Source organism: Sporolactobacillus terrae DSM 11697 (genome assembly GCF_000648615.1).
Taxonomy (GTDB): Bacteria; Bacillota; Bacilli; order Bacillales; family Sporolactobacillaceae; genus Sporolactobacillus; species Sporolactobacillus terrae.
On sequence record NZ_JFZC01000011.1, the window covers coordinates 1 to 44065 of the forward strand.

44 protein-coding genes are annotated in these 44065 nt (G+C 43.9%); 31 read left to right on the top strand and 13 right to left on the bottom strand.

The window, feature by feature from the left end; genetic code table 11:
• Positions 1-448 precede the first annotated feature (448 nt).
• The 15 genes from dpaA (at position 449) to AA84_RS0101535 (ending at position 19277) form a co-directional block, all read left to right on the top strand.
• Positions 449-1345 carry a dipicolinic acid synthetase subunit A gene (gene dpaA, locus AA84_RS0101465; RefSeq protein WP_028975722.1) on the top strand — a complete coding sequence of 299 codons (897 nt, stop codon included), beginning with the start codon at positions 449-451 and terminating at the stop codon, positions 1343-1345.
• Positions 1342-1941, top strand: coding sequence for a dipicolinate synthase subunit B (dpaB, locus tag AA84_RS0101470; RefSeq protein WP_028975723.1), 600 nt, complete (start codon positions 1342-1344; stop codon positions 1939-1941). The genes dpaA and dpaB overlap by 4 nt, the downstream gene beginning before the upstream one ends.
• 144 nt (positions 1942-2085) lie before the next feature.
• The gene (locus AA84_RS0101475) at positions 2086-3144 is read left to right on the top strand and encodes an aspartate-semialdehyde dehydrogenase (protein WP_028975724.1); all 1059 of its coding nucleotides are present in this window, start codon (positions 2086-2088) and stop codon (positions 3142-3144) included.
• Between the two features lie 57 nt (positions 3145-3201).
• Complete coding sequence (dapG, locus tag AA84_RS0101480; protein WP_028975725.1) at positions 3202-4449, top strand: aspartate kinase; 1248 nt, start codon at positions 3202-3204, stop codon at positions 4447-4449.
• Between the two features lie 5 nt (positions 4450-4454).
• The gene (gene dapA, locus AA84_RS0101485) at positions 4455-5357 is read left to right on the top strand and encodes a 4-hydroxy-tetrahydrodipicolinate synthase (protein ID WP_028975726.1); all 903 of its coding nucleotides are present in this window, start codon (positions 4455-4457) and stop codon (positions 5355-5357) included.
• 73 nt (positions 5358-5430) lie between these two features.
• The gene (locus tag AA84_RS0101490; RefSeq protein WP_051577734.1) at positions 5431-6072 is read left to right on the top strand and encodes a pyroglutamyl-peptidase I; all 642 of its coding nucleotides are present in this window, start codon (positions 5431-5433) and stop codon (positions 6070-6072) included.
• Positions 6073-6246: 174 nt separating this feature from the next.
• A complete protein-coding gene (locus AA84_RS0101495) occupies positions 6247-7875 on the top strand; it encodes a ribonuclease J (protein WP_051577739.1) in 1629 nt (542 codons plus the stop codon).
• Between the two features lie 239 nt (positions 7876-8114).
• Entirely contained in the window at positions 8115-10442 is a 2328-nt protein-coding gene (locus AA84_RS0101500; RefSeq protein WP_028975729.1) for a DNA translocase FtsK, read from the top strand.
• Between the two features lie 19 nt (positions 10443-10461).
• A complete protein-coding gene (gene ymfI / locus AA84_RS0101505; RefSeq protein ID WP_028975730.1) occupies positions 10462-11190 on the top strand; it encodes an elongation factor P 5-aminopentanone reductase in 729 nt (242 codons plus the stop codon).
• Between the two features lie 730 nt (positions 11191-11920).
• Positions 11921-12814: a helix-turn-helix domain-containing protein gene (locus AA84_RS0101510; RefSeq protein WP_223362482.1), complete on the top strand. Its 894-nt coding sequence runs from the start codon at positions 11921-11923 to the stop codon at positions 12812-12814.
• Positions 12815-12909: 95 nt separating this feature from the next.
• A complete protein-coding gene (pgsA, locus tag AA84_RS0101515) occupies positions 12910-13488 on the top strand; it encodes a CDP-diacylglycerol--glycerol-3-phosphate 3-phosphatidyltransferase (RefSeq protein WP_028975732.1) in 579 nt (192 codons plus the stop codon).
• A gap of 79 nt (positions 13489-13567) precedes the next feature.
• The gene (locus AA84_RS0101520; protein WP_028975733.1) at positions 13568-14815 is read left to right on the top strand and encodes a competence/damage-inducible protein A; all 1248 of its coding nucleotides are present in this window, start codon (positions 13568-13570) and stop codon (positions 14813-14815) included.
• 95 nt (positions 14816-14910) lie between these two features.
• Positions 14911-15957: a recombinase RecA gene (gene recA, locus AA84_RS0101525; protein WP_028975734.1), complete on the top strand. Its 1047-nt coding sequence runs from the start codon at positions 14911-14913 to the stop codon at positions 15955-15957.
• Between the two features lie 647 nt (positions 15958-16604).
• Positions 16605-18173 carry a ribonuclease Y gene (gene rny, locus AA84_RS0101530; RefSeq protein ID WP_028975735.1) on the top strand — a complete coding sequence of 523 codons (1569 nt, stop codon included), beginning with the start codon at positions 16605-16607 and terminating at the stop codon, positions 18171-18173.
• Between the two features lie 306 nt (positions 18174-18479).
• Positions 18480-19277 carry a TIGR00282 family metallophosphoesterase gene (locus AA84_RS0101535; RefSeq protein WP_028975736.1) on the top strand — a complete coding sequence of 266 codons (798 nt, stop codon included), beginning with the start codon at positions 18480-18482 and terminating at the stop codon, positions 19275-19277.
• 120 nt (positions 19278-19397) lie between these two features.
• Here AA84_RS0101535 and AA84_RS0101540 read toward each other — a convergent pair whose 3' ends face one another.
• Positions 19398-19658, bottom strand: a complete 261-nt coding sequence (locus tag AA84_RS0101540; protein WP_010023072.1) for a stage V sporulation protein S — start codon at positions 19656-19658, stop codon at positions 19398-19400.
• A 290-nt stretch (positions 19659-19948) separates the two neighbouring features.
• Here AA84_RS0101540 and AA84_RS0101550 point away from each other — a divergent pair, with 290 nt between their 5' ends.
• Entirely contained in the window at positions 19949-20410 is a 462-nt protein-coding gene (locus AA84_RS0101550) for a CBS domain-containing protein (protein ID WP_028975737.1), read from the top strand.
• 57 nt (positions 20411-20467) lie between these two features.
• Here AA84_RS0101550 and AA84_RS0101555 read toward each other — a convergent pair whose 3' ends face one another.
• Positions 20468-21730, bottom strand: a complete 1263-nt coding sequence (locus AA84_RS0101555; RefSeq protein ID WP_028975738.1) for an MFS transporter — start codon at positions 21728-21730, stop codon at positions 20468-20470.
• Between the two features lie 205 nt (positions 21731-21935).
• Positions 21936-23180 (bottom strand): MFS transporter, encoded by a 1245-nt coding sequence (locus AA84_RS0101560; protein WP_037562663.1) that lies wholly within the window; start codon positions 23178-23180, stop codon positions 21936-21938.
• A gap of 224 nt (positions 23181-23404) precedes the next feature.
• On the opposite strand from AA84_RS0101560, the gene miaB reads away from it, so the two are divergent.
• The 3 genes from miaB (at position 23405) to cotE (ending at position 25952) form a co-directional block, all read left to right on the top strand.
• Positions 23405-24889, top strand: coding sequence for a tRNA (N6-isopentenyl adenosine(37)-C2)-methylthiotransferase MiaB (gene miaB, locus AA84_RS0101565; protein WP_028975740.1), 1485 nt, complete (start codon positions 23405-23407; stop codon positions 24887-24889).
• Positions 24889-25260, top strand: coding sequence for a YlbF/YmcA family competence regulator (locus tag AA84_RS0101570; RefSeq protein WP_028975741.1), 372 nt, complete (start codon positions 24889-24891; stop codon positions 25258-25260). The genes miaB and AA84_RS0101570 overlap by 1 nt, the downstream gene beginning before the upstream one ends.
• Positions 25261-25400: 140 nt before the next feature.
• Positions 25401-25952 (top strand): outer spore coat protein CotE, encoded by a 552-nt coding sequence (gene cotE, locus AA84_RS0101575; RefSeq protein WP_028975742.1) that lies wholly within the window; start codon positions 25401-25403, stop codon positions 25950-25952.
• Positions 25953-26205: 253 nt separating this feature from the next.
• On the opposite strand, the gene AA84_RS0101580 is transcribed toward cotE, so the two are convergent.
• From AA84_RS0101580 to AA84_RS0101595, 4 genes are all read right to left on the bottom strand, one after another.
• Complete coding sequence (locus AA84_RS0101580) at positions 26206-27426, bottom strand: MFS transporter (RefSeq protein WP_028975743.1); 1221 nt, start codon at positions 27424-27426, stop codon at positions 26206-26208.
• Between the two features lie 129 nt (positions 27427-27555).
• The gene (locus AA84_RS0101585) at positions 27556-28737 is read right to left on the bottom strand and encodes a DUF4129 domain-containing protein (RefSeq protein ID WP_028975744.1); all 1182 of its coding nucleotides are present in this window, start codon (positions 28735-28737) and stop codon (positions 27556-27558) included.
• Complete coding sequence (locus AA84_RS0101590; RefSeq protein ID WP_028975745.1) at positions 28724-29926, bottom strand: DUF58 domain-containing protein; 1203 nt, start codon at positions 29924-29926, stop codon at positions 28724-28726. Before AA84_RS0101590 ends, AA84_RS0101585 begins: the two co-directional genes overlap by 14 nt.
• Positions 29923-30867, bottom strand: a complete 945-nt coding sequence (locus AA84_RS0101595) for an AAA family ATPase (protein WP_028975746.1) — start codon at positions 30865-30867, stop codon at positions 29923-29925. The genes AA84_RS0101590 and AA84_RS0101595 overlap by 4 nt, the downstream gene beginning before the upstream one ends.
• Before the next feature lie 161 nt (positions 30868-31028).
• On the opposite strand from AA84_RS0101595, the gene mutS reads away from it, so the two are divergent.
• Entirely contained in the window at positions 31029-33650 is a 2622-nt protein-coding gene (gene mutS / locus AA84_RS0101600) for a DNA mismatch repair protein MutS (RefSeq protein ID WP_028975747.1), read from the top strand.
• A 23-nt stretch (positions 33651-33673) separates the two neighbouring features.
• A complete protein-coding gene (gene mutL / locus AA84_RS0101605) occupies positions 33674-35533 on the top strand; it encodes a DNA mismatch repair endonuclease MutL (RefSeq protein ID WP_028975748.1) in 1860 nt (619 codons plus the stop codon).
• Between the two features lie 52 nt (positions 35534-35585).
• Here the strand turns inward: mutL and AA84_RS0101610 are convergent, their stop codons facing one another.
• Entirely contained in the window at positions 35586-36692 is a 1107-nt protein-coding gene (locus tag AA84_RS0101610; RefSeq protein ID WP_028975749.1) for a tyrosine-type recombinase/integrase, read from the bottom strand.
• Positions 36693-36705: 13 nt separating this feature from the next.
• Complete coding sequence (locus AA84_RS0101615; protein ID WP_028975750.1) at positions 36706-37233, bottom strand: ImmA/IrrE family metallo-endopeptidase; 528 nt, start codon at positions 37231-37233, stop codon at positions 36706-36708.
• A 149-nt stretch (positions 37234-37382) separates the two neighbouring features.
• On the opposite strand from AA84_RS0101615, the gene AA84_RS0101620 reads away from it, so the two are divergent.
• Positions 37383-38255 (top strand): sce7726 family protein, encoded by an 873-nt coding sequence (locus tag AA84_RS0101620; protein WP_028975751.1) that lies wholly within the window; start codon positions 37383-37385, stop codon positions 38253-38255.
• On the opposite strand, the gene AA84_RS0101625 is transcribed toward AA84_RS0101620, so the two are convergent.
• The 3 genes from AA84_RS0101625 to AA84_RS18505 all read right to left on the bottom strand — a co-directional run bounded on the left by AA84_RS0101625 (position 38231) and on the right by AA84_RS18505 (position 40325).
• Positions 38231-39286, bottom strand: a complete 1056-nt coding sequence (locus tag AA84_RS0101625; protein WP_028975752.1) for a beta family protein — start codon at positions 39284-39286, stop codon at positions 38231-38233. The two genes, AA84_RS0101620 and AA84_RS0101625, sit on opposite strands and share 25 nt — an antisense overlap.
• 147 nt (positions 39287-39433) lie before the next feature.
• Entirely contained in the window at positions 39434-39871 is a 438-nt protein-coding gene (locus AA84_RS0101635; RefSeq protein ID WP_028975753.1) for a DUF4429 domain-containing protein, read from the bottom strand.
• 82 nt (positions 39872-39953) lie between these two features.
• Positions 39954-40325, bottom strand: coding sequence for a helix-turn-helix domain-containing protein (locus AA84_RS18505; protein WP_037562665.1), 372 nt, complete (start codon positions 40323-40325; stop codon positions 39954-39956).
• A gap of 147 nt (positions 40326-40472) precedes the next feature.
• Here AA84_RS18505 and AA84_RS16820 point away from each other — a divergent pair, with 147 nt between their 5' ends.
• Positions 40473-40856 carry a helix-turn-helix transcriptional regulator gene (locus AA84_RS16820; RefSeq protein ID WP_037562667.1) on the top strand — a complete coding sequence of 128 codons (384 nt, stop codon included), beginning with the start codon at positions 40473-40475 and terminating at the stop codon, positions 40854-40856.
• A gap of 6 nt (positions 40857-40862) precedes the next feature.
• Positions 40863-41087 carry a hypothetical protein gene (locus AA84_RS0101655; RefSeq protein WP_152540337.1) on the top strand — a complete coding sequence of 75 codons (225 nt, stop codon included), beginning with the start codon at positions 40863-40865 and terminating at the stop codon, positions 41085-41087.
• 29 nt (positions 41088-41116) lie between these two features.
• Here AA84_RS0101655 and AA84_RS16825 read toward each other — a convergent pair whose 3' ends face one another.
• Positions 41117-41503, bottom strand: coding sequence for a hypothetical protein (locus AA84_RS16825; RefSeq protein WP_051577737.1), 387 nt, complete (start codon positions 41501-41503; stop codon positions 41117-41119).
• Between the two features lie 84 nt (positions 41504-41587).
• Here AA84_RS16825 and AA84_RS0101665 point away from each other — a divergent pair, with 84 nt between their 5' ends.
• From AA84_RS0101665 to AA84_RS0101695, 7 genes are all read left to right on the top strand, one after another.
• Complete coding sequence (locus tag AA84_RS0101665) at positions 41588-41812, top strand: hypothetical protein (RefSeq protein ID WP_028975756.1); 225 nt, start codon at positions 41588-41590, stop codon at positions 41810-41812.
• Positions 41813-41834: 22 nt separating this feature from the next.
• Positions 41835-42347: a helix-turn-helix domain-containing protein gene (locus AA84_RS0101670; protein WP_028975757.1), complete on the top strand. Its 513-nt coding sequence runs from the start codon at positions 41835-41837 to the stop codon at positions 42345-42347.
• Positions 42344-42508: a hypothetical protein gene (locus AA84_RS18885; protein ID WP_160168681.1), complete on the top strand. Its 165-nt coding sequence runs from the start codon at positions 42344-42346 to the stop codon at positions 42506-42508. Before AA84_RS0101670 ends, AA84_RS18885 begins: the two co-directional genes overlap by 4 nt.
• A complete protein-coding gene (locus AA84_RS18890) occupies positions 42505-42669 on the top strand; it encodes a hypothetical protein (RefSeq protein ID WP_160168682.1) in 165 nt (54 codons plus the stop codon). The genes AA84_RS18885 and AA84_RS18890 overlap by 4 nt, the downstream gene beginning before the upstream one ends.
• Positions 42670-42824: 155 nt before the next feature.
• Complete coding sequence (locus tag AA84_RS0101685) at positions 42825-43097, top strand: group-specific protein (RefSeq protein ID WP_328286221.1); 273 nt, start codon at positions 42825-42827, stop codon at positions 43095-43097.
• A gap of 12 nt (positions 43098-43109) precedes the next feature.
• Positions 43110-43271 (top strand): hypothetical protein, encoded by a 162-nt coding sequence (locus AA84_RS18895; protein ID WP_160168683.1) that lies wholly within the window; start codon positions 43110-43112, stop codon positions 43269-43271.
• Positions 43264-44065, top strand: an 802-nt coding sequence (locus tag AA84_RS0101695; protein WP_037562668.1) for a phage replisome organizer N-terminal domain-containing protein, incomplete at its 3' end; no start/stop codon positions are given. The genes AA84_RS18895 and AA84_RS0101695, both read left to right, overlap by 8 nt.

A 44065-nucleotide genomic window follows, 5' to 3' on the forward strand; every position in this document is an offset into this window, starting at 1 on the left:
GCTGGAGTGTCGTTTGTGCACAAGGTGATGAACAAAGCCCGAATGGAAGGCGGAAGTAAGGACCGGGCGCTTTTTGCCCGGTTTTTCTTACAGGTAAAGAAAGTACATGATTTTGCCCTGTTTTCAAGCCAATAGACCAGTGTCTTGGCCAAGAGTCAAAGCGGAGGTACTCTGGCGCCAGCGGGAACAGCGTGCCAGCGAGACCCCGCAGACTCGCGGTGCGCCCGCGGCAAGCGAGTAACCGAAGCGGCGATTCAGCACCGAAAAGACAGGAGACCATCATACATGGTTGGAAATTAAGGACCGGGCGTATTTTGCCCGGTTTTTCTTACCTACACGAAATGAAATCACACTACTGGGTATTCGTCATACCATAAAGTGTTGAAGGAAAATACGGCTATGCGCAAATTGAATTTTTATAGAAAATAGCCAAGCGGAGGGAACGTTGATGCTGACGAACAGACATATTGTGATCATGGGAGGGGACGCCCGGCAGATTGAAGTCATTAACAAATTAATCGCGCTTGATGCTCATCTGTCGCTTGTCGGTTTTGATCAGCTGGATCGAAATTTTAACGGTGCTTCGAAAGTCACAATGGATGAAATTAACCCTGGAACTGTTGATAGCATTATCCTACCTGTGAGCGGAACCAGTCAAGAGGGAATTGTTGAGACGACCTTCTCAAATGAAAAGGTTAAGTTGACAAAGGAATGGGTGGCAAAGACTCCGGAACATTGCGTTATTTATTCGGGAATCACAACCCGTTATTTGAATCAACTTGTCGCGGAAACCGGTCGCGGGTTAGTTAAGCTATTTGCACGAGACGATGTGGCCATCTACAATTCGATTCCTACGGTAGAAGGCACGCTGATGATGGTCATTCAAAATACTGATATCACGATACATGATGCAAATGTTATCGTCCTTGGTCTTGGACGTACCGGCATGAGCGTTGCACGCGCATTTCATGCGCTCGGTGCACATGTGAAAGTCGGTTCAAGAAATCCGGCGCAAATTGCGCGTGCGATTGAAATGGGAGTCAAAGGCTTCTACCTAAAAGACTTAGAAAAAGAAGTAGAAGACAATGAAATATGTATCAATACAATTCCTGCTTTAGTGCTGACAAGTCAAGTATTGTCGCGCATGCCTGCTAGCAGTTTTATCATGGACATTGCATCGCTCCCGGGGGGAACGGATTTCCGCTTCGCAAAAAAACGAGGAATCAAAGCAATTATAACGCCGGGGCTTCCGGGAATGGTTGCCCCCAAGACAGCGGGGCGAGTTATTGCAAATGTGCTGGCGGATCTGTTGCTCGATAATTTTTCAAAGGAGGATAAATCATGAGTCTTAAAGGCAAACATATTGGCTTTGGCATTACGGCCTCTCATTGTACCTATAGTCAAGTTGTCCCTCAGATTGAAAAACTGGTTGAAGCAGGTTGTGATGTCTCAGTATTTGTCACCTATACGGTTAAAACAACCAGTACGCGATTTGGCAAGGCAAGCGATTGGATCAGCAGGTTTGAAGATATAAGCGGAAAAAAAGTGGTTGATTCGATTGTTGAAGCGGAACCGTACGGGCCGAAAACACCACTGGATTGCATGGTTATCGCACCACTGACCGGGAACTCGATGAGCAAATTCGCCAACGCACAAACGGATTCGCCGGTCCTGATGGCCGCAAAAGCAACCTTGCGCAATGGAAGCCCTGTCGTGCTCGGCATCTCGACTAATGATGGTTTAGGGCTTAATTTACAAAATATTGCTAAATTAATTGTCGCAAAAAATATTTATTTTATTCCGTTCGGTCAAGATGATCCGATAAAAAAGCCGAATTCCCTTGTATCGCATATGGATTTGCTTGTTGAAACCGTTGAACACGCCATTCTTGGAAAACAAAATCAGCCAATCTTAGTTGAAAAATCAGCAAAAAACAAATAATACCTGCTTCTCTCTATATGTAATTGTGATAAAATAAAACTGTATTTTTCGGTAAAAAAGGACATTTTTTCGAATAGTCCTTTTCTTTAAGCCTCAAATGATAATATAATGATAGGAAAATCTATTGAGTGATATAGAGGAGAGATGGTTTTGCTTAAGTCAGAAGGTTTAAATGTGGCGGTTGTCGGCGTAACCGGTGCCGTTGGAACCCGAATGGTTCAGATGTTGGAAGGTTCGCCGCTGCCTGTGAAATCGCTTTTGCCGCTTGCATCCGCACGTTCAGCAGGAAAATCCATTACGTTTGGTGAAAAATCATGGACGATTGAGGAAGCAAAGCCTGAATCATTTGAGCATATAGATATCGCGTTATTCAGCGCAGGCGGATCTGTTTCAAAGCAACTTGCTCCTGAAGCAGCGAAACGCGGCGCAATTGTTGTCGATAATACGAGTGCGTTTCGTATGGATCCGCAGGTTCCGCTTGTCGTTCCCGAAGTGAATGAAAAGGCGTTGGCTCAGCATCATGGCATTATCGCCAATCCAAACTGTTCAACCATTCAAATGGTTGCTGCACTTGAGCCCATTCGCCAAGCCTATGGCTTAAATCGGATTATTGTCTCAACTTACCAAGCGGTGTCCGGAGCGGGAGCGAAAGCAATCGCTGAATTGGAAGAACAATCTCGTCAGGTCTTGGACGGAAAGAAACCGGAAGCAGCGATTATGCCGGTTAAAGGCGACAAAAAACATTTTCAAATGGCATTTAATGCAATTCCGCAAATTGATTTGTTCCAACCAAATGATTATACGTTTGAAGAAATGAAAATGATCAATGAAACAAAAAAAATTATGGATGATCAGGAGATCAAAGTTTCCGCGACTTGCGTGCGTGTGCCTGTAAGTATCAGTCATGGCGAGTCCGTATATATTGAAATCGACCAAACCGATGTTTCTGCATCAGATTTGAAAAAGCTGTTGGCAGATGCACCGGGAGTCATCTTGCAAGATGATCCAGCACATCAGATTTATCCAATGCCGGCTTCTGCATCGGGTAAAAAAGAGGTTTTCGTCGGTCGAATTCGCCGGGATCCTGATGTAAGCAACGGATTCCACTTATGGATTGTGTCGGACAATTTGCTGAAGGGTGCTGCTTGGAATTCGGTACAGATAGCGGAAAGACTTCTAAAACTTGGTTTAGTGAAGTTTTGATTCGTGTCGGCACAGAAATTGTTTCGAGATCTCCCTTATGCGAAAGGGTGAACAAATGTGAAAATCATTGTTCAAAAGTTTGGCGGAACATCCGTACAAACGGAACAAATGAGACAGCGTGCCGTTCAGCATGTGCGGCACGCTGTAAGCAAGGGATATAAAGTGGTTGTCGTTGTGTCGGCGATGGGACGTTCAGGCGATCCGTATGCTACGGATACTCTGCTTGGACTGGTGAGCGGTACGATGTGTTCGCCGCGCGAAAAAGATATTTTAATGTCTTGCGGTGAAACCATATCAATGGTCGTTTTCTCAAATCTTTTGAAACAAGCAGGGCTGCATTCGGAAGCGATGACAGGTGCTCAAGCCGGTTTTCGAACCAACCGCAGTTTCAATGAAGCAAAAATTGTCGAGATGAAGGTAAATTCGCTGATAAAGCGGCTAGAAACAAATGATGTGATTGTTGTTGCTGGTTTCCAAGGAAGTACAGCTGATGGCGAGATCACGACGCTCGGACGTGGAGGAAGCGACACATCGGCTGCTGCACTTGGCGCTGCACTGGACGCTGAATGGATCGATATATTCACGGATGTTGACGGCGTGATGACGGCGGATCCCCGAATTGTCAGTGACGCACGACAACTGTCGCTGCTTACTTACAATGAAGTATGCAATCTTGCCTACCAAGGAGCAAAAGTGATCCACCCTCGAGCGGTGGAGATTGCAATGACCGCCAAGGTGCCAATCCATATCCGTTCCACTCTGTCGGACGGCCTTGGGACGTTAGTGACCGCTGTGAATCGTACCGGACGGGGACAGGACTTGGCTGAACGACCAGTAACGGGGATTACCTATGTACGAAACGTGACCCAAATCCGTGTGCGTGCAGGCAAAAATGAGTATGATTTGCAGGCTAAGGTTTTCAAGACAATGGCAGAAAACGGCATCAGTGTCGATCTTATTAACATTAGTCCTAGCGGTGTTGTTTACACAGTGAGTGCAGAAACTACGGAACGCGCGGTACGTGTGCTTCGTGCAAAAGGCCATGTTCCTGAAGTACAGACCGGCTGTGCAAAAGTTTCAGCGGTCGGTGCCGGAATGGCCGGTGAACCTGGAGTGGCCTCACGAATCGTCAATGCATTAACGGAGCGAGGCATCCGGATTTTACAATCGGCCGACTCGCACAATACGATTTGGGTTTTGGTAAAGCAAACGAAGATGAATGAAGCGGTTAATGCGCTTCACAAAGCATTCCATCTAGAAAATGAAAAAGACGGATCAGCTTTGCAACATCCGAAACAGGAGTGAGAAAAATGGATTTTGGGCGATTATTGACAGCCATGGTCACCCCTTTTGATAAAAACGGAAAAGTGGATTTACATCAAACAACCGTGCTTTTAGAGCACTTAATAAAAACCGGTTCAGATGGGGTTGTGGTGGCCGGTACAACGGGAGAATCACCAACGTTGTCCCATGATGAAAAATTAGCTTTATTTGAGCATGTCGTTCGGGTTGTGGACGGGAGAATTAAAGTAATCGTCGGTACCGGCGGGAATAATACAGAGTTGTCTGTAGCATTTTCGAAAGAGGCGGCGAACTTAGGTGTCGACGCAATTATGGCTGTTGCACCATTCTATAATAAACCGAATCAAGCAGGAATCTATGCACACTATAAAGCGATTGCCGATCAGGTGGCCGTTCCTGTCGTTATCTACAATATCCCAAGCCGATCGAAAGTAAACATTGACGCAGAAACAATTATTAAACTATCGAAAATCGATAATGTTGTGGCGGTTAAAGAAGCAAGCGGGAATTTAGATCAAATGGCTGAAATTATTAACGGTACGGATGATCAATTCCATCTTTATAGCGGGGATGATGGATTGACGCTGCCTATTCTATCGATTGGCGGGCATGGCGTAATTTCGGTCGCGTCGCATGTGATTGCTCCAGAAATGAAACAGATGATGGAGGATTATAGTCAGGGACGGGTTAAAGAGGCGGCTGCAAAACATCGAATGATGCTCCCGTTAATGCGCGAATTGTTCGCTGCACCGAGTCCTTCTCCAGTGAAAGCGCTTCTTAATCATCTTGGGCTTCGCGTTGGCGGTGTTCGACTGCCAATGGTTGCACTGACAGATCAAGAGCTTGAGTCATTGCTGAATGTCTATCATGCATTTAAGAAAAGTTCTCGTTTAGGTATTACAAATAAATGAAAATGAAAAAAAGGTGAGAAGGCGGATAAATCCGCTTAAATCGCCTTTTTATTTTTTACTGGAGGAATTGGAAATGAGAGTATTGTTGAGCGGTTTCGCGCCATTTGGAGGAAGCAAGTGGAATGCTTCGTGGGAAGCGGTAAGGCGTTTGGATGGGATGCAGACGGGGGAATCAATTGAGCTTTTTGCCACCAAATTGCCCGTGACTTACAATGAAGCAGCAGAACGTCTTCTGGCATCAGCACGTGTCATTTGTCCGGATATTATTATTGCAGTCGGACAAGCAGGCGGCCGCAAAGCAATTACACCGGAATGTTTTGCAGTGAACAGAATTCATTCGGAAAGACCGGATAACGACGGAGTCATTATAAAAGAACAGAGAATTAGTGAAAACGGTCCTCAGCGTTATGCATCCGACTTGCCGTTGAATGAGATCGTCAGCGCGATACAACACATGAATATTCCGGCTGAACTTTCGGAAGATGCCGGCACCTTTGTTTGCAATCATGTTTTTTACAACCTGATGCATGGATTGCAAAAATTCGAGAAACCGATTATCGGCGGCTTTATTCATGTGCCCTATTTATCGGAACAAATTAAAAATAGTGAATCACCAAGTCTCCATATTGAGCAGTTGACTGAAGCAATGCGGATAGCAGCGGTTGAGTCTGCACACGATTTGCTTAATCAAACAAAATTATGCGAAACAAAGTAATGCAATGATGCGATCCGTATTCGGAATCATTGCGAAATAATTGTACTTTAGTAGAGGTATTGGGTATAATAAAGGCAATGATTAGTTCGGGTCAATAGCGATGACTGCTCAACTTTATAGGAGGAATGCCCATTGAAGCATGCTAAGAAGAAAGACAGCGTGAAAATTTATGCAATGGGCGGCGTTGGTGAAATTGGAAATAATATGACGGTCATTGAAGTTGAAAATGACATTTATATTATTGATGCAGGATTGATGCATCCACATGAAGATATGCTTGGCGTCGATACTGTAATACCGGATGTTTCGTATTTAGTCGAACGGAGTGATCAGATTAAGGGGATTTATCTGACACACGGACACCAAGCGAACATTGGTGGACTCCCGTATTTGTTGCGAAAACTGAGAGTTCCGGTTTATGGAACACGTTTTACACTTGCATTGGTTTGGGAAAGTCTTCGACGAGTCGGTGTTAGTTTCCCGAAGGATTTATTCCGTACCGTTAATCCGGACAAGCGCATTAAAACAGGACACTGTGTCATTGACTGTTTCAGAACTTATCACAGTGTGCCGGATTCAATCGGTTATGCAATCCAAACGGCACAAGGTTATATTGTGCATACAGGGGACTACAAATTTGACTTTACCCCAGTTGGAGGCGTTCGAACCGATGTCAGTAAAATCTCCGAATTTGGAGACAAAGGCGTTCTGTGCTTGCTTTCCGACAGTAAACGTGCGGAATTGCCGGGCAAAACCCCATCCGATTCGATCATCGGTGATAAGCTGAATCATATTCTTTATTCTGCGGAAGGACGCGTGATTGTCACGATTCACGCGACCAATATATACCGTATTCAGCAGTTCTTTGATGCCTGTGACCATCATAATCGCAAAGTAGCGATTGATGGAAAATATCTAGAACGGGTCATTTCAATCGCTGCACGCGAGGGATTTTTGAAAATACCGCAGCATCTTTTATTGAATTGGGAGAAATCGCTAAAATGCCCGGTTCAAGAACTTGCGATTTTATCAAGCGGTTCTGACGGCGATCCTTTGACACCTATGTCAAATCTTGCCGATCATCTTCATAAAAAATTGAGACTCAAAGAAAATGATCTGATTATCTATGCTGCATCACAAACCCCAAGTAATGAGAAAGCTGTAACGAATGCCATTGACCGTTTAATGAGTCAAGGTGCACGTGTAGTATTTGGCAAAGACGTCCATGTTTCAGGGCACGGGTCAGAAGAAGATATTAAATTGATGCTTCAATTGACGCGACCGAAGTATGTGATCCCCATTGGTGGCGAATTCAAAATGATGAAAGCTCATCAGGAAATTGCTGAATCAATGGGCGTGCAGCCAAGCCACGTTTTTTTGCTGGATAAAGGCGATGTTGTCGAGTTCAGCAAAGGTGCAGCACGGTCAGCGGATTCAGTGCCGGCGGGCCAATTGCTGGTTGACGGACTCGGAGTCGGTGATGTAGGAAATATTGTTTTAAGAGATCGCCGTCTCCTTTCTCAAGACGGAACAGTGATTGTTGTCGTTACCTTGGGACGTAGAACGAAAAGAATCCTTGCAGGGCCGGAAATCATTACGCGCGGATTTGTCTATGTGCGCGAATCAGAAGATCTTTTAGATCAAGCTAATCATATCGTTTCCAATGTGTTGTCTAAATCGCTTACACAACATGTATCTGAATGGTCATCGCTAAAAAGCGGAATTAGAGATTCGCTCAGTCGCTACTTTTTTGATAAAACCAAACGCCGTCCAATGATATTGCCAATTATCATGGAATTTTAAAACCAGGTTTGCAGCATTGAATGAGCCCCCTAAAGTTGGACGATAAAAATTCAACTTTAGGGGGCTTTATGTTGAACCAATCGTTAACTGATTTTAAGACGCAGGGCTCTGGATGGTGTGAAGGAGACGCATGGATCGCCTACGATCGTCTTTTGCTAAAAACAGACATATAGAGTAAATTAAAAATAGCAAGTACGACACAGAGATTCTATGAGAATGAAATGAGGAGCAGGGGAATCATGGCAAAGAAGAAACGAAGCAAGAAAAAAACGCGCACAAGCATTGGTTGGAAGACCACGCTGATTTATGAGATCGGCGGACTATGTATGTTTGCGTTAACCTGCATAGGGATTAGCAGCTTGGGTGCAGCTGGTGAAGTGATTAAAGAAGCTGCACGTCTCTTCACCGGAAATCTGTGGGTACTCTTCCTGCTTTTTTTCCTTGTGCTCTCCGTTTATTATGTGCTGTTTCGCAAACAACCAGAGTTTTTTACAAGAAGACTATGCGGCATTTATTTATTGATGTTTACCATGCTTTTAATCAGTCATGTTCGTTTATTTGAGGCGCTTTCTACGGTTAACACTTGGCAAAACCGTTCAGTCATTGTCAATACATTTCTGCTTTTTAAAGGCGAATTATCCGGGGCAATTCCTAGTCAAGGACTTGGCGGCGGCTTAATTGGTGCGATTGGCTTTGCCTTTTTTTATTATCTTTTTTCTACAACAGGAACCTACTTTATGACGTTCTTTTTGTTTCTTGTATCCGCAATCCTGATTACGGGACATTCAATTGGATCATTCGTCCGAAAAATCGTTGACGGATTTCTTCACTCAATAAAAACGAGTGCTGCACATTGGACAAGCTCATTTAAAACATTTTCAGATAATCGGGCAAAAAAGAAAAAAATGAAGGCGGATGAGAAACAACAGAACGAAACAAACAATGAGAAACCGCCTGTCGACGCGCCGCCGCTACATGAATCTGAGAGGGCGCCAGAGCCGGAGATCCATGATTTCAATGAAACGGCAATGAATCAAACAGAACAAATGTCGGCAGAAGAATTACTGTCACCGTCTGAGAAGAGCGATGAAGACATCCAGGCGCCTGATTTTTCACAAATGCCCGTAGAGAATGAAGACTATCAGTTGCCGCCCCTGTCGCTCCTGCGCATGCCGGGAAATAACGCACAGAAAAGCGAACGTAGCCATATCGCTGAAAATGTGCGCACATTGGAACGGACGTTTGAGAGTTTCGGTGTACGTGCGACGGTTAAAGAGGTGCATTTAGGTCCGGCGGTCACGCGTTATGAGGTCTATCCTGAGGCGGGTGTTAAGGTTAGCCGCATCCTCAACTTGAGTGATGACCTCGCGCTAGCGCTTGCCGCCAAGGATATTCGTATTGAAGCGCCAATCCCCGGAAAATCAGCAGTCGGCATCGAGGTCCCAAATCAGGAAGTGGCGATGGTCTGTCTTCGTGAGGTGCTGGAGTCATCCAATGCAAAGCGTGCCGCATCCAAACTGACCATTGGGCTTGGACGCGATATTTCCGGAGAACCGATACTTGCCGATTTAAATCGTATGCCACACTTGCTTGTTGCCGGGGCAACCGGCAGCGGAAAAAGTGTTTGCATCAATGGGATTATTATTACCTTGCTCATGCGAACAAAACCGAGTGAAGTGAAGCTGTTTATGATTGATCCGAAAATGGTTGAATTGAATGTATACAATGGGATTCCGCACTTATTAACGCCGGTCGTTACGGACCCTGCAAAAGCTGCACTGGGCTTGAAAAATGTTCTTGGTGAAATGGAACGGCGCTATGAGCTGTTTTCTGAAAGCGGGACGCGCAATTTGGAGAGCTATAATGAGGCGGTGCGCAAATTCAACAAGGAACATGAAGAAAAGCAACCGCTTATGCCCTATATTGTTGTCATTATTGACGAACTTGCCGATCTGATGATGGTTGCATCGAAAGACGTGGAAGAAACGGTGACCAGACTGGCACAAATGGCGCGGGCAGCAGGGATTCATTTAATTATTGCAACGCAGCGGCCATCGGTCGACATCATTACGGGCGTAATTAAAGCAAACATTCCTTCCCGGATTGCCTTTAGCGTTTCATCAATGATGGATTCCCGAACAATCCTGGATTCAGGAGGTGCTGAGAAATTGCTGGGAAAAGGCGATATGCTTTTCCTTCCAATCGGCGCTTCAAAGCCCGTGCGGATACAAGGTGCTTTTTTGTCGGATCAGGAAGTTGAAGCTGTGGTTCACCATGTCGTTGGGCAACAAAAAGCAAACTATCAACAAGATATGATTCCGGCAGATCAGCCGGAACAAGCGCATAACGACGTGGACGATGCGCTTTATGACGATGCCGTTCAGCTTGTTGTCAACATGCAGACGGCAAGCGTCTCAATGCTTCAGCGACGCTTCCGAATCGGCTATACACGTGCTGCACGATTAATTGACGCAATGGAAGAACGGCATGTCGTCGGTCCCTATGAGGGAAGTAAGCCGCGCACGGTGCTCGTGCCAAAACAAAGCGACGAAGTGAGCGGAAGATGAAGGAAACGGAGTGATGACCATGAACACGCTGTTAATCACGGGTGCCAGTGGGGCCATTGGCAGCGCGGCAGCCCGTGCGCTAGCTGCATCGGGTTCCTCATTGTATTTGCATTATTATTCCTCAAAAGAGAAAGCGGAAGAACTTCAGCAGGAGCTGAGAGAAAGGTTTCCAAATCAGGCTTTTCTTCTCGTTTGTGCGGATCTTTCGGATGAAAAAGGTCCGGAATGCTTGATGGCACAACTTGACCAACCAATTGACGGCGTTGTCTACGCAAGCGGGAATAGTGAGATTAACTTGTTTCAGGATGTTGCCAATGAAGTGATTAAACAAACCATTCAACTTCAGCTAACCAGTCCATTTCGATTACTTCAACAACTGATTAAGCCGATGATTCATAACAAAAGGGGACAGATCCTTATGGTTTCATCCATCTGGGGTCTGGAAGGTGCGGCAACAGAAGTGCTTTATTCCATGGTCAAAGGCGGTCAGAATGCCTTTGTAAAGGCATTGGCCAAGGAAGCGGCTCCAAGCGGGATCTCGGTAAACGCTGTTGCGCCGGGTGCGGTGGACACGCCAATGATGGATGTGTTCTCTGAAGAAGACCTCAAACGGGTTGAGGATGAGATTCCGATGGGGCGAATGGCCAAACCGCAAGAAGTTGCGTCGCTCATCAATTTTTTAATGAGTCCTTCTGCTGAATACATTAATGGCCAAATCATATCGATAAATGGTGCATGGTACTGTTAGTCATTTGTATGGCCTAAAAATAGGGGAACATCAGCCGTTTGAGGCTTACTGTCAATCAAAATCCATGCGCATAATGTATGGAAATTTATTCTTCTGCTTTTTAATGGATCTTATCGTTAAAAGTGCTAAGTTATGATAATATTAATAGTGAACAGCGTATGGATTATCAGAGATGTCTAAAAAGGGATTCAAAAGATTTTACGTTACAACAGTTCACATTGAACTGGGCTGGACCGATTTAGGGGCCATCTTAGTCGTGCTCATAAGATCTGTGGCGCGTCTAGATGCTGCTTCCATGGGATTCGGTTCGAACGTGACTGAAAAATTATCTCAAGGTATCCGGTGTTAGGCCTGGTAGTTAGGATTTTTTCCCTTCCAACGGCAAAATAGGGTATCTTGATTACGAAATACATATAATTAGGCAATGCACGCTAGAAAAGGGAGCTTTCCTATATCTCCAGATCGTGTTGCACATAGAGAAAAAGAGGGATTCAGTGCAAGTTTGACAATCGAAATGATGGTTTCGCACGTAAGAAAGTGAATGCAGCTCCGTTTATCCGTTGTTTGGATAAGAAAAATCTCGAAGATCGTTGGATTCGAATGGTTTGCATTGATGATGAGCAATCATGCTTAAACCGAACGGACATGGCCGATTGATCGATTTGATGGATGATGAGCGGACACGGTAGCCGAATTCGAGCTTATCGCTTTATTTAATTTCTATTGGCAGGTGTTAGTTTTGAGTGAACTTGGTCAAGAACTGAAGACAGCCCGAGAACAGAAAGGTTTATCCTTTGATGATCTCCAAAAGATAACAAAAATTCAAAAACGCTACCTTGAAGCAATTGAGAAGGGTGATTACAGCCAGCTTCCAGGAGAGTTTTATACGCGAGCTTTTATCAAGAGTTATGCTGAGTCGGTGGGCTTAGACTTTAAAAGCCTGGCGGAACAGTATCCGGGTGATATGCCAAAGGTTGAGCGTCAGCATATCGAAACGCGTGTAACGCCTCCGGATGGCAGCGAAAATGAACAGGCACCAAAAAAGCTTCGCCGCAGTGCAGTGCGGGTGAATAATTGGTCATCACTGATCAATAAAGCAATTATTGTTGTTTTTGTTTTAATTGGTGTGATGATTATCTACATCCTAGTGACACAGTTCGCCGGACATCAGCCGACTTCGCCATCCGACCAGAACAATACGAACTCGGTACAATATAAAGCGGACAGTACTTCTCAAAGCAGTTCGAAGTCACATACATCGGATTCCTCATCAACTGAATCTTCGGACACGTCTTCAGAACAAACTTTGAAAAAGGATAAACAAGAAGGCAACATAACCACCTATACACTATCTGGAACGGAGAAATTTGATGTAGTCGTTACGGCTGCTACAGCTAATCAAGCTTGGTTTCAGGCAAAAGACAATCAAACGGGACAAACTATTGCAGAGGGAACTGCATCAAAAACGGGGCAAGAATCGTATCACTTTGATGCCTCCAAAGTACAGTCGTTGTCACTGAAATTTGGCAATGCACCAGGTACAGAGTTGAAGATTAATGGAAAAAAAGTTGCTATCCCGTCTCAGAGCACGGTGCAAACCATGATCATTAATTTCAGCAAATGATTTATTCATCATGAGCCGGCCGATAAAGGCGGCTCACTTTTTTTGAGTGTAAGACTGTTTTTATCATGAGATGACGATGAAGGGATGACCGATCGATGAATATCGCGAATAAATTAACTGTTGCACGAATGATTATGATTCCTGTCTTTTTAATTCTGCTGCTTGTACCGATGCCGCTTGGGGCGATTGATTCCGGAAATTATCATCTTTCGGTTGCCCAGCTGCTTGCTGCGGTTATTTTCATGCTTGCTTCGTTTACAGATTGGTTGGATGGGCAACTGGCGCGCAAATATCATTTGGTCACCAATTTTGGAAAATTACTGGATCCACTTGCGGATAAATTGCTTGTTATGAGCGCTTTTGTCGCTTTTGTCGGTATCGGAAGAATGGCTTCTTGGATGGTCATTCTTATCTTGGCACGAGAATTTGCCGTAACAGGTTTGCGACTGGTTGCCGTTGAAGAAGGTGAAGTCATTGCGGCAAGTAAAATTGCAAAATGGAAGACTTTCTCACAAATGGTCGCCATTATTCTCTTTTTATTCAATAATGTTCCTTTTGGTATCCATGGATTTCCACTTGACCAGATCATTCTCTGGATCGCTGTGTTCCTGACCGTCTTTTCCGGAGTGGATTATTTTTATAAAAATCGTGAACTTGTTTTTCGATCGAAATAACTTGCGCAAGCAGGTATCTGTGTTTGATAATAAATAAGAGATTACGAGTTGCGAAAAACAAGGATAGGGGTTCTTGCTCATGAATGCGGAAATCATTGCGGTCGGTTCTGAACTTTTACTCGGGCAAATTGCCAATACGAACGCGCAGTTTATTTCGGAACAGCTCGCCGCACTTGGCGTCGATGTTTTCTTTCATACCGTATGCGGCGACAATGAGGCGCGCATGATCGATGTCATCAAAAATGCGGAGAACAGGGCGGACCTGCTCATTTTTACCGGCGGATTGGGCCCAACGAAGGACGACTTAACGAAGGAGACTGTTGCGCGTGTTCTCGGACGCAAGCTCGTCACGGATCAGGCGGCCATGGACAGTATTGTTCACTACTTTCAAGTCACCGGACGTGAAATGACTGAAAATAATAAAAAGCAGGCACTGATTATTGACGGAAGCCATGTGCTGCCTAATCGTCATGGGATGGCGCCAGGCATGATTGTTGACACAAAAAAGCATATCTATCTTTTGATGCCCGGCGTACCTTCAGAAATGAAACCGATGTTTCTTGATTTCGCACGCGGCTGGTTGTCCACACATAATGAAGAACATATTCAATCTCGTGTTCTGCGCTTTTTTGGGATCGGCGAATCTCAATTGGAAACAAAAATCCTTGATTTAATCGATGCCCAGTCAAATCCGACGATTGCGCCGTTGGCAAAGGAAAGCGAAGTCACGTTGCGGTTGACGGCGAAACATGCCCGGAAAGATGCAGCAGAGGCAATGCTTGACCAAATCGAGGCTAAAATCGCTGCTCGTGTTGGTGTCTATCTTTATGGATATGATGATGATTCACTTCCGCAAATTGTGTTTCAACTGATGCGTAATCAGAAGAAAACGATTGCTTTTGCTGAAAGTCTGACCGGGGGGATGGCTGCCGATTGGCTGGCGGCTTACCCTGGCGCTTCTTCTGTGTTGAACGGCGGCGTGGTCTGCTATACAAATCAAGTGAAGAATCAAGTGCTTCATGTACCTGAATCCATTCTTAATACGGACGGCGCGGTCAGTGCTGCTTGTGCGGAAAAAATGGCTTCTTCAGTCAGAATACTTTGCGATGCTGATCTTGGGTTGTCTTTTACGGGCGTTGCGGGGCCCGATAAGAGTGAAGGAAAAGCAGTTGGAACCGTATATATCGGACTGTCCGATCAGGAAGGAACTCAGAGCTATCGGTTTCAATTTAATGGATCACGGCGTAAAATTAGAATTCAATCAACAAAAACCGGTTATGACCTTGTAAGAAGACACTTGCAGAAGCTTCCAAATTTAAATCATTAAAAAAAGGGCGAATAAACATTCGCTAGAACACTTGTGCTTATCCTTGAAAAAATGTATGATGATAAAAAGAATGTTGAAGGAGATGAATCGCGGTTATGGCTGAAAAAAATGAACGCAAGGCAGCACTAGACAGCGCACTTCGCCAGATTGAAAAGCAGTTTGGTAAAGGATCAATTATGAGATTAGGAGAACGGCCGGAACAGCGTGTATCGACAGTATCGAGCGGTTCCTTGGCTTTAGATATAGCAATGGGTGTCGGCGGTTATCCGCGCGGCCGCATCATTGAAATTTACGGACCTGAATCTTCAGGTAAAACAACGGTTGCGCTACATGCGATTGCTGAAGCGCAGCAGAGTGGTGGACAAGCTGCTTTTATCGATGCAGAACATGCACTTGATCCGGTCTACGCAGAACATTTAGGCGTAAACATTGACGAACTGCTCCTTTCCCAGCCTGATACAGGGGAACAGGCCCTCGAAATTGCAGAAGCACTTGTTCGAAGCGGAGCAGTGGACATTATTGTCGTCGATTCGGTGGCTGCCTTAGTACCAAAGGCCGAAATTGAAGGCGAAATGGGCGATTCGCATGTTGGGCTTCAAGCACGTCTTATGTCGCAAGCGCTAAGAAAGCTGTCCGGCGCAATCAGCAAATCAAAAACAACGGCAATTTTCATTAATCAGATTCGTGAGAAAGTCGGCGTTATGTTTGGAAACCCTGAAACGACGCCGGGTGGACGCGCGCTTAAGTTTTATGCGTCTGTTCGTCTTGAAGTACGCCGCGCAGAAACGTTGAAAATTGGTAATGATATTGTCGGAAACAGGGCACGTATTAAAGTTGTCAAGAACAAGGTAGCACCTCCGTTTAAACAAGCGGAAGTTGATATTATGTACGGACAAGGAATCTCTCAAGAGGGTGAAATTCTGGACATTGGTTCAGACCTTGATATCGTTGAAAAGAGCGGGTCCTGGTATTCCTACAATAAAGAACGCCTTGGCCAAGGGCGCGAAAATGCTAAGCTTTACTTGAAAGAAAATGAACCGGTTAAAGAAGATATTAAACATCAAATTCGTGTTCACTATCATCTGGATGAGACGGCGGATGAAACTGCCGATGAAGCAGCAACGCTTCCAACCAAAGAATAAACAACTTGCTTAAACGAGTGCCGGTTTCAGGCACTTTTTTTACAGGTCAGGTAAGGAAAGTACAAGATTTGGCCCCGTCTTCAAACCCATAGACCCATGTCTTGACCGAGAATCAAAGCGGAGGTACTCTGGCGCCTGCGGGATCGCGCTTAGTTGATGCGTGCCAACGAGACCCCGCAGATTCCTGACTGTCTGAGGAGGCTCGTGGTGCGCCCACGCGACAAGTGAGCAGCTGCAGTGCCCGTCAGTCAGGTACAAAATTGACGGTTTATAACCGCGTCCTGCGGAAGTAATAGCCTGATTTTCTTACCTGTGATCTTTGTTATGTTATCTCAAAATGAATCCACTGCACGGATTCCAAATGCGCAAGGTTGACAACCTAAATGGGCAATTATACAATGATCTTGTAACTAAAAAGTTACTATTTACTTGATTATGTAAACTTTTCGCATGAAAATGCTTAAAAGAACGACAAAGAGAGTGAGCTAAGTTTCCATTTTCCTTTCAAGCGGTTCGTACTGTTTGAAAATTGTATGGGAATATCAAGTGAAAAACCTCTTACCTATCGTTTCTCTGTTAAGCATCATTCAAAAGGAAACGTATCTGCTTTACCTAATGACGATATGGAAAAGCAAGGAGGTGAAATGATGACATTCACGATTGTTGTGATCATCTCCATTGCGCTACTGATCTCTGTCGTTTGTCTGTTTGTTGGCTATTACATCCGAAAGAACATTGCCGAGGCGAAAATTGCGTCTGCTGAGACTGCAGCACACCAGATCGTTGAGGATGCTCATCGAGATGCAGAATCCTTAAAAAAGGAAGCACTCCTGGAAGCGAAGGACGAAATTCATACGCTCAGAAATCAAACCGAAAACGAAGCGCGTGATCGGCGTAATGAGCTCCAGAGGTTGGAAAACCGTCTCGTGCAGAAAGAAGATCTGCTCGATCGAAAAAGTGAATCTCTCGATAATAAAGAAAGATCATTGGAAAAAAGGGAGGAAACGCTTAGCAAGAAACGTCGACAAATTGAAGAGATGGAAAGCAAAGTGGAGGAAGCACTGCATAAACAGCAGTCTGAACTGGAACGGATTTCCGGTTTGACCAATGATGAGGCGAAAGAGCTTATCTTGAATCAAGTCAAACAGGAAACTGCTCATGAGGCTGCACAACTCGCTAAAGACATCGAATCGAAAGCGAAAGAAGATGCAGAAAAAAAGGCGAAGAGCATCCTTTCTCTAGCTATTCAGCGTTGTGCTGCTGATCATGTAACTGAAACAACGGTTTCGGTTGTGAATCTTCCGAATGATGAGATGAAGGGCCGGATTATCGGGCGCGAAGGGCGTAACATTCGAACACTGGAAACCTTAACGGGTATTGATTTAATTATCGATGATACACCGGAAGCAGTTATCCTATCAGGATTCGACCCGATTCGACGTGAGGTTGCGCGCATTGCCTTGGAAAAGCTTGTTCAAGACGGACGCATTCATCCGGCTCGTATTGAGGAAATGGTCGAGAAGGCACGCCATGAGGTTGATGAGAAGATTCGTGATTATGGTGAACAAAGCACTTTCGAAGTCGGCGTTCATAGCCTGCATCCGGATCTGATCAAGATTCTCGGACGACTGCATTATCGCACCAGCTATGGTCAGAATGTACTGAAGCACTCAATGGAAGTTGCTTTCCTCTCAGGAATGATGGCAGCTGAGCTGGGTGAAGATGAGAATCTGGCAAGACGGGCCGGTTTATTGCATGACATTGGCAAAGCGATTGATCATGAGGTCGAAGGCAGTCATGTTGAAATCGGTGTTGAATTGGCACAAAAATACAAAGAACACCCGGTTGTCATTAACAGCATTGCTTCACACCATGGAGATACTGAAGCGACATCGATCATTTCGGTACTCGTAGCGGCTGCTGACGCGCTGTCTGCGGCACGGCCTGGAGCTCGTCGAGAAACGCTTGAAGCCTATATTCACCGCCTTGAAAAATTAGAAGAAATTTCTGAATCATTTGAGGGTGTTGAAAAATCGTATGCGATTCAGGCTGGACGCGAAATACGAATTATTGTTCAACCGGATCTTGTCGATGATGCGAAATCGTTTCAATTGGCTCGTGATATCACGAAGAAAATTGAAAATGAACTCGATTATCCGGGCAATATCAAAGTAACGGTCATTCGCGAGACCCGCGCTGTAGAATATGCAAAATGAAAGAGGCGGCAGATTGCCGCCTCTTTTATAGGTTAGAAAAGTACAAGATTGGAAGTAGGAACTTTCGCTAAGTGCACATACCTCCTGTTGCAACGCGAAAACCACCGCATCCTGCGGTAGTACCCAATAGACCAGTGTCTTGGCTAAGAATCAAAGCGGAGGTACTCTGGCGCCCGCGGCAAGCGGTGATTCAGCACCGAAAAGACACGAGCCCCTCACATATGGCTGGAGATAAAGGACTAAGCACAGCTTGGTTTTTCTCAATCAAAAAAGATAAGGTTTTACTAGAAGAAAAGAGCGTGAATGATGAAATTATTATTTGTTGGCGACGTGTATGGACGAACCGGTAGGCAAATGATTGAGGACTACCTACCGAAATTGAAGAATAAGTTTCAACCAACCGTAACCATTGTAAATGCAGAAAATGCAGCACATGGCAAAGGCTTAACGAAAAAAATCTATCATAAGCTGCTTGAGGCGGGAGCAGATATGCTGACGATGGGCAACCATACTTGGGATAACCGCGAAATTTTAGAATTTGTTGATGAGGCAAAACAGCTGGTCCGACCGGCTAATTTTCCCGAAGGTACTCCAGGAACAGGAATTCGTTACATTCATCTGCCGCACAATCGTCAGGTGGCGGTCATTAATCTTCAAGGACGCGTTTTTCTTCCCGCGCTCGATGATCCGTTCCGTATCGCAGACGAACTGATTGACGAAGCACGTAAGAAAACGCCGATCATCTTTGTTGATATGCATGCGGAAACGACCAGTGAAAAACTCGCGCTCGGCTGGTATCTAGATGGCAGGATCTCGGCAATTGTAGGAACACATACCCATGTCCAGACAGCCGATGAGCGCATATTTCCACAAGGCACAGCCTATCTTACCGATGTCGGGATGACCGGTCCGTATAATGGAATTATTGGCGTGCAGCGTGCAGCAGTAACCAAACGCTTTGTTACGGCAATGCCGGTCCGGTTTGAGAGTGAAGAGGGTGCGGGTCAGCTTGGCGCGGTCCTCATTCAGATTGATGATAAAACAGGAAAAGCAACTGACATTAAACGCCTATTAATTAATGACGATCATTTATTTTTTGACTAAATACCTGTACGAAAGAAACATCAAAGGCACAAATGAAAAAGCATGCAATGCTGCATGCTTTTTTCTATGGGCATAAACAGATTGTGTGCTTCATGAAAAATAAGTCATGAGCTGAGCGGTCTATCTAGACTCAATAATTAGCTTAATCGCCGTCCGTTCCTCGCCATCGATCAGAATATCCGTAAACGCAGGAATGCAGATTAAATCGAGCCCGCTAGGAGCAACAAATCCCCTGGCAATGGCAACCGCCTTTACTGCTTGATTTAATGCTCCTGCGCCAATCGCCTGTATTTCTGCTGATTTTTGTTCCCTCATTGCATGTGCAAGGGCACCAGCAACAGAGTTAGGTACAGATCTTGCTGAAACTTTTAACACGTCCATTTCCGAATGTCATCTCCTTATGAGGATTGCCCATAAATTACTATATTCTTGAAGAAGATGACTATGCCAGTTTTAAAACGTTGTTGCTGCTGCTTACCGTGCTTCCGGCTGTGATTCTTTTTAACTGTCTCGGTGAAACAGGCCGTAGCTTTGCGTGTGCGCAACTTTAACACCCAGAGGGAAAGTCATTCGATTGAGCGTGCTAAGTCAGTTTAACGTATAAAACGCTTACATTTATATGTTATAATAAAGAAGGAGATCAGTGGTTTTATGATAAGGAGGCGGCAGCCATGCTTGTGGAACAATTAATGCTGAACCATGTCGTAACCATTACTGAAACAGATTCGCTGAAAGCATTCATTAAGCTTATGATTGACCACAAAATAGGCGGTGCGCCTGTCGTTAATTTTGCCCATCAGTTGGTCGGTTACATTAGTGACGGTGATGTTTTGAGAAAGATGATGCCGAAACAGAAAACAATCTATGATCTTTATTCTTTGATAGAAGCCATTGATGTCGAAATATCACAAGATAAATTAAAAGACTTGCTTGATCTGCAGGTGAACGGCGTTATGAAAAAAAGGAATGTGCAAACGGTTAGAAGAGAGCAAGACATTGACGCTGTATTACGCATCCTTTCCCACCACCACATCAAACAGATCCCGGTTGTTGATGATGAACGACATGTCGTTGGCTTGGTAAGTCGGAGCCAGATTATCCGTCATATTGGTGATCAGCTGATTCACCAATGAAAAAGCAGCATGCGAGCGATGTGCATGCTGCTTTTTCTATCAAATTTTGAGATACGATCATTTCTCATCAGCGGCGAGCGAATGAAACCCGTATTTCTCCGGTTGAACCTGATGAATTGCCGGGATACGACGCAGAATGGGTACTATGAAGATGTAGAGGGCGAGAAATAAGAGACTGATGCTTGCCGATGCAAACACCAGACGCGCACCAAGGAGTGCACTCAGTGCGCCGCCAATCAGTGAGCCAATCGGCATGATGCACGAGGAGATGCTCGCTACAACCGATATAGATCGCGCCATGAGGTGTTGCGGAATGATATTTTGCATCATGGCAAAGCTGAGTACGTTTGTTAAGCCAATTGGTATCATGCTGGAAGAGAAAAGAATGATTTTTAATGAAAGAACCGGGACGAACAGTGAAGTCAGCCAGCATAGAAAGCCGAGTGTGTAGCCGGCAATCATCAGATGGCCGAAAGCAAAACGCTCAAAAAGCCCGGCAGATCCTGCACCAATCAGACTGCCAATGGACATGCCGGCAAGCAAGAGACCGTAAGTTTTTGCTCCTCCGATTGTGTCTGAATACGCAGGTAGTGAAGCCATCATCGCACCAAAAACAAAATTTGTGATGGCACTTGCCACAAGGATTTTTGCAAGAAACGAATGAAAAACGAGCTGAAAGCCTTCTCTAAGATCAATGAAATAATGGTTTGCTTGTTCTTTAAGGGAAAGTGTTTTTTGATCTAATGGAGCATGGTGCAGCTTTAATGCTGAAAAAAGTAGTGCTGCAATAAAGAAAGTAAGAATGTCGGCAGAATACAAGGCGATTGCCCCGACGAGTGCAACCAGCGCACCACTAATTGCATTGAACGCGGCATCCGTTCCTTGCTGGGCGACAGCCATCAGTGAATTTGCACGGACACGCAGCGCTTTGGACAAAATTTGCGGGATGAGTGCGCTTTCTGCAGGAAAGGAAACTTGATTTAAACAAGCCGCGAGTGGCATGACAATAAGAACGAGCGTTACCGAGAGCATATGCCAATAATAGGCAATTGGAATCAAGCTCAATAAAATGGCTTGAAGAACTTGTGTTACGATGAGCAGCTTTCTTATTGAGCAGCGGTCGACAATGGGACCTGTGATGAATTGAAGCGACTGCGGCAGCATCGTCAGAAAGCCTGCAAGTCCTGAGTAGAAAGCGGAACCTCCCAGCTTGTAGACGAGCCACATGGCTGCGATGTAATACATACTGTCACCGATATTGGTGATTAACCGACCGATAAAAAGGATAGAAAAATTTCGATTACGAAATAAACGTTTCATTCACGGACAATCCTCCGAAGTTCAATTTGATTTGTTGACTCTAATGTATCAGAGGGATCAGCGCAATAAATCAGACTACAGGCGGAAAACAGCTGGTCATGAGACTGAATTGAGCTGATATGGCGATTCGATGCCGGGGTGAATCCATCATCAACGCGGAAAAAAGCGTTCATTAAGCATGACTTTGTCCATGAATGGCTTCTGTTTATGCGGAAAAGCCATAATTTTCGGGGTTTACCGCTGCTGCAGCAGGCAAACGTCGCAGTGATGGCATGAGCGCAACGTATGCGGCATATAGGAAAAAACCAATGCTGGAAGCGGCAAAGATTATCGGTGATCCGAAAAGATCGCTTAGTGAGCCACCGACAAGTGATCCGAGCGGCATAATACAGGTTGCGAGACTTGCAACAAGTGACATGGCACGGGCGAGCAAGTGTTGCGGCACAACGTTTTGAATCAGTGTAAAATTGAGAACATTGTTACACCCGGGAAAAACAAGGCTAACCGAGAATAAGATGAAAGAGAGCATTGGATTTGGAACAAGTGCTGCTGCAAGCCAAAGCAGAAATCCAATGGAATAACCAAAGATCAGCATTTTTCCAACCGGTTTGTTTTTAAAGCAGCGGGCAACCAGCGCACCAATTAAGGTACCCACTGCCATCCCGGCCATCATTAATCCATACATACCGGGGCCACCCAAGTGATCGGAGTATGCCGGTAAAACAGCAACTAATGCGCCCAATGCAAAGTTGGTCATTAACGAACCAACCATCATTTTACCGATAATGGAATGAATGACCATACGAAATCCTTCACGCAAATCAATAAAATATTGCTTACACTGATCGGGAATGGTTTGTTTGGTTGACGCTTGGGGATGCTCGGGTAATTTGAGCATTGTAAATAGTACAATCGCAAAACCAAATGAAAGGATATCGGCATTATACATCGAAACGGCGCCAAGTAATGCAACGAGTGCACCGCCTATCGCTTGAAAGGCAGCATCCGTTCCTTGATAAGCAAGTGTCATTAAACTATTCGCTTGAATCCATTGTTCTTTTTTCATGATTTGCGGAATCAGTGCACTTTCAGCAGGAAAAGAAAATTGATTGAGGAACGAGACCACCGGCATAATAATCAGAATCAGAGTAACTGAGAGATTTCCGGTTAATGCAGCAGCAGGAATGATTGCGAGCAGGCAGGCTTGGGCCAGTTGTGTGCCGACTAATAACTTTTTAATTGAATAACGATCAATAATCGGTCCGATCAGAAATTGCAACGTGCGGGGCATCATGGTCAAAAAGCCGGCAAGTCCGGAAAAGAAAGATGATCCACTTAATTGGTACACGAGCCACATCGCTGCAATAAAATAGACACTATCACCAATGTTTGTAATTAAACGAGCAGAAAACAACAATCGAAAATTTCTATTTTGTGCTAATAGAATCATCATTCACCCTCCATAATAACGTTCAAAAAAGTATAACCATTATCTTATCATGTCGTCTGCTAAGAGGATTAAATTGTTACCTATGTTATACACTCTTCAAGGTAGAAAAGCATTGCGAACACGCTGGATGGCAGGCGATTCGCTGGGAAATCGTTCTCTTTCTTTCATATCAGACTTGAGTTTGCTATAATTTAGGAATGAGATTTTGAAGGAGAGGTTGCATCGTGTCTGAACAGACATCAAGCAAAGTTGATTTTTCTAAATATTTTCAACCGCCGTCGTTAAAAGATGCACGCAGGCGTCGCAGACAAGCGGTTCAAATTATAAATGATTTCAGTATTCCTGAGGATATGGCAGCAATTGGTCGAGGAAAACAGTACTTGATTGAGACATACGGTTGCCAAATGAACGAACATGATACAGAGGTCATGGCCGGCATTTTAGAAAAGATGGGCTATCACGAAACAGATGATCCCAAGCTGGCAGATGTAATCCTGATCAATACATGTGCCATTCGCGAGAACGCCGAAAATAAAGTGTTTGGCCATATTGGGACTTTAAAAACATTAAAGCTTGAAAAGCCTGGATTGATCCTCGGGGTCTGCGGTTGCATGGCTCAGGAAGAGGTCGTGGTTAACAAGATTCTTGCCAAGCACCCACAAGTGGATCTGATTTTCGGCACGCATAATATCCATCGTCTGCCGCAGTTACTTAAGGAAGCGCTTTTCAGTAAAGAGATGGTTGTTGAAGTCTGGTCAAAAGAGGGAGATATTGTTGAAAATCTGCCCCAGTCGCGTCGCGGCCATTTTCAAGCGTGGGTCAACATTATGTACGGTTGTGACAAGTTCTGCACCTATTGTATTGTTCCTTATACGCGGGGAAAAGAAAGGAGCAGGCACCCTCAAGAAATCATTCAGGAAGTGCGTGAATTAGCACGTCAAGGCTATAAAGAGATTACGCTGCTCGGTCAGAATGTTAATGCCTATGGTAAAGATCTCCCGGATTTGCAAAACTACGGTCTAGGTAATTTAATGGATGAGATTCGTCGGATTGGCATTCCGCGCGTCCGTTTCACAACCAGTCATCCAAAAGATTTTGACGACCATCTGATTGAAGTGCTTGCTAAGGGTGGCAATCTGTGCGAGCACATCCACCTGCCGGTACAATCAGGCAGTTCGGATGTCCTTAAAATTATGGGCCGAGGCTATACACGCGAGCGTTATCTTGAGTTGTTCCATAAAATAAAAGACGCGGTTCCTAATGCCTCATTTACAACAGACATCATTGTTGGTTTTCCGAATGAAACGGATGAACAGTTTGAGGAAACCCTGTCACTCGTACGAGAATGTGAATTCGACGGTGGATTTACGTTCATTTATTCGCCACGAGCAGGCACTCCGGCCGCTCGGATGAAAGATAACGTTCCAATGGAAGTCAAAAAAGTGCGTCTGCAGCGCTTGAATAAACTGATGGATGAATTTTCGGCTAAAAGTAATGCAAAATATCAGGATCAAACGGTTGAAGTGCTGGTTGAAGGCGAAAGTCGCAAAAATCCTGAAGTGCTTTCCGGTCATACACGAACCAATAAGGTGGTCAATTTCAGGGGACCGAAATCGCTCATTGGTGAATTGGTGAATGTAAAAATTACCAATGCGAAAATGTGGTCGCTGAATGGCGAATGGCAAGAAGAAACGCAAGGTGTCCGTTGATGGAGCATTATTACTCGAAAGAAGAACTAGTTGCTAAAGCTGAACGACTTGCGCGACAGCTGTCTGAGTCGGATCAAGTTCGCTTTTACAAACAAGCTGAAGAAAAAATCAGTGCTAATAAAAAAGTTCAGCAGTTGGTTGAAAGGATCAAACAGTATCAAAAAGAATCGGTAAACCTGCAACATTTTGGCAAAACAGAAGCCTATCATCGGAACGAGGCAATTATCGATCAATTGCAGGCGGAACTCGATGCAATTCCAGTCGTTCAGGAGTTTAGGCAGGAAGAGCTTAATGACTTCCTGCAAATGCTGACTCATTTAATTTCCCAGCGCGTTGTCCCAAAAAGTGAAAATCCAAGTCCGGAAGAGTAATGGGAGCATGCTGTACTTCTGGCGTTTTATAAGCTTCTCAATAGAGAAGCTTTTTTTCATTCCTGCGTCTTCTTTTTGTATCACACGTGGCATTCGCCCTGCATAACATGAAGTGAAGAAGGCAAAGGAGGTTTCGACTTTTGGCAGAGAATGTATATCGGGAAATTATAACGAAAGCCATATGCGGAAAAGGGAAAAAATTCAGCCAATCCGCGCACACAGTGACACCATTGCACAAACCTTCGAACATCCTTGGATGCTGGGTCATCAACAATAACTATAAAACTACCTATCATAAGGATGCGGTTCTTGTCGAAGGGACCTATGACATTAACACATGGTATTCGTATAATGACAATACGAAAACCGAAGTTGTTTGTAAAACCGTCAGTTATCAAGATCGTGTACCGTTGACCTTGCGCGATAAACAAGTGACTTCGGATCAGGTCGATGTTTCTTGTCGCGCATTGCAGGAACCAAATTGCTTGGAAGCAAAGATTTCAGAAGGAGAAATTGTCGCAAAAGTAGAGCGCGAATTCCTCGTTGAAGTTATTGGTGAAACAAAGGTTAAAGTTCAGGTCGATGACAATGGACTGGTTGAGGCAGACGATGTTGACGACGAAGATCTGGATTCGGAGTTAGACGGTCTGGACTCAGAACTTTTAACCGATGAAGAGAAAGATAACGACTAAAAGAAAGGGTATTCATCTCAGGCAAGAAATAGTGATGATTAATGCGTAGGTGCAGCACCTGCGACTTTTTTTATTCGTTGGGTGAAAACCAAAAACGCTTGAACGCGCTTGGACCGCTAAGCTAAAGAATCGCCATCGTCTCTGGTGCCCTGAGCGAGCAGCGGTAAGCCAAGAACCGGGCATGTTACCCGGTTTTCTTGCATAAAAAAGCCATGATCGCGTATTGGATCATGGCTTTTTGGAATCGAATCGATTAAGTATCCTGTCGTGTTCCATACATGAAAAGTTGTTTTCGCCGCATGAATAGGATGGCGCATTCCAGCATCAGAAGGAATGCAGAAATGATAAAAACGGTACGGACGCCGAGCCAGTCCGCTAACATGCCAATGAGAAGACTGCCAATAGCAAATAAAACAGATTGAACGGCATCAGCTGCCGAAAAGACATTGGCCAACTGCTTCGGAGGCACGCAGGTTTGCTCAATCGTGAGAAAAATTGTTGCTTTTAATTGAACGGCAAGCCCATATAAAAGTGAAAGGACGAGTGCCATTATCGGAATCGAGTTGATGCCGAACAAAAAGGTGAAGATACAGGCCAAAAGCGAACTAAATTGCGCGTAGAATGCTGCCTGATGTTTGATATGCCGATTCCAGCGCATCCCGCAAAGACTGGCCAGCATCAGCCCGGCAAAAAAACTGAAATTAATAGATCCCCACCATGATGCATCAACATGCAATACCTTATCGACAAAAATGTAGATGATCGCTGCAATCCACACAACATCGGCAACCGTGCTCAGTGAATCAATGATGAAAATGATGCGCAGCGATGGATGACGCCAGACCGTCAGCCAACCTTTCTTCATAAGCGTCCATTTCGGCTGGTTCGCTTTTTTTGCGTTTGCTTCGTTTACTTTAATCAACGCCATGCCTATTGAACTGATCGCATAAAGAAGTAAAGTTAATGCTAAGAGCTTGTAACTTCCAATCTGTACGACCAGCAAACCGCCCAATCCCCAACCGAGCATCGCCATACACTGATCAAGTAAGGAAAGAAAGCTGTTTACCGCGAGCAACTTCTTTTTAGATATAAGCAGTGGAACCAATGCTCCGCGCGCAGGCGCTGCCCATCCATCGAGAAAACTGATCAATACGAGAATGAGAAAAGCAAGGGCAATACTGCCGATTCGATCAGTTAATGCGATTGAAGTCAAGAGAAAGGCCAATAAAAAGAGGGTTTTAGCGGTTTGCGAAATGGCAAGACAACGTTTGAGCCCCATCCATTCGAGAACGATGGGTGCAATGGTCGCACTGACAAAACGTGATCCGGTGCTTAAAAAAGGAACAAACGCAATCGTTACGGCAGCGTCCGTCAAGCGATACAGAAGTGCCATTAAACCGACAAGGTAAAAGACATCGCCCAAGTTTGCAAGAGACTGTCCAAGCCATAGGTAATAAAAATGCTTGCTTCTCATGACGTATTCACTCCTATTCAATTGATTTCTTGAATTTTAGAATGAATACGTCAATCACATATTTGGATGTTCTTCCCTTCGTTTTCCTCGTTTCATTTTATCATAGTTGGGTTTTCTTAAGGGCAGGTTTTACTTTAAACGTTTTAGTTGTTTCTCAGCATCATGCACGCTGTCAAGATACATCGCCTGTTCAGAAGCAGTCAGTTCCTGATTCCCATAGCGTACTTTTTCATAATAAGTGATTAAACGATCTGTTGCGTTTAGATTTAACCGGAATAACCATTCTTGCAGTGATTCGTAAGGGTGCCGACCGCATCCCACTTTTTTCGCCTGTTTTTGAAGCCGGTAGATTGCGCGCCGAACGGTGTGTTTGGGCGCAGATAATCGAATAGGTTTCCTGTCTCGCTTGGGGGCACTCTGAAGTGGAATTTTTTCAGTTTTTATCGCATCATCCTGCACGTTCTTTTTTGCTTTACTCATGTTAATGCGCCGCAGCTGCCAAAAAGCAATGAGCAGGAGCAAGACTGCAATCAGAATACCGAACAGCAAACCAAAGTTAAAGTTAGCTTGTGCATCAGGGACTATTTTCTGCATTGACGTTTTTTTTTCGGTGCTTGAACGTTGAAGTGCACGCTTTATTTCACTATTGGCGTGCGGCGTTAAACGCCCGTTCAGCCAACCAAACAGCACTGAAAACGCTCCATAACTGAGCGGTTTAACAATGAAATTAAACAAGGAATCATAAATGAATGTCACTGCCGGCTTCAACAAAGCGGCGATCATCGATGTGATGCATGCGGTAACTGCTAGTATTCCGGAAATCAAAAGCAAAACATGTCCGCGTATTCCGCTTGTTAGATGAATCAAAGTGAGCGCAGCTGCCAGTTCTGCAATGAGCAATATAAAAAGTGCAGATGGATGACGGATTGGTGTAAAAAGGGCATAAATGCAGACAACAGCTGCAAAGAGTACAATCAGTCGCCAGAGCCGCTCTACACTTCGTCCCTCATCACCTCGAATTGAGAAGTAGGTAAGTAGCGCGGTTAAAAGCATACTCGCAAAGAGACTGAGATGGAAGAGAATAAGCGCTGCAAGACCGATCAACACGGAAACACTGAGAAAGGCAGCGAATGTTACATGCCGTAATTTTTGCAGACTGCCCAATAAGAGCATATGGATCACTGCTAAACAAGCAAATAGAATAAGCGGTGCCCATTGATGGGCAATGAACGGCAAAAGGACAAGAAAACAAAATAACCATTCACACACGAGGTACAGGATAAAGGTGAGTAAGTGTTTAAATGCTACCAACTGCGGATGCTCCTTTCTCAACCTGTTCAAGAATACAGCGCTTATCAACTCGGCGTAGCATAAAGAGTTGATGCCCGGTTTTTAACCATTTTTCGAGAAAAGGTGCAGCAAGCTCCGGCTGATCCAGAGTCAAGAAAATTAAAATTTGCGGCTGACCCAGTTTGCGGTCAATCCATTTCAGTGCTTGAGTGATGGGGGTTTTCATTTGCCAAGCTTGAATAAACGCGAGCAACTCCCATGTTTTTCGAAGCTGAACCTCTCCTTTTCCTGATTCAATGCCGATCATTTGTTGACCAATTGATTTCGTATTGCAGTAGAGGGACGTGTCAATGGTTCGTCGACACGCCTCCTGAGCGAGCCATGCTGCAGCAGCGACCCGCTGTTCAAAATCTGCTAGCGGCTGATGATGCACAGAGTTTGGTTGATTCAGAAAAAGAAACATCCAGTTCTGATCGGCAACTTGCTCGAACGTTTTTGTCTGAAGACGACCAGTTCGGGCGCTCGCTTTCCAGTGAACGTATTTAAATGGATCGGAGTAGGTATAATCACGAATTCCGGAAGGTGCTGAAACATCGTGATAGAGTGAATGCTTGGCAGAGCGTGTGCCCGAGATCTGAGGAGGAATGAGATTAAGCTGATGGACAGGCTCTGGATCAGGATAAACCACCACATTGCTTTTCAGAAATTGATCAAAATGTATCGAACAGCGGACAATATGAAGTGGATCCGAACAGATAAATTCAAGCGAGCGAACGCGCGCAATCCCGCGTTGCAATGCAGTGACGGGACAATGGACAATAACTTTTCCATGAGCGGGACCCGTGATTGTAAAGCTGTAAGCAGAATTCTGCCCCTTGCTATTGTCATTGGGAAAAACGACATTTTTGTCTGCAGCGATTCTTCCTTTAAGTGAAAAGAAGGGTATTGGCGAGCGATTTTCAAGACTAATTTTAAGGATCCTCTCATCGCCTACCGATAAGCGCAAATCATGTTGTTGATTTTCAATAACAAAGGTACGAATCATGTTCAGCACATACCATTTCGAAAGAAAAGCACAAATAACAAAGATAAGCCCGGTTAGTGAGCATAAAAATGAGTTTCCTATAAATCCGACAAAAAACACCAAGGTACCAAAAAAATAGAAAAGAGTCTGATTACGTGACTGCCAATCGGTTGCGTATCCTTTCATTTTTGCGAAGCCCCTGATTCAACGGGTACAGCTGTATGTTCCAGAACATCATCAATGATCTGCCTTTTGGTCGCATGCAGCTCGCCTTCCATCGAAAGAACGAGACGATGTGCAAGCACAGGAACTGCCATACTTTTTACATCCTCGGGAACAACGTAATCGCGTCCGCTCACCAACGCCTTAGCTTGCACGCTGCGCATAAAGGCAAGCGTTCCACGAGGGCTGACCCCATTTGCGATCCAAGTATTATCTCGGGTGGCTCGGACGATTTCGAGAAGATAGTGCTCGACAGCTTCGCTGACATGAATTTGTTTCACTTGTCCCTGCAGCGTAAGAAGCGTTTGTTTCGTAATAACCGGCTGGATTTTTTCCAATGGATTTCCGGAACGATGGAGATGAAGCATCTCCTTTTCTTCATCAAAGGTTGGGTATCCGGAAGAAATCTGCATGAAGAAGCGATCCATTTGTGCTTCAGGAAGTGCAAAGGTGCCATGAGATTCAATTGGATTTTGCGTTGCGATGACAAGAAAAGGTTTTTCAATGGCAAAGGTTTCGCCTTCAATGGTCACTTGACGTTCCTCCATGACTTCAAGAAGACTGGACTGTGCACGTGGGGTCGCACGGTTGATTTCGTCTGCCAGTAAAACGTTTGTCATGACAGGACCTAACTGCAATTCAAATGCTTGTGTTTTCGGATTGAAAAACTTAATTCCCGTGATATCAGACGGTAGCAAATCAGGTGTGAATTGGACACGTGTGAAGCGACCCTTTATTGATTTTGCAATAAGCTTCGCCATCATTGTTTTTCCCGTTCCCGGTACGTCTTCCATAAGCAAATGACCTTCGCAGATCATGGCGATAAAAACAAGCTCAACTAATCGATCTTTTCCCGTTAACACAGTATGTACATTTTTCTTTAAAGATTGCAAACTTTCATTCATATACAGGTGTTCCTTTCCTGATTATTTTTTCCATTATATCACTCAATTTTGTTATCGGGCACTTTGGTTTTCACGTAAGAGCAAAGCAGAAAGCAGCTGCCCTGTGCTATAATAATAGGATAATAAACCGCAGGAAAAGCGCAAGGTGGAATGAACAGATTATGAGCTATACCCCAATGATTCAGCAATATTTAGCAATTAAGGCGCAGTACCAAGACGCTTTTCTTTTTTTTCGACTTGGTGATTTCTATGAACTCTTTTTCGATGACGCGAAAAAAGCATCGAAAGAATTGGAGATTGCACTGACTTCAAGAAACGGTGGGAAGGACGAGTATATTCCGATGTGCGGGGTTCCTTACCATGCTGCAAAACAATATATTAAGGTGCTCATTGATAAAGGCTATAAAATAGCGATATGTGAACAGATGGAAGATCCAAAGCTTGCCAAGGGCATGGTGCGCCGTGAAGTAATTCAAATGATCACGCCGGGAACAATCATGGAAGACGAGTCGCTTCAGCCGAAAAAAAATAACTATCTGGCTGCGTTGACTGCCGCCAAAGACGGTTCATTTGGACTGGCCTTGAGCGATTTGACGACGGGTGAAATACGGGTGACGCTGATTTCCGGTTGGGATGGTGTGATTCAAGAACTGGATGCCAATGATGTGCGCGAACTGATTCTTGCGTCCAATTTTGATCCGGATAAAAAAGAAGAAATGGTTGAACGCTTGAATATGACTTTCTCTGAAAGCGATGCGAGTCAAGTACCCGACCCATTACAAAAGATTGCCGTGGGCATTGATCAGAAAAAATTAATCGATCCGCTGGGCAAGCTACTCAGCTACCTGGTAAACACGCAAAAACGTTCGCTTGATCATCTTCAACGTGCAGAAGTCTATCAAATTAATGCCTATATGATGATTGATCAGCATTCGCGGCGCAATTTGGAATTGACGCAAACAAATCGCGAGAAGAAAACGTATGGATCGCTACTGTGGCTGCTCGACGATGTGAAAACAGCGATGGGCGGAAGAAGGCTGAAGCAGTGGATCGAAAAGCCGCTGCTCAGCAAGAGCAAGATTGAAAAACGCTTGGATGCTGTTGCGGCATTAAAAGAGCGTTTGCTGGAGCGCGAGACCTTGCGTTCACTGCTCGGTAATGTCTATGATCTGGAACGTTTGGTCGGCCGGGTTTCTTTTGGAAATGTTAACCCGCGCGAAGTGGTTCAGTTGAAACGCTCGCTGGAACAAATTCCGGAAATCAAACGAATATTGGCTGAATTAGATGAAACAGCGTTAGCTCAATACGAACAAGAAATGGATCCGTGTACGGAGGTTCGCGAGCTGATTACGGATGCAATCGTGGATGACCCTCCGTTTACCACTTCAGACGGCGGGATGATTAAACCGGGTTATCATGAAACCTTGGATCAGTACCGCGATGCATCGAAAAACGGCAAGCGCTGGATTGCCGAACTTGAAGCGAAGGAGCGCGAAACGACCGGGATTAAATCATTAAAGATCGGTTACAATCGAGTGTTTGGCTATTATATTGAGGTCTCTAAACCTAATTTGAAGCTGATCCCGGAAGGACGTTATGAACGCAGACAAACGTTGTCCAACGCCGAACGGTTTATTACCCCGGAATTAAAGGAGAAAGAGCGCGTCATTCTCGAAGCAGAAGAAAAGCGCGTCGGTCTTGAGTTCCAAATCTTCGGCGATGTTCGTTTGAAGATTAAAGAACAGTCTGAGCGTCTGCAAAAATTAGCGCGACTTGTTAGCAGTCTGGATGTGCTGCAAAGCTTTGCCTCGGTCAGCGACCAAAACGGCTATGTTCGGCCGCAATTTTCGAATAAACGGGCACTTGAAATTAAAAACAGCCGCCATCCGGTCATTGAGCGGGTGATGCGGCGCGGCACTTTTGTTGCGAATGACATTAGAATGGACGAAACATGTGATCTATTGATGATCACCGGACCGAACATGGGCGGAAAAAGTACGTATATGCGCCAAGCTGCACTGACTGCGATTATGGCGCAGGTCGGTTGTTTTGTCCCGGCGGATCATGCGGAGCTGCCGATTTTCGATCAAATTTTTACCCGCATCGGAGCCGCCGATGATCTTGTATCCGGACAGAGTACGTTTATGGTTGAAATGGATGAAGCCAACTATGCGCTGAGTCACGCGACTCAGAACAGTTTGATCCTGCTCGATGAGATTGGCCGCGGAACGTCAACCTATGACGGAATTGCGATTGCACAAGCGATTGTTGAATTTATTCATGACCACATCGCAGCGAAAACATTCTTCTCAACGCACTATCATGAATTAACGTTTCTTGAAGAGAAGCTCGAGCGGCTGAAAAATATTCATGTTGGAGCGATGGAAGAAAACGGAACGGTTGTCTTCCTGCATAAAGTGCTTGAAGGTCAAGCGGACAAAAGTTACGGCATCCATGTTGCCAAACTGGCTGGCCTGCCGGACGCACTGATTGAGCGCGCGGATACAATTCTTCAAGGACTGGAGGGCAATGCAGCTGCAGATTCTGTAACCGATGATGGGAATCAATCCGATTTACGGGGTGAAGCAGCTGCAGCACAAGAAGTCGAGGAAGAACCGCAGCAATTAGCGCTCTTTACAGAACCGAAAGAACAGGAACAACCACCACGCAGCAAGCAGGAGCGAAGGGTGCTGCAAGAATTAGATAAAATCGAATTATTGTCGATGACGCCGATGGATGCAATGAACAAGCTCTTTCAGCTTCAGAAAACATTAAAAAAATAAATGGATGAAAGGAGAAGTCTCTCGTGGGTGTCATCAAAAGGCTGAGTGAAACACTGGCGAACAAAATAGCAGCTGGGGAAGTGGTCGAACGCCCGGCATCGGTTGTTAAAGAACTGGTGGAAAACGCGATCGATGCGGAAGCATCCTCAGTATTAATTGAGATTGAAGAAGGCGGATTGAAGCGCATAAAGGTTACCGATGACGGTCGCGGTTTTGCTCCTGAAGATTGTCGCATCGCCTTTGAGCGCCATGCGACCAGTAAAATTCATGAGGATTCCGATCTTTTTCATATTGCGACACTGGGGTTTCGCGGTGAAGCATTGCCAAGTATTTCCGCAGTTTCACATCTTGAGTTGACAACCTCTGACGGAGTGCATCCGGGCACGCATCTTGTACTGCAAGGCGGTCATGTGATTGCCGATGGACTGGCGCAAAGCCGGAAAGGAACGTCAATCAAAGTTGAAGGCCTTTTTTACAATACGCCGGCACGATTAAAGTATCTGAAAAGTATTCACACGGAACTTGGGCAAATGACCGATGTGGTCAACCGAATGGCACTCGCTTATCCCCACGTACGTTTTACATTAGTTCATGAGCAAAAAACTGTTTTTCAATCAAATGGAAGTGGCCAATTGAGCCACGTTTTGGCTGCAATTTATGGTGTGCGCACGGCGAAAGCAGCATTTCCATTCTCTGGGAAGTCACTTGATTTCAAGGTGGAAGGACTGGCAGTGCATCCACAGATTTCACGAGCGGGAAGACAGTACGTCTACATTTTCATTAATAACCGCTTCATTCGCAACTATCCGATTTTTAACAGCATTATGGAGGGCTATCATACGTTAATGATGATTGGACGCTATCCAATTTGTGTTCTTCATATACAGATGGATCCGTCTCTTGTTGATGTGAACGTTCATCCGGCGAAACTTGAAGCGCGAATCAGCAAGGAGAAAGAATTGTGTGCGTTGATCAGCGAATCGATTCGTTCTGCATTTCATCGTGAACGGCTGATTCCTTCTGTAACCGGAAAACCCCATAGTCGTGCTTCAAAACCGAAAAATGAGCAGCAGACTTTGGACTTTTCACCAACAGCCGTGACCGGACCAGATCTCTCAGAACCGATCGAGCATTCAGAACACACCCAAACAGAAAAGGCATTTTCGGAACAAGTCCATGAACCTGAAACGCATACTTTTTCATCGCAAATGGCAGGAAAGGATGAATCGGCAACCACGTTGGAGCAGTCTGTGCAGGACACAAGCGACGTAGAAGATTCTCCATCGGATGAACCGCAAAGAAGAATGCCGAAGCTTTACCCGATCGGTCAGATGCACGGAACCTATATTTTTGCCCAGAATGAGGACGGGCTGTATATTATTGATCAGCATGCGGCTCAAGAACGCATCAAGTATGAATTTTTCCGTGAAAAAGTTGGCGAAACCGCGCGTGAAGTGCAGCAATTGCTTGTCCCAATGACCTTCGATTTCAGTGCCTCTGAGTATGAAACAGTCACTGAGTATCAAGATTATTTACAGGAAATTGGGCTGAATTTTGAATCCTTCGGCACGCGTAGTCTGATCATCCGTTCCTATCCGACTTGGCTGCCAGAAGGCAGGGAAGAAGAAATGATCAATGACATCGTTCATCAACTGATTGAAACGGGGAAAGTTTCGATTAAAAAGCTGCGTGAAAAGCTGGCCAAAATGATGGCCTGCAAACGTTCGATTAAAGCCAATCACTACCTGCGGCCCGATGAGATCCAAGCATTGCTGGACAGCTTGAGCAAAGCGCAGGATCCGTTTACCTGTCCGCATGGCCGCCCAGTACTCGTACATTTCACGCCCTACGAAATGGAAAAGATGTTCAAACGTGTGCAGTAAAGGGGTTTTGAAGGGGACAAAATGGATTTGCCCCCATTTTGCCCCCACAAAATTAATAAGTGAGATAGGATTGAAGATTGTTGATCAGTCCCGTTTCCAAGTTCTGCGTGAAATGCACATAAACATTGGCGGTGAATTCGACGCTGCTGTGACCTAGTCGATCGCTTACTGATTTAATATCAACACCGCTTTCAAGAAGCATGATTGCGTGCGTATGCCTGAGCCCGTGAGGCGTGATGTGCTTGTTCAAAGTTGTTTTGGCAAGGATCATATCAATGACCTTGTTCACGCCGTATTCGCCCATCTCTGTGCCGTTTGGAATGGTCACCATGTAATTGGAGTCAAAATAATGTTTGCGGCTTAACCGATTCTTTTTTTGCCAGGTTTGGTATTTCTTCAAAACGGCAACGAGCGTATCATCAATGGCGATTGTGCGTAAGCTTGATTTTGTTTTGGGAAGATGTTCACCGGTGTGATCCCTAGATTTTGTGATTCTGATCTTTTGATTGTCCAAATCAACATCATCCCAGGTGAGCGCAAGCATTTCGCCTTTTCGCATGCCGGTACGAAGCAACAGTGAAGCAATCGCAAAATGATGGAAAGGGGATCGGCGCGCAGCCCCCATAAACAAGGTGACTTCTTCACGCGTAAGATGATTGAGTTTGACGCTATCATCGTTTTCGATCGAGATATTCCTGAACTTGTTCATTGGAATCAGTTCCAGTTCAACCGCCTTGTTAAAGGCAGTGCACACAATCGAGTGAATGGACTGTACGGTTCGTTTCTTATACTTCTTACGGAGCTTATTGATGAAGCGCTGGTACTGCGTTTTGGTAATTCCACCGAGCCGGTATCCGCCAACTTCCGGAACGATGATGCGGTCCACATAATCTTTTCGGTAGCTGAACGTCTTTGGATTAATGTTCTTGTTATAAACCTCAAGCCATTCATAGATCCAGTCTTTAACAAGCATCTTTTGATTTTTCACGATGGTTGTTTGGCCAAGAAAGATCTTCTCTTCGATGGTTGCAGACTCAATCTGTGCTTCCTTTTTTGTTCGAAAACCGCTCTTCATCGTTTCGAGTCTTTTATGCGTAATCGGATCATTATATCTAACTCTATATTCCCACTTGTCGCCGCGTTTTCTGAAACTGGCCATAAGCATGCTCCTCTCAGTGTTTGTTTGATCTGTCCTGCAGTTGGATCCATATTTCCATACATTGAACATCCTGCCGCTGAATGAATTTTTGGCGTATGTTCTCGATTCGAGTGTAAGCCAGGGTTCGTGTGACATGAAACTCCTGCATGATACTTTCCAAAGAATAATTGCGGTTGAAATCGATCATGTGGTAGGGGATGGCTGCATAAAGAGCAAATTGACGAGCTTCTGCTTCCTGCATCTTACGAAACGGCACAGGCAGATCACATTGATCACCGCAATGCCGAAGGATGTGACCCAGTTCGTGAAAAAAGTGTTCACGCTGCTCATATTCTGCAGCCTGGTCATTTTCAACAATGTAGGCAGCCGAATCCTCTGAGATGCGATAGGCGAAGGGATGACCATGCCAGATTGAATACTCAATGCCGAACGCGTGAGCAATCTTCTTCAGTTCGAGATCTTCAGGCTTCATAATGCCTTGATCGATGAATTTCTGTGAAACCCAGGATTCAAGTGTGGAAGGGAAGTAAGGTCGAGGCATGTCATCAGCTCCAATGAGAATATATGTTCGATTATAGAACAAAAAGAAAACCCCGTAAAGGAGCATTTTACAATTATTGTTTTGGATTATACTTCATAAATTGATATAATTAAAATCGATTTATACTATAGAAAGAGGGTGAACTAAAAATGGAAATTCAATTAGATCTTGCAACGAATTCGAACGAGTTAAATGAGGAGACTTTAGTGGATATTGCAAGGGATCTTTATCATGAATACAATCCATTTTTGTTTGATGCAAATTTATGGTATAAAATCAAGCAAATATTTCCCGATGCTTTATATAGACGGCTGGAAAAAAAGAAGAACTATGTAGTTGGTCACAAAATATTTAATGATTTTATTATGAAATACTATCCAGCGGAATATAGGGTTAAGTATAATCTCATTAAAAGATATCTACAAAAATCTGATGAGACATCTTTCTTCGAGCTAAACATTGGGGATAGTAGATTGGATATTGGGCGCATTAATGGCAAGTCACATGCTTATGAAATTAAAACAGAATTAGATAATTTAGAAAAACTTCCGAAACAATTAAATGATTATTTGTCAACTTTTGAATATATTTATGTTGTTATTCACCCCAAGCATTTAAAACGTGTCATAAATATAGTTCCCGATAATTGTGGTGTGGTAACGTATCGATTTGAGGGCGAAAGTTGTAAATTTTCATTCAGGAAAAAAGCAGAATACAATAGTTCATTTAATTCTGATAGTCAACTAAACGCGTTGACTGTAAAAGAACTCAATCTTCTTTTAAAAAAATACCCTGAATTGGCTAAATTGGACCGAATTAGAAAAGAACAATATATAAAACATAACTTCAGTAAACAAGAAATTAACGCCTTTTTTAAAAAGGCGTTAAAGAATAGGTATACGGATCAATGGACTTATTTACAACGAAATTTCAATGTTATATATCCAATTGATATCCAAATGTTTTTTAAGACACAAGCGGATCCAAAAACGATTTATTATAAGAAATCAACCATGCTTTGAAGATAGTGGGCGACAGAATATCCCTTCCACTCACCTTGACTTTTTCCACTTCGTTTTGCAGATACTATCTCTGAAATTTTTTTGCATCCCATGCAATTGCTATGGTGAACTTCACTATAATGACTCCATGCTAAAGATGTAATCACAGAGGGTGCTATTTTTGTTTCAAAAGACACTAATTTATTTTTATCTCCTTTAAATCCATAGCATACGTTTTGTTTAGTTGTATACATAATATACCCAGGACTGATGGATCCACCATCTGTCAATTCATCTTTTTTTATGCTTGTATAATCACCAAATGCATCAAATCCCAAAGAAGAATAATCATCTCTTAAACTGTTATCAATTTGAGAAATAATAGATCCGTTTACTAACTTTGTATTTGTTAAATCGTTTGGTACAAAAGGACGAATTAAAACTGTTTTGTATCTGATATCACTATTAACATTAAAAATTTTAGGGTAGTTCAACTTTGCTGCGCTTCCGTTTGGTGCGGTTGACACATCTATTTCGTAAATAATTACATCACCATTTTTCAATATTGAAGATATCTCTTTGAGCGCTTCATCTACTTTTTCTGGGAAAACTCGGAATGCAACAGTATCATAAAATTTCCTTAATACTTTTTCTTGTGAAGTAATCGAATTTTTGTGGAAGATTACTTCATTCGGATCGTAACTGATAACAGGAACTATCTGTTTCAACGAAACTAATCTGGAATCAGTAAGAAATTCTAATTTAAAGTCTGGATCTTTAGCTTTAGCTTCGCCAATGAACTCTTGTACGGGTTTTTTTGTGCTAGTGTGGAGATTTAAATATAGCGGAATGTCTAGAAAAAAGTTCGTGTTGAATTGCCCAAGTTCACTTACAATTGTTTCGATAATTTCAGTTTTACTATTCGCTCGTGGCTTAGCTGTAACAATTTCTATCAATGGGCAAATTGTGTCTTTAAATGCTGTTTCTGTTAGCGCTTTTCTTTCTTGAGTGCGGTACCTCAGTACTGGCATATACTTAAAGTGTTCCAACATTTTAATCATCCTCGATCCATAAAAATTTTATCATCATGAGTAATATTTGGAGATAAATGATGTATGGAACAAAATGTGAATTTCTTCTACTCTCCGGTTGTGAATCTATTTATCTATTACAAAAGTAATATGGAATTGACAAAAAAATTAAATACCAAGTAGTTGCTTTTTCTTTGAGGTAAATTCTTCTTCGGTGATGATGCCTTGATCTCTGAGTTCGGCAAACTTTTTAATTTGGTCGGCCGGATCAAGGCTATTCGTGGAGTTGTTGTTCTTGTTAATACGATCTTCTACATACTTTTTCAGTTCTAATGCTTGGTCAAGTTCTTTTTTGATAAAAATAACGGAGTTCTCATCTTTGACGGCATTCATAATGCCTTGTGTTTCTTTGCCACCAAGGACACCAAATTGTAAATATCCACTGGTCATTCCTGGTTTTTTAAACTGAACACTGGTGATGCTGGAGAGCGGAATTGTTTTTTCACCACTTAGTCCAACGGTGAAAGCAGCATTGACACCCTTGCGGAAGATATGAACTGAATGCGTGTCAATTGCTACTGTTGTTTTTGAAGGCTTGAGAAAAATACTTTTTCATAATCGTTGGGATCAAGTAATGGTTTCTTTTTGCCAAACATCGTAGCATTCCCCCTAAAGATTCTATATTTAATTATTTCTTGTTCTTCTTCATCAACCGGCGAGCTTCGATAAAGGCGCGAGCTTCATCAATTTCCTCAGGTGACCATTTGTCTTTTTCAAAGAAGTACATTTCACCATTGTCTTCTTTGTCTCCATTTGTTTTCTCGGATGAATCAATATAGCCGGCCTTTTCCATTAGATCTTCATAATCAACTTTTAAAGCTTCGGCAAGAGCCTTTATTGTTGGAGGCTTCGGAATGCCACGTTTCCCATTTTCAATACGAGATAATTGAGCAGCACTAATTCTTGAATACATAGCGGTTTGATTAAGTGTAAGCCCTCTTGATTCTCGTTTTTGACGTAAATATTCGCCAAAATTACTCAAGAAAATCAATCCTTCCATGTCTTCTTATACCTCCATTAAATATGACATGTTGCCAAAAGGCAATTAATATATGAATAATTAATAGAAAAGTGTTGCCAAATGGTAATTTAGATGATATATTATTTCCATAAGGTAATTACCAAATGGTAAAGAGTGGTGAAATTAATGGAACAAGCAGCGAACATTGCTGTTAAATCACAATTTTTACGCGACTATCTTGCAATTAAAAAAATTACTGATAGTCAGCTTGCAGAGTTGATTGGTGTTGCAAACAGTACAGTTAATCGTATTTTAAACGGAAAAAGGAACCCGGGAAGTAAGTTTATATCAGGTATTCTCATGGCTTTTCCTGATTTGAAGTTTGAACAATTATTTTATTGTATCGATGAATTACCAAAAGGTAACAAAATACTAAAATTAAATCTAAAGCAGCACAGTCTGAAAGGAGGCGGATCAATGTTAAGCAATACGGAATCGCCTCCATTAATTAAGAATAGCAGTTCTGAGTGTGGAGCAGAGGGCAAGGATGACACAAATGAGAGGGGGTGAATGAAGGTGAAAGCTGAAGACATTGATCAGTTTGTAAATGAAACTGCAAATAATATTGTTAACCAGATATTTGAAAAGGCAAAAACGATTAGTGATGCTTATGATTTGTCGAGTTGGGACAATCTCAAGAAGTTAATGAGTGCTTCAATTCCCGAATATTTGACGGAGTTTGTTGGCACCAAGGTAAGGCATAGCGTCTATAAAAAAATAGGCGAAATCAAGATTAAATAAGCCCCATACAAGGGGCTAAGGCAAAAAGATTATTTTTCGGTAATGTTCTCAAGCAATTGATCAAGTTGCTTACTTAATGAATCATACCTGCTTTTCAAGTCTTCGTTTCTGGAATATAGCCAAGATGTGTTTTCGTCTCGCTTTGTAATTGTTTGCAAGATTTCAAAGTTGAAGTTTTTAAAAGACTCAAATGTGCTTTCAAATTCATAATGAGCGAGATCAGGATAGTGCATGTAAAAAGATTTCGCACTGATAAAAAACGTGTTTGCTTCTGTGGTAAATGTTGACGCAGAAAGATAGTCAGGCTCGGAGGTTTCGGCTACCTTTGCATATGCTTGTTGTGCGTAACTGTAGGCTTCACTCAATAAGTCTTTAATATACTGCACTTTGTACTTTGGGATTGTGTCAATGCTCATGTGATTCACCTCCTATCTCTATCAGATAGGAATAGTATACCAAACAAAATGACCTCAATTGATCTATTGGAAGGAGGAACTCAAGTGGCTAAGGAACATTATTATCCTGGAATGGCTGCTGATGATGCTTGCGATACTTTTTTGAAATTGGTTGATGATTGCATCAAAACGCATAAGGAACGCATCCAATTTTTTCAACAGTGTGGCCTAAAAGAACAGATTATTGAATCTAGTGCAGAAATAAGAGCCTATGAGCACTGCAAAATTGCTTTGAATGGTTATCTGCATGGGCGTAGCTATTCAGATTAAAAAATTGAAAGGGAGTGGATGTGTGTCATTCGGTGCAAAGTTAAAAAATGCAATGAAAGCAGGGGCCGTGAAAGAGGCGGATTTGGCTGTGGATGTTCATTACTCCCGGCAGGCAATCAGCGCGTGGGCGAATGAAAGACGGCGCGTTCCTGGTGATGTGTTACCGAAGTTGAGCAATCGCTTCGATGATCCGGATCTCATGATGGAGATTGGTGTTTTGGCAACGAATGGTGTCTCGCTGCCACCGCTAGACGGTGATTATATTCGGCAAGACACGTTGGCGATGATTGACCTGGCGATGAAAGAGACGCAGGAAGCGATGGACAAGCTGGCAAAGGCTCAGCTGTACAAGCCACCTGAATACGCAACGGATCGGGACAAGCAAGAGGTCCAGAGCATTAATGAGGAAGTGCTTGAAGCAGCATGCTCCATGGTGAATCTGGTCCGCGTGAATTGCCGTGAGTATGGATTATCATTTCGGAATATGTTCCATCGATTGGAAGTCACGCTGAAAGCGAGAAGGATGCGGAAATGAACAAGAACTTTCAAATCATGTGTGAACTTAGTAATCTTGCAATCCTGTTCTCTGACATGTCACGCAAGATGAATGACGTTGAATTTAATCATTTTGTGCACGTGCATGACTGTTTGGAAAAGGTGAACGGAATTCAATTGATCGAGGTGAAAAAGCGATGAATGAAGTTATGGATCGGATCAGCGAATTGGAAAAGATCCGCGGCGGTCTGAAGAAGCTCGGTTGTGTTTGGAGCGAACGTTGGGTGATGGCAGAGCTTGCAGAGATGAAAGCAGTTCTAAAGCGCATGAAAAAAGCCTCCGGTGCAACGGAGACTTATTGATATGTCAATCAATCAAATAGGATATATGTCCATTTTAGCATGCAGCGTTGAGGTGGACAAGCATAATAGGCCGGATGACCCCTGTCCGGAACAGGATTAACGCATGACGTTGATCCTGTAGCGGGCAGGAGTGCCGTAGGAAAGGAGAAATCGCAATGAGTATGGTCAACGTCGAAGTGAATGAAGCTGAACTGCGCAAAATCTATCTGAAAAAAGTTGATGAACACCTGCAGTCCATGGACAACGAACTTCTGCTTTGGGGTGCTAAGGAACTTTGCCGGCAGACTTCCATGAGCTGGAATACGATTCTCAAGGAATTCTTTTATGATCCCCGTTTTGAAAAGTACAAGGTAGGGACTAAATGGAAGTTTCCTGCGAAAGAAGCCAAGGCATTTATTTTGACCTGGCTGCGCGAACAAAGTCGATAGGGGGACGATGGTTTGGCACTCAAGACAAATAAAGATTGGTATGGATACTTTGCCACTTTGGAAGTGGACATGATCGTTCAGGATAAGCCTCATGCCGTCGCCTATGCCAAGAAGAATAAATGCAGGTATTATCGCATGGCGAAGCAGGAACGGCAGGTGAAGGGCATTGGGTGATATTACATGGATCAAGTTGAAAACCGACATGTTTGAAAATGAGAAAATAAAGCTGATAGAAGCACTTCCCGATGCTGATACGATCATTATCATTTGGGTGAAATTACTCAGTTATGCCGGGCGCGCAAACGCTGGCGGCTACATCATGTTGACGGAGAATGTGCCAATGACAACGGAAGAAATGGCAACGATCTTCAACCGACCACTAAATACGGTGCGCTTGGCTTTGGAAACCTTTAGACGGTACCGGATGATCGAAATGAACGAGGACCAGGTCATTCGGATAAAGAATTGGGATGTCTATCAAAACCTGGAAGGCATGGAGAAGGTCAAGGAACAGAACCGATTAAGGAAAAGAAAACAGCGAGAACGGGACAAGCAATTACCCGAACCACCGGTACCTGAACAGGATGATTCATCAGGTCACGTGACGTCACGTGACAGTCACGCAACAGATATAGATAAAGAATTAGATAAAGAAAAAGAAAATACTTCTTGTCGCAAAAACAAGTTTTCCGACGAGCACATGGCAATGGCGAATCTATTACTCTCTTTGATCAAGGAGAATAATCCTAACTACAAATCACCGAAAAGCCTGGATAAATGGGCGAATGACATGCGACTCATGATGGAACGAGACAAGCGAACGAAAGAGCAGGTTGAGTATTTAATTCGCTGGTCACAGAAAGATGATTTTTGGAGCACAGTGATTCTTTCGCCAAACAGCCTAAGAAAAGGCTTTGACAAAATGGTTGCCCGGTGCCGTCAAGAGAGTAGGCAGAAACAGAACAGAG

Excerpts from the sequence above, each read along its gene's own strand:
- dpaA (WP_028975722.1), top strand. The coding sequence starts at position 449 with ATGCTGACGAACAGACATATTGTGATCATGGGAGGGGACGCCCGGCAG.
- dpaB (WP_028975723.1), top strand. The coding sequence starts at position 1,342 with ATGAGTCTTAAAGGCAAACATATTGGCTTTGGCATTACGGCCTCTCAT.
- AA84_RS0101475 (WP_028975724.1), top strand. The coding sequence starts at position 2,086 with ATGGTTTTGCTTAAGTCAGAAGGTTTAAATGTGGCGGTTGTCGGCGTA.
- dapA (WP_028975726.1), top strand. The coding sequence starts at position 4,455 with ATGGATTTTGGGCGATTATTGACAGCCATGGTCACCCCTTTTGATAAA.
- AA84_RS0101490 (WP_051577734.1), top strand. The coding sequence starts at position 5,431 with ATGAGAGTATTGTTGAGCGGTTTCGCGCCATTTGGAGGAAGCAAGTGG.
- AA84_RS0101495 (WP_051577739.1), top strand. The coding sequence starts at position 6,247 with ATGGGCGGCGTTGGTGAAATTGGAAATAATATGACGGTCATTGAAGTT.
- AA84_RS0101500 (WP_028975729.1), top strand. The coding sequence starts at position 8,115 with ATGGCAAAGAAGAAACGAAGCAAGAAAAAAACGCGCACAAGCATTGGT.
- ymfI (WP_028975730.1), top strand. The coding sequence starts at position 10,462 with ATGAACACGCTGTTAATCACGGGTGCCAGTGGGGCCATTGGCAGCGCG.
- pgsA (WP_028975732.1), top strand. The coding sequence starts at position 12,910 with ATGAATATCGCGAATAAATTAACTGTTGCACGAATGATTATGATTCCT.
- AA84_RS0101520 (WP_028975733.1), top strand. The coding sequence starts at position 13,568 with ATGAATGCGGAAATCATTGCGGTCGGTTCTGAACTTTTACTCGGGCAA.
- recA (WP_028975734.1), top strand. The coding sequence starts at position 14,911 with ATGGCTGAAAAAAATGAACGCAAGGCAGCACTAGACAGCGCACTTCGC.
- rny (WP_028975735.1), top strand. The coding sequence starts at position 16,605 with ATGACATTCACGATTGTTGTGATCATCTCCATTGCGCTACTGATCTCT.
- AA84_RS0101535 (WP_028975736.1), top strand. The coding sequence starts at position 18,480 with ATGAAATTATTATTTGTTGGCGACGTGTATGGACGAACCGGTAGGCAA.
- AA84_RS0101540 (WP_010023072.1), bottom strand. The coding sequence starts at position 19,658 with ATGGACGTGTTAAAAGTTTCAGCAAGATCTGTACCTAACTCTGTTGCT.
- AA84_RS0101550 (WP_028975737.1), top strand. The coding sequence starts at position 19,949 with ATGCTTGTGGAACAATTAATGCTGAACCATGTCGTAACCATTACTGAA.
- AA84_RS0101555 (WP_028975738.1), bottom strand. The coding sequence starts at position 21,730 with ATGAAACGTTTATTTCGTAATCGAAATTTTTCTATCCTTTTTATCGGT.
- AA84_RS0101560 (WP_037562663.1), bottom strand. The coding sequence starts at position 23,180 with ATGATTCTATTAGCACAAAATAGAAATTTTCGATTGTTGTTTTCTGCT.
- AA84_RS0101570 (WP_028975741.1), top strand. The coding sequence starts at position 24,889 with ATGGAGCATTATTACTCGAAAGAAGAACTAGTTGCTAAAGCTGAACGA.
- AA84_RS0101580 (WP_028975743.1), bottom strand. The coding sequence starts at position 27,426 with ATGAGAAGCAAGCATTTTTATTACCTATGGCTTGGACAGTCTCTTGCA.
- AA84_RS0101590 (WP_028975745.1), bottom strand. The coding sequence starts at position 29,926 with ATGAAAGGATACGCAACCGATTGGCAGTCACGTAATCAGACTCTTTTC.
- AA84_RS0101595 (WP_028975746.1), bottom strand. The coding sequence starts at position 30,867 with ATGAATGAAAGTTTGCAATCTTTAAAGAAAAATGTACATACTGTGTTA.
- mutS (WP_028975747.1), top strand. The coding sequence starts at position 31,029 with ATGAGCTATACCCCAATGATTCAGCAATATTTAGCAATTAAGGCGCAG.
- AA84_RS0101610 (WP_028975749.1), bottom strand. The coding sequence starts at position 36,692 with ATGGCCAGTTTCAGAAAACGCGGCGACAAGTGGGAATATAGAGTTAGA.
- AA84_RS0101615 (WP_028975750.1), bottom strand. The coding sequence starts at position 37,233 with ATGCCTCGACCTTACTTCCCTTCCACACTTGAATCCTGGGTTTCACAG.
- AA84_RS0101620 (WP_028975751.1), top strand. The coding sequence starts at position 37,383 with ATGGAAATTCAATTAGATCTTGCAACGAATTCGAACGAGTTAAATGAG.
- AA84_RS0101625 (WP_028975752.1), bottom strand. The coding sequence starts at position 39,286 with ATGTTGGAACACTTTAAGTATATGCCAGTACTGAGGTACCGCACTCAA.
- AA84_RS18505 (WP_037562665.1), bottom strand. The coding sequence starts at position 40,325 with ATGGAAGGATTGATTTTCTTGAGTAATTTTGGCGAATATTTACGTCAA.
- AA84_RS16820 (WP_037562667.1), top strand. The coding sequence starts at position 40,473 with ATGGAACAAGCAGCGAACATTGCTGTTAAATCACAATTTTTACGCGAC.
- AA84_RS16825 (WP_051577737.1), bottom strand. The coding sequence starts at position 41,503 with ATGAGCATTGACACAATCCCAAAGTACAAAGTGCAGTATATTAAAGAC.
- AA84_RS18885 (WP_160168681.1), top strand. The coding sequence starts at position 42,344 with ATGAACAAGAACTTTCAAATCATGTGTGAACTTAGTAATCTTGCAATC.
- AA84_RS18890 (WP_160168682.1), top strand. The coding sequence starts at position 42,505 with ATGAATGAAGTTATGGATCGGATCAGCGAATTGGAAAAGATCCGCGGC.
- AA84_RS0101685 (WP_328286221.1), top strand. The coding sequence starts at position 42,825 with ATGAGTATGGTCAACGTCGAAGTGAATGAAGCTGAACTGCGCAAAATC.